The organism is Micromonospora sp. NBRC 110009, from assembly GCF_030518795.1.
GTDB lineage: Bacteria > Actinomycetota > Actinomycetes > Mycobacteriales > Micromonosporaceae > Micromonospora.
Map to the genome: position 1 here is coordinate 3,439,788 of NZ_CP130427.1, position 56,783 is coordinate 3,496,570.

General features: G+C 73.0%; 49 protein-coding genes and 1 tRNA gene (2 of these 50 cut by a window edge). 37 read left to right on the forward strand and 13 right to left on the reverse strand.

What is annotated here, in order from left to right; all coding sequences use genetic code 11:
- Positions 1 to 1,183: the 3' portion of an MFS transporter gene (locus Q2K19_RS16520; RefSeq protein ID WP_302772058.1), read on the forward strand. The gene continues 257 nt to the left of window position 1, outside the view; 1,183 of the gene's 1,440 nt are visible here — the last part of the coding sequence; the start codon falls outside the window, past its left edge; its stop codon occupies positions 1,181 to 1,183.
- An 84-nt stretch (positions 1,184 to 1,267) separates the two neighbouring features.
- Here Q2K19_RS16520 and pdxR read toward each other — a convergent pair whose 3' ends face one another.
- Positions 1,268 to 2,674, reverse strand: coding sequence for a MocR-like pyridoxine biosynthesis transcription factor PdxR (gene pdxR / locus Q2K19_RS16525; protein ID WP_302772060.1), 1,407 nt, complete (start codon positions 2,672 to 2,674; stop codon positions 1,268 to 1,270).
- A 46-nt stretch (positions 2,675 to 2,720) separates the two neighbouring features.
- Between pdxR and Q2K19_RS16530 the strand changes: the two genes are divergently transcribed.
- From Q2K19_RS16530 to ligD, 3 genes are read left to right on the forward strand one after another with little or no spacing between them, the layout of a single operon-like run.
- Positions 2,721 to 3,509, forward strand: a complete 789-nt coding sequence (locus tag Q2K19_RS16530) for an isocitrate lyase/PEP mutase family protein (protein WP_302772062.1) — start codon at positions 2,721 to 2,723, stop codon at positions 3,507 to 3,509.
- On the forward strand, positions 3,506 to 3,985 hold the full coding sequence (locus Q2K19_RS16535; protein ID WP_302772063.1) for a cupin domain-containing protein: 480 nt from the start codon (positions 3,506 to 3,508) through the stop codon (positions 3,983 to 3,985). Before Q2K19_RS16530 ends, Q2K19_RS16535 begins: the two co-directional genes overlap by 4 nt.
- A 57-nt stretch (positions 3,986 to 4,042) precedes the next feature.
- The gene (gene ligD, locus Q2K19_RS16540) at positions 4,043 to 5,002 is read left to right on the forward strand and encodes a non-homologous end-joining DNA ligase (protein ID WP_302772064.1); all 960 of its coding nucleotides are present in this window, start codon (positions 4,043 to 4,045) and stop codon (positions 5,000 to 5,002) included.
- A 124-nt stretch (positions 5,003 to 5,126) separates the two neighbouring features.
- On the opposite strand, the gene Q2K19_RS16545 is transcribed toward ligD, so the two are convergent.
- The 4 genes from Q2K19_RS16545 to Q2K19_RS16560 form a co-directional block, all read right to left on the reverse strand.
- A tRNA-Arg gene (locus Q2K19_RS16545) sits at positions 5,127 to 5,198 on the reverse strand.
- A 73-nt stretch (positions 5,199 to 5,271) separates the two neighbouring features.
- Positions 5,272 to 5,967 (reverse strand): winged helix-turn-helix domain-containing protein, encoded by a 696-nt coding sequence (locus Q2K19_RS16550; RefSeq protein ID WP_302772550.1) that lies wholly within the window; start codon positions 5,965 to 5,967, stop codon positions 5,272 to 5,274.
- A gap of 175 nt (positions 5,968 to 6,142) precedes the next feature.
- A complete protein-coding gene (locus Q2K19_RS16555) occupies positions 6,143 to 6,814 on the reverse strand; it encodes a DUF305 domain-containing protein (protein ID WP_302772065.1) in 672 nt (223 codons plus the stop codon).
- A 10-nt stretch (positions 6,815 to 6,824) separates the two neighbouring features.
- The gene (locus tag Q2K19_RS16560) at positions 6,825 to 7,640 is read right to left on the reverse strand and encodes a DUF3105 domain-containing protein (RefSeq protein WP_302772066.1); all 816 of its coding nucleotides are present in this window, start codon (positions 7,638 to 7,640) and stop codon (positions 6,825 to 6,827) included.
- Positions 7,641 to 7,737: 97 nt separating this feature from the next.
- Between Q2K19_RS16560 and argS the strand changes: the two genes are divergently transcribed.
- The 10 genes from argS to Q2K19_RS16610 all read left to right on the forward strand — a co-directional run bounded on the left by argS (position 7,738) and on the right by Q2K19_RS16610 (position 25,946).
- Entirely contained in the window at positions 7,738 to 9,402 is a 1,665-nt protein-coding gene (argS, locus tag Q2K19_RS16565; protein ID WP_302772068.1) for an arginine--tRNA ligase, read from the forward strand.
- A 4-nt stretch (positions 9,403 to 9,406) separates the two neighbouring features.
- Positions 9,407 to 10,792: a diaminopimelate decarboxylase gene (gene lysA, locus Q2K19_RS16570; protein WP_302772070.1), complete on the forward strand. Its 1,386-nt coding sequence runs from the start codon at positions 9,407 to 9,409 to the stop codon at positions 10,790 to 10,792.
- Positions 10,789 to 12,114 (forward strand): homoserine dehydrogenase, encoded by a 1,326-nt coding sequence (locus Q2K19_RS16575; RefSeq protein ID WP_302772071.1) that lies wholly within the window; start codon positions 10,789 to 10,791, stop codon positions 12,112 to 12,114. Before lysA ends, Q2K19_RS16575 begins: the two co-directional genes overlap by 4 nt.
- 117 nt (positions 12,115 to 12,231) lie before the next feature.
- Positions 12,232 to 13,281, forward strand: a complete 1,050-nt coding sequence (gene thrC, locus Q2K19_RS16580; RefSeq protein ID WP_302772073.1) for a threonine synthase — start codon at positions 12,232 to 12,234, stop codon at positions 13,279 to 13,281.
- Between the two features lie 114 nt (positions 13,282 to 13,395).
- Positions 13,396 to 16,659, forward strand: a complete 3,264-nt coding sequence (locus tag Q2K19_RS16585) for an efflux RND transporter permease subunit (RefSeq protein WP_302772075.1) — start codon at positions 13,396 to 13,398, stop codon at positions 16,657 to 16,659.
- Positions 16,660 to 16,854: 195 nt separating this feature from the next.
- Positions 16,855 to 17,670, forward strand: coding sequence for a polysaccharide deacetylase family protein (locus Q2K19_RS16590; RefSeq protein ID WP_302772077.1), 816 nt, complete (start codon positions 16,855 to 16,857; stop codon positions 17,668 to 17,670).
- Positions 17,671 to 17,679: 9 nt separating this feature from the next.
- A complete protein-coding gene (locus Q2K19_RS16595) occupies positions 17,680 to 18,924 on the forward strand; it encodes an MFS transporter (protein WP_302772081.1) in 1,245 nt (414 codons plus the stop codon).
- Positions 18,925 to 19,099: 175 nt separating this feature from the next.
- Positions 19,100 to 20,038: a homoserine kinase gene (gene thrB / locus Q2K19_RS16600; protein WP_302772551.1), complete on the forward strand. Its 939-nt coding sequence runs from the start codon at positions 19,100 to 19,102 to the stop codon at positions 20,036 to 20,038.
- Positions 20,039 to 20,333: 295 nt separating this feature from the next.
- Positions 20,334 to 22,349 carry a transcription termination factor Rho gene (gene rho, locus Q2K19_RS16605; RefSeq protein WP_302772083.1) on the forward strand — a complete coding sequence of 672 codons (2,016 nt, stop codon included), beginning with the start codon at positions 20,334 to 20,336 and terminating at the stop codon, positions 22,347 to 22,349.
- Between the two features lie 138 nt (positions 22,350 to 22,487).
- Positions 22,488 to 25,946, forward strand: coding sequence for a phosphodiester glycosidase family protein (locus Q2K19_RS16610; RefSeq protein WP_302772085.1), 3,459 nt, complete (start codon positions 22,488 to 22,490; stop codon positions 25,944 to 25,946).
- 91 nt (positions 25,947 to 26,037) lie between these two features.
- On the opposite strand, the gene Q2K19_RS16615 is transcribed toward Q2K19_RS16610, so the two are convergent.
- Complete coding sequence (locus Q2K19_RS16615) at positions 26,038 to 26,934, reverse strand: phosphatase domain-containing protein (RefSeq protein ID WP_302772087.1); 897 nt, start codon at positions 26,932 to 26,934, stop codon at positions 26,038 to 26,040.
- A 254-nt stretch (positions 26,935 to 27,188) separates the two neighbouring features.
- Here Q2K19_RS16615 and rpmE point away from each other — a divergent pair, with 254 nt between their 5' ends.
- Both rpmE and prfA read left to right on the forward strand, forming a co-directional pair.
- A complete protein-coding gene (gene rpmE / locus Q2K19_RS16620) occupies positions 27,189 to 27,413 on the forward strand; it encodes a 50S ribosomal protein L31 (RefSeq protein ID WP_073834647.1) in 225 nt (74 codons plus the stop codon).
- 109 nt (positions 27,414 to 27,522) lie between these two features.
- The gene (gene prfA, locus Q2K19_RS16625; protein WP_302772090.1) at positions 27,523 to 28,611 is read left to right on the forward strand and encodes a peptide chain release factor 1; all 1,089 of its coding nucleotides are present in this window, start codon (positions 27,523 to 27,525) and stop codon (positions 28,609 to 28,611) included.
- Between the two features lie 32 nt (positions 28,612 to 28,643).
- Here the strand turns inward: prfA and Q2K19_RS16630 are convergent, their stop codons facing one another.
- On the reverse strand, positions 28,644 to 30,197 hold the full coding sequence (locus Q2K19_RS16630) for a GGDEF domain-containing protein (protein WP_302772092.1): 1,554 nt from the start codon (positions 30,195 to 30,197) through the stop codon (positions 28,644 to 28,646).
- A gap of 44 nt (positions 30,198 to 30,241) precedes the next feature.
- Between Q2K19_RS16630 and prmC the strand changes: the two genes are divergently transcribed.
- The 4 genes from prmC to Q2K19_RS16650 all read left to right on the forward strand — a co-directional run bounded on the left by prmC (position 30,242) and on the right by Q2K19_RS16650 (position 34,699).
- The gene (gene prmC / locus Q2K19_RS16635; RefSeq protein ID WP_458329373.1) at positions 30,242 to 31,219 is read left to right on the forward strand and encodes a peptide chain release factor N(5)-glutamine methyltransferase; all 978 of its coding nucleotides are present in this window, start codon (positions 30,242 to 30,244) and stop codon (positions 31,217 to 31,219) included.
- Positions 31,219 to 31,863, forward strand: coding sequence for an L-threonylcarbamoyladenylate synthase (locus tag Q2K19_RS16640; RefSeq protein ID WP_302772553.1), 645 nt, complete (start codon positions 31,219 to 31,221; stop codon positions 31,861 to 31,863). Before prmC ends, Q2K19_RS16640 begins: the two co-directional genes overlap by 1 nt.
- Positions 31,864 to 32,475 carry an arsenate reductase/protein-tyrosine-phosphatase family protein gene (locus Q2K19_RS16645; RefSeq protein ID WP_302772096.1) on the forward strand — a complete coding sequence of 204 codons (612 nt, stop codon included), beginning with the start codon at positions 31,864 to 31,866 and terminating at the stop codon, positions 32,473 to 32,475.
- Between the two features lie 112 nt (positions 32,476 to 32,587).
- Positions 32,588 to 34,699 (forward strand): transglycosylase domain-containing protein, encoded by a 2,112-nt coding sequence (locus Q2K19_RS16650; RefSeq protein WP_302772098.1) that lies wholly within the window; start codon positions 32,588 to 32,590, stop codon positions 34,697 to 34,699.
- A gap of 20 nt (positions 34,700 to 34,719) precedes the next feature.
- On the opposite strand, the gene Q2K19_RS16655 is transcribed toward Q2K19_RS16650, so the two are convergent.
- Positions 34,720 to 36,195 (reverse strand): SDR family oxidoreductase, encoded by a 1,476-nt coding sequence (locus Q2K19_RS16655; RefSeq protein WP_302772100.1) that lies wholly within the window; start codon positions 36,193 to 36,195, stop codon positions 34,720 to 34,722.
- Positions 36,196 to 36,230: 35 nt separating this feature from the next.
- On the opposite strand from Q2K19_RS16655, the gene Q2K19_RS16660 reads away from it, so the two are divergent.
- The 14 genes from Q2K19_RS16660 to Q2K19_RS16725 all read left to right on the forward strand — a co-directional run bounded on the left by Q2K19_RS16660 (position 36,231) and on the right by Q2K19_RS16725 (position 48,567).
- On the forward strand, positions 36,231 to 37,520 hold the full coding sequence (locus tag Q2K19_RS16660) for a serine hydroxymethyltransferase (RefSeq protein WP_302772102.1): 1,290 nt from the start codon (positions 36,231 to 36,233) through the stop codon (positions 37,518 to 37,520).
- A 7-nt stretch (positions 37,521 to 37,527) separates the two neighbouring features.
- On the forward strand, positions 37,528 to 37,944 hold the full coding sequence (locus Q2K19_RS16665) for a hypothetical protein (protein WP_302772555.1): 417 nt from the start codon (positions 37,528 to 37,530) through the stop codon (positions 37,942 to 37,944).
- A 174-nt stretch (positions 37,945 to 38,118) separates the two neighbouring features.
- On the forward strand, positions 38,119 to 38,355 hold the full coding sequence (locus tag Q2K19_RS16670; protein WP_302772104.1) for an AtpZ/AtpI family protein: 237 nt from the start codon (positions 38,119 to 38,121) through the stop codon (positions 38,353 to 38,355).
- 11 nt (positions 38,356 to 38,366) lie between these two features.
- A complete protein-coding gene (gene atpB, locus Q2K19_RS16675) occupies positions 38,367 to 39,164 on the forward strand; it encodes a F0F1 ATP synthase subunit A (RefSeq protein WP_302772105.1) in 798 nt (265 codons plus the stop codon).
- Positions 39,165 to 39,229: 65 nt separating this feature from the next.
- The gene (locus Q2K19_RS16680; RefSeq protein ID WP_046563803.1) at positions 39,230 to 39,463 is read left to right on the forward strand and encodes an ATP synthase subunit c family protein; all 234 of its coding nucleotides are present in this window, start codon (positions 39,230 to 39,232) and stop codon (positions 39,461 to 39,463) included.
- Positions 39,464 to 39,492: 29 nt separating this feature from the next.
- Positions 39,493 to 40,032 carry a F0F1 ATP synthase subunit B gene (locus tag Q2K19_RS16685; RefSeq protein ID WP_302772109.1) on the forward strand — a complete coding sequence of 180 codons (540 nt, stop codon included), beginning with the start codon at positions 39,493 to 39,495 and terminating at the stop codon, positions 40,030 to 40,032.
- Positions 40,032 to 40,853, forward strand: coding sequence for a F0F1 ATP synthase subunit delta (locus Q2K19_RS16690; protein WP_302772110.1), 822 nt, complete (start codon positions 40,032 to 40,034; stop codon positions 40,851 to 40,853). Before Q2K19_RS16685 ends, Q2K19_RS16690 begins: the two co-directional genes overlap by 1 nt.
- Positions 40,854 to 40,938: 85 nt before the next feature.
- Entirely contained in the window at positions 40,939 to 42,591 is a 1,653-nt protein-coding gene (gene atpA / locus Q2K19_RS16695) for a F0F1 ATP synthase subunit alpha (protein ID WP_302772112.1), read from the forward strand.
- A gap of 2 nt (positions 42,592 to 42,593) precedes the next feature.
- The gene (locus Q2K19_RS16700) at positions 42,594 to 43,523 is read left to right on the forward strand and encodes a F0F1 ATP synthase subunit gamma (protein WP_302772114.1); all 930 of its coding nucleotides are present in this window, start codon (positions 42,594 to 42,596) and stop codon (positions 43,521 to 43,523) included.
- Positions 43,523 to 44,959 (forward strand): F0F1 ATP synthase subunit beta, encoded by a 1,437-nt coding sequence (gene atpD, locus Q2K19_RS16705; RefSeq protein ID WP_302772115.1) that lies wholly within the window; start codon positions 43,523 to 43,525, stop codon positions 44,957 to 44,959. Before Q2K19_RS16700 ends, atpD begins: the two co-directional genes overlap by 1 nt.
- Before the next feature lie 218 nt (positions 44,960 to 45,177).
- Positions 45,178 to 46,320 (forward strand): LCP family protein, encoded by a 1,143-nt coding sequence (locus Q2K19_RS16710; RefSeq protein WP_302772116.1) that lies wholly within the window; start codon positions 45,178 to 45,180, stop codon positions 46,318 to 46,320.
- 136 nt (positions 46,321 to 46,456) lie between these two features.
- Entirely contained in the window at positions 46,457 to 46,735 is a 279-nt protein-coding gene (locus Q2K19_RS16715; protein WP_089012816.1) for a F0F1 ATP synthase subunit epsilon, read from the forward strand.
- Positions 46,736 to 46,747: 12 nt separating this feature from the next.
- Positions 46,748 to 47,203 carry a DUF2550 domain-containing protein gene (locus Q2K19_RS16720; RefSeq protein ID WP_302772120.1) on the forward strand — a complete coding sequence of 152 codons (456 nt, stop codon included), beginning with the start codon at positions 46,748 to 46,750 and terminating at the stop codon, positions 47,201 to 47,203.
- Between the two features lie 776 nt (positions 47,204 to 47,979).
- Complete coding sequence (locus Q2K19_RS16725) at positions 47,980 to 48,567, forward strand: hypothetical protein (RefSeq protein ID WP_302772121.1); 588 nt, start codon at positions 47,980 to 47,982, stop codon at positions 48,565 to 48,567.
- 93 nt (positions 48,568 to 48,660) lie between these two features.
- Here Q2K19_RS16725 and Q2K19_RS16730 read toward each other — a convergent pair whose 3' ends face one another.
- Together Q2K19_RS16730 and Q2K19_RS16735 are read right to left on the reverse strand one after the other, a co-directional pair.
- A complete protein-coding gene (locus Q2K19_RS16730) occupies positions 48,661 to 49,083 on the reverse strand; it encodes a VOC family protein (RefSeq protein ID WP_302772122.1) in 423 nt (140 codons plus the stop codon).
- A complete protein-coding gene (locus tag Q2K19_RS16735) occupies positions 49,059 to 49,631 on the reverse strand; it encodes a cob(I)yrinic acid a,c-diamide adenosyltransferase (protein WP_302772124.1) in 573 nt (190 codons plus the stop codon). Before Q2K19_RS16735 ends, Q2K19_RS16730 begins: the two co-directional genes overlap by 25 nt.
- Here Q2K19_RS16735 and murA point away from each other — a divergent pair.
- Both murA and Q2K19_RS16745 read left to right on the forward strand, forming a co-directional pair.
- Positions 49,630 to 51,069, forward strand: a complete 1,440-nt coding sequence (gene murA, locus Q2K19_RS16740; RefSeq protein ID WP_302772126.1) for a UDP-N-acetylglucosamine 1-carboxyvinyltransferase — start codon at positions 49,630 to 49,632, stop codon at positions 51,067 to 51,069. The two genes, Q2K19_RS16735 and murA, sit on opposite strands and share 2 nt — an antisense overlap.
- A gap of 96 nt (positions 51,070 to 51,165) precedes the next feature.
- Entirely contained in the window at positions 51,166 to 52,014 is an 849-nt protein-coding gene (locus Q2K19_RS16745; RefSeq protein WP_302772128.1) for a 3-hydroxyacyl-CoA dehydrogenase family protein, read from the forward strand.
- 40 nt (positions 52,015 to 52,054) lie between these two features.
- Here Q2K19_RS16745 and Q2K19_RS16750 read toward each other — a convergent pair whose 3' ends face one another.
- The 3 genes from Q2K19_RS16750 to Q2K19_RS16760 form a co-directional block, all read right to left on the reverse strand.
- A complete protein-coding gene (locus tag Q2K19_RS16750; protein ID WP_302772130.1) occupies positions 52,055 to 52,861 on the reverse strand; it encodes an alpha/beta hydrolase in 807 nt (268 codons plus the stop codon).
- 81 nt (positions 52,862 to 52,942) lie between these two features.
- Entirely contained in the window at positions 52,943 to 53,788 is an 846-nt protein-coding gene (locus Q2K19_RS16755; protein WP_302772132.1) for an ABC transporter permease, read from the reverse strand.
- Positions 53,785 to 54,633, reverse strand: a complete 849-nt coding sequence (locus tag Q2K19_RS16760; protein WP_302772134.1) for an ABC transporter ATP-binding protein — start codon at positions 54,631 to 54,633, stop codon at positions 53,785 to 53,787. Before Q2K19_RS16760 ends, Q2K19_RS16755 begins: the two co-directional genes overlap by 4 nt.
- A gap of 151 nt (positions 54,634 to 54,784) precedes the next feature.
- Here Q2K19_RS16760 and Q2K19_RS16765 point away from each other — a divergent pair, with 151 nt between their 5' ends.
- Positions 54,785 to 56,783, forward strand: partial view of a protein meaA gene (locus tag Q2K19_RS16765; RefSeq protein WP_302772136.1) — the 5' portion only. The gene runs 8 nt beyond the window's last position; only the first 1,999 of its 2,007 coding nucleotides appear in the window; it begins with the start codon at positions 54,785 to 54,787; its stop codon lies beyond the right edge, outside the window.

Below are 56,783 nucleotides of genomic sequence, written 5' to 3' on the forward strand. Positions count from 1 at the left end.
CTCGCTGCTCTGCACGGTGGCCGCCGGGCCGGCCACGCTGGTCGCCGCCCGGTTCGCGCAGGGCGTCGGCGGCGCGCTCAGCACCGCGGTCAGCCTCGGCATGATCGTGCGGATCTTTCCCGAGGCGGCCGAGCGGGCCCGGGCGATTGCCGTGTTCAGCTTCACCGGGGCGGCCGGCGCGTCGATCGGCCTGCTCGTGGGGGGAGTCCTCACCGACCTGGCCGGCTGGCGGTCGATCTTCCTGATCAACCTGCCGATCGGGGCGGTGATCCTGGCCGCGACCGTGCGGCTGATCGCGCCGGACCCCGGGGTCGGGCTGCGCGCCGGCCTGGACCTGCTCGGCGCGGCGCTGGCCACCGCCGGGCTGATGGCCGCCGTCCTGGCCATCGTCGGCGCCGGAGAGCACGGCTGGACCTCGCCGCGCACCCTCGGCGCGGCCGGGCTCGCCGCGGCGCTGCTGGCCGGCTTCGCGGCCCGGCAGCGGGCCACGGACACCCCGCTGCTGCCGCCCCGGGTGCTGCGGGCGCCCGGTCTGGTCGCCGCCAACGCGGTGCAGTTCCTCATGGTGGCCGCGTACTTCGGCTTCCAGTTCCTCCTCGCGCTGCACCTGCAACTCGTCCTCGGCCTGGACCCCGCCACCACCGGCTTCGCCTTCCTGCCCACCCCGCTGGTGATCGCGGCGGTCTCGCTGGGCCTGGCCGGCCGGCTGGTGGCCCGGTTCGGCGCCCGGCCGGTGCTGGTCGGCGGGCTGGCGCTGGCGGTGGCCGGCTTCCTGCTGCTCGCCCGGCTCCCGGTGAACGCCGGCTATGCCCGCGACGTGCTGCCGGCGCTGCTGGTCTTCGGGGTGGCCGGCGGGCTGACCCTGCCGGCGGTCACCACCCTGGCCATGGCCGGCGCGGATCCCGCCGACGCCGGACTCGCCTCGGGGCTGGCCAACACCACCCAGCAGGTCGGCGGGGCGCTCGGCCTGGCCGTCCTCGCCACGCTGGCGGCGAGCCGCACCGAGATGTTCCGCGCCGCCGGCACGGACCCCGTTGCCGCCCTCGCCGCCGGCTACCGGTCCGCGTTCGCGGTGGCCGCCACCCTGGTCACCGCCGCCCTGCTGCTCGCCCTCCTCGCCGCCCGCCGGTCCCGCCGTTCCGCCCCCACCCCGGTCCCGACCAGCGCGGTACGGGCCCGCTGACCCGTCGCAGGGGCCGACGGGCGGCGGCGGAACCCGTGCCTTCCTGCGTGGCGGTGCCGGTCCCCGGCGCCGGATCGGGCCGGGTCAGCGATCGGGACCGGGCAGCACCCGGGCCAGCAGGTCCAGGGCGGCCGGGTAGGCGTGCGCGGGTGGGCGGGCGTACCCGATCACCAGGCCGGGCGACTGCCCAGCCGGTTCGTGATGGTGCTCGGTGAGCCCGCTCAGGGCCAGCCCGTGCGCGGCGGCCGCGGCCAGCACCTCCGCCTCGCCCGGGCCGCCCGGTCGCAGGGGCACGGTGGCGTGCAGGCCGGCCGAGATCCCGCCCAGGGTGGACGACGCCGCCAGCCGGGCCAGCAGCAGGTCCCGGCGCTGCCGGTAGCGCCGCCGGACCGTCCGGATCTGCCGGTCGTAGCCGTGCGTGGTGATCAGGTCGGCGAGGGCGAGCTGACCGATCGTCTCGGTGTGCAGGTCGAGGTGGCGCTTGGCGTCGACCACCGGATCCACCAGCCGGGCCGGCAGCACCACCCAGGCCAGGCGCAGCGCCGGCCCGAGCGTCTTCGCCGCCGTGCCCACGTACGCGACCTGCTCGGGGGCCGTCCCCTGGACCGCGCCGACCGGCTGGCGGTCGTACCGGAACTCGCCGTCGTAGTCGTCCTCGATCACCAGGCCACCGGTGCTCCGCGCCCAGTCGGTCAGCGCGTGCCGGCGCGACGGGTGCAGGGTCACCCCGGTGGGGTACTGGTGCGCCGGGGTCACCACCGCGGCGCCCACCCCCGCCAGGGCGCCGGCGCCGAGCAGGTCGGTGCGGGCGCCCCGCTCGTCCACCGGCAACGGCCGCACCGTCCCGCCGTGCCGGCGGACCACCTCCCGGTGGAAGGTCAGCCCGGGGTCCTCCATCGCCACCGCGGGCGTGCCGCCGTCGCGGAGCACGGTGGTGAGCAGCACCAGCGCCTGCACATACCCGGTGGTGATGACGATCCGCTCCGGATCGGCGAGCACGCCCCGGGCCCGCCCCAGATAGCCGGCGAGCGCGGCGCGCAGCTCGGGCCGGCCGCGCGGGTCGCCGTAGCCGTACGCGTCCGCACCAACCACGGCCAGCGCTCGCCGGGTGGCCCGCAGCCAGGCGGTGACCGGGAAGAGCCCGACGTCGGGGCTGCCGGGCCGCAGGTCGTACCGGTGGTGGGTGGGGCCGGGCGGTGGCGCTGCCGGCGGCGGGGCGACCCGGCGCAGTGGGCTGACCTCGGTGCCGGCGCCGATCCGGGCCACCAGCCAGCCCTCGGCGACCAACTGGTCGTAGGCGGCGCTGACCGTGCCCCGGGACAGGCCCAGCTCGGCGGCGAGGGCGCGGGTGGCGGGCAGCCGGGTGGCCGGCGGCAGCCGGCCGTCGCGGATGGCGTCCCGCAGGGCGCGTTCCAGCCCGGCCCGCCGGCCGCCGCTCGGGTCCAGCTCCAGGTGCAGGTCGACGCCGAAATCGGCCCAGTCCATCGGCATGGAATTGGAGCTTAGGGTGGACCGCCGACGCGACGAGAATCGCCGCATGACCGAGCTGAGCCGGCGGGCCGCCGCGCTGCGCGCGCTGCACCGCCCCGGAGATCCGCTGATCCTGCCCAACGCCTGGGACCCCGGATCCGCCCAGGCCGTGGTCGCGGCCGGCTTCCCGGCCGTCGCCACCAGCAGCGGCGCGGTGGCCGAGGCGCTGGGCCACGCCGACAACGAGGCCACCCCGGCGGCCGAGATGTTCGCCGCGGTCGCCCGGATCGCCGCCGCCGTGCCCGTACCGGTCACCGCCGACCTGGAACGGGGGTACGGGTTGCGCCCGGCCGAGCTGGTCGAGCGGCTGCTGGCGGCCGGCGCGGTCGGCTGCAACATCGAGGACTCCGACCCGCGCACCCGGGAGCTGCGCGACCGCGAGGAGCAGGCCGACCTGCTCGCCGGGATCCGGGCGGCGGCCCGGGAGGCCGGGGTGGACCTGGTGCTCAACGCTCGGGTCGACGTGCACCTGCGGGCGTACGGGCCGCCGGAGGGACGGCTCGCCGAGGCGGTCCACCGGGCCCGGCGCTACCGGGCGGCCGGGGCGGACTGCGTCTACCCGATCGTGCTGGCCGACCCGGCGGCGATCCGGACCCTGGTGACCGAGGTGGACGCCCCGGTCAACGTGTTCGCCCGCCCCGGCGCGCCAGCCCTGGCCGAGCTGGCCGGGCTCGGGGTGGCCCGGATCAGCTTCGGTTCGGGGCTGTACGAGGCCGCGCGCGCCCGTACCGTCGAGATGCTCGCCGCGATCCGGGCGGGCGAGGAGGTGTTCCCGACCGGAGGGGAGGCAGGGTGACCTACCCACCGCCGCGCTACTCAGGAGACGTCGGCGAGCCGACCGCCACCTACCGCCCGGCCGACCAGCCCCCGGAGCTGGTCTATCCGAGCGGTGGTACGGCGCACTACCTGGCCACCGGCGCGTCGACGAACGGGCAGTTCGGGCTCTACCGCTGGGAGATGGGGCCGCGGCCGAGCGGCCCGGATCCGCACTTCCACCGGTCCATCTCGGAGTCGTTCTTCATCCTGTCCGGCACCGTACGCATCTACGACGGGCGGCGGTGGATCGACACCGTGCCCGGCGACTTCGTGCACGTTCCCGAGGGTGGCGTCCACGCGTTCCGCAACGAGTCCGGCGAGCCGGCCTCGATGCTGCTGCACTTCGCCCCCGGCGCGCCCCGGGAGGGCTACTTCGAGGGCCTGCCGGACCTGGCCGACAGGACCGAGGAGGAGCGGACGGAGTTCTTCCTGCGGCACGACACGTTCTGGATCTGACTCCCGCGGTGGCCGTGTCGGGTTGCTGGCGCGCCCGCGGACCGGGAAGGTGAGCGGATGGGTGCCGCTGACGAGACCCGGGACGGGGTGTCGCTGACCAATCTGGACCAACCGCTCTTCGACGGGGCCGGGGCGACCAAGCGCGACCTGGTCGACTACCTGGACGCCGTGCACGAGCGGATCCTGCCGGAGCTGCGCGACCGGCCGCTGTCGGTGATCCGGGTCCGGCCCGGCCAGGACCCGTTCATGCAGAAGAACCTGCCGAAGTACACCCCGGACTGGGTGCGCCGCACCGAGGTCTGGGCGGAGGCGTCGCACCGGCGCATCTCGTACGCCCTCTGCGACGACCGGCGCACCCTGCTCTGGTTCGCCAACCAGCGGGCCGTGGAGTACCACCCGACGCTCGGCCGCGCGGGCGACCCCGAGCACCCGACGCACCTGGTGCTCGACCTGGACCCGCCACCGGGCGACTCCTTCGGCATGGCGGTGCAGGCCGCGCTGCTGGTCCGGCAGGCGCTCGCCGACGCCGGGCTGGCCGGGGCGGTGAAGACGAGCGGCGCCAAGGGTGTGCACGTGATCGTGCCGGTGGATCCGGCGACCACCGCCGAGGAGGCGGCCGCCGCGACCCGGGCCCTCGCCGTCCATGCCGAACGGCTCGACCCGGCGCTGGCCACCACCGCGTTCATCGTCGAGGACCGGGGCGGCCGGGTCTTCGTCGACTCCACCCGGTCGTACGGCGCGACGGTGGTGGCCGCCTACAGCCCGCGGATCCGGCCCGGCACCCCGGTGTCGTACCCGGTCGGCTGGGCCGACGTGGAGTCGGTGACGCCGGCCGAGTTCACCGTGCGGACGGTGCCGGGGCTGCTCGGCGACCGGGACCCGTGGGCCGAGGCGCTGCCGGCCCCGCAGCGCCTCCCGGCCGACCTGGTCGCCGAGGGGCGGACCATCCCGGTCGCCCGGGTGCAGGCCATGCACGAGGGCAAGCGCCGGGCCCGGGCCCGGCGGCAGGCCGGCTGACCGGCGGGGTTCAGCGGGGCTCGGTGACGGTGCTCCGACCGGCGAGGGTGCTGTCCGGGCCGTGGGGACCGCCCCCCGGATGCGCGAGAGCCCGGACCGTTCGGCCCGGGCTCTCGCGTGTCTGTGCCCCCGGCAGGATTCGAACCTGCGCCCCCGCCTCCGGAGGGCGGTGCTCTATCCCCTGAGCTACGGGGGCTCAGCGACCCGAGAAGAGTAGCAAACCCCTTCCCAGATCACCGAATCGGCCACCCCGCGCGATCTTCGGCGGGTCAGGCGGCGGCCACCGGGCGGCCGCAGCTGGGCAGCGGGTGCAGGACGATCCGGCGCGGCAGGCGGCGGGGCCATTCGTTACGGGGCCAGGAGCCGTCCACGATCAGGTGCACGGTCCGCTCCTCGCCGCCGCTGAGCCGCAGCACGAAGTCGCGGGGGAGCGGCGGGTCGACCGACGGCGTGGTGATCATGAAGCGCACCCGGCCGCGGGACGAGACCGCCGAGATCACGTCCGCCGCCGGCATGGTGCCGCGCAGGCGTACCCGGCCGATCCAGTAGACCTCCGCGGCGTGCTCCTGCGCGGCCCGCGTGATCGACGGGTACTCGCTGCGGACCCAGCGCTCGACCGCGCCGACGCAGAGCCCGCAGGCCCGCTCGCGGGGCTCCCGCGGGCCCAACCCCCAGGCCCGCAGGTACGCCCCGACCGTGCCGGCGTCCATCGTCAGGTCGAACCGGCGCTGGATGAGGGTGGTCAGGCTCTGTCGCGTCCAGAGCTCCTCGTCCAGGCCCAACTCGTCGGGGTGGACGCCCCGCAGGCCGTCGATCAGTTCGAGTTCCTGTTCGCGGCTGAGCGTTCCCGACTCGCCCTGCCGGAGTCCGCGACGGACGGCTGCCACCGCCCCGTCACCGCCGATGGTGTGGCGCCGGCACCAACTGGTCACCGACCGCCCTGCGTCTCTGAGTGCAACCCCCACGCCCTGCGCAACGAGCCCGAATCGCAACTGGTCACGATATGTGGGGAGAAAAGTCTCCAAGCCGCTCAATAGGTTGGAATACCCAAACCGTTATAAAGCGGCATACCGGACAGGAGGTTCCGGGGACGCGGAAGGGCCCGCGTCGCGCACGACGCGGGCCCTTCCGGAGCAGGTGTTACGCAGCGCCGCCCAGCCGCTTGAGCGCGGCCTGGAGGTTGGTCAGATCCGTCTGCTGGGTGTTCTTCATGACCTGGGCGACCGCCAGCACGTCCTGGTCGTGCCCCTCGTCGAGGACGCCCTGGATCATGTGGATGCCGCCGAGGTGGTGCTTGATCATCATCTGCAGGAAGAGCACGTCGAAGTCGTGCCCGTGGGCGGCCCGCAGCTTGGCCATCTCGTCGGGTGTGGCCATGCCGGGCATCAGGCCGTTCGTGACCAGGCCGGCGCCGTCCGGCATCCAGGCCATCGGCGGCTGGTCGCCGGTCGGGTCCAGGTGCCACGACCGCAGCCAGGTCTGCATGGTGCCGATCTCACCCTGCTGGCCGGTGGCGATGTCGCCGCCGATCTGCCGTACCTCCGGGTCCTGGCCCTGCTGGAAGGCCATCAGCCCCATCTCGACCGCCTGGGCGTGGTGGGTGCTCATGTCCCGGGCGAAGCCCGCCTCCGGCGAGTTGTCGCCCGGGCGGGTGAAGGTCGGGGTGAGCAGGCCGCCCGCGTACCCGAGGAGGAGACCGACCACGACGGCGACGGCCACGGCCAGCAGGCCGAACCGGCGCGCGGGCCGCCGGCCACCCTCGGTGGCCGGCGCCTCGTCCAGGTCGGTGTCCATCGTCACGGGAGCGGTCATCGCGGCGTCCTCACTGCTGGACCGGCTGGTCCATCTGGTTGCCCAGGTCACGCGGGGTGGTGCCGGTCGCGGTGACGCCCTGGGCACAGTTGGCGTTCGGGCCCTCGACGGAGGCGTTCACCCGCAGGGTCTTGATGAACTCGTCGATCCGGCTGTCGTCGGCGTTGTCGACCTTGAGCTGGAAGCCCCAGGCCTGCAGCGAGATCGGCTTGTCCAGCCCGTCGAACGGGCTGAGCATCAGCTTCTCCTTGCCCTGGACCTTGGCCTTGAGCTTCGCCACCTGGTCGGCCGGCAGGTCGGGGCGGTAGGTGATCCAGACCGTGCCGTGCTCCAGGCTGTGCACCGCGTGCTCGTTGGCGATCGGGGCGTCGTAGACGTCACCCATGCAGTTCTGCCAGGCCGGGTTGTGCGGGCCGGCCACCGGCGGCAGCACGTCGTACTTGATCGTGCCCTGCTGGTGCTGGCCGCCCTGGACCAGGCCCTTGTCCTTCTTGCGGAAGTCGACCACGCCGCTGATCGCGTCGGCCCGGTCCTGCCACGGCTGGGAGCCCTTGTACGCCGCCCAGGCGCCGTAGCCGATGATGCCGGCGGCCAGCACGCCGACGGCGACGAAGAGTGCGATCGGACCCCAGGACCGACCCTGGCTGACCTTGACCGGGGCGACCGGCTTGCGGCCCTTGCCTCCGGCGGTCTGGCGCGGGGTGCCCTTGCCGGCCTTGCCACCGGCGGGCTTGTCGGCAGCGGCCGGCCGGCCGGCGGCCGGCTTCTTGCCGGTGCTGACCACGGTCGGGCGGCGCTCCGGGCCGCCCGGGGTGCTGATGCTCATCGTGCCTCGTCAGGTCGGTCGGTCAGGGAGCCGCGGGGCAGGTTCACATGCTGGTCGCCGCCGCGGGGACCGAGTCTACCCCCGATAACATGGTTCGGTGACTCCCGCAGAACTCGCCGAGGTCGTCCTCTCCGCAGCCCACGCCGTCTTCGAAGATCGGGGCCTGGACCGCTCCGCGCTGCCCGCGCAGACCACGGTCGAGCGACCTCGCAACTCCGAGCACGGCGACTACGCCTCGACGCTGGCGCTGCAGCTCAGCAAGAAGGTGGGCGTACCCCCGCGGGAGTTGGCCGCCGCGCTGGCCGAGCAGCTCGGCAGGGCCCAGGGGATCAAGTCGGTGGAGATCGCCGGCCCCGGCTTCCTGAACATCCGGCTCGACGCGGCCGCCGCCGGCCAGCTCGCCAAGGTCATCGTCGAGGCCGGCCCGGAGTACGGCCGCAGCGACGCCCTCGCCGGCCAGAAGATCAACCTGGAGTTCGTGTCGGCGAACCCGACCGGCCCGGTGCACATCGGCGGGGTCCGCTGGGCGGCCGTGGGCGACGCGCTCAGCCGGCTGCTCCGGGCCACCGGCGCCGACGTCGGCACGGAGTACTACTTCAACGACGCCGGCTCCCAGATCGACCGGTTCGCCCGCTCGCTGCTCGCCGCGGCCAAGGGCGAGCCGGCCCCGGAGGACGGCTACGGCGGCGCGTACATCGCGGAGATCGCCGCCGAGGTGGTCAAGCGCCGGCCCGAGGTGCTGGACCTGCCCGAGGCCGCCGCCCAGGAGGTGTTCCGGGTCGAGGGCGTCGAGCTGATGTTCGCCGAGATCAAGTCGTCGCTGCGCGACTTCGGCGTGGAGTTCGACACCTACTTCAACGAGAAGGACCTGCACGACCGGGGCGAGCTGGACAAGGCGCTCGACCGGCTGCGGGAGCAGGGGCACCTCTACGAGTCCGAGGGCGCGACCTGGCTGCGCACCACCGACTTCGGCGACGACAAGGACCGGGTGCTGCGCAAGTCCAACGGCGAGTGGACCTACTTCGCCGCCGACTGCGCCTACTACCTGGACAAGCGCGAGCGCGGCTTCGAGCGCGTCGTGATCATGCTGGGCGCCGACCACCACGGCTACATCGGCCGGATGAAGGCGATGGCGGCCTGCTTCGGCGACGACCCGGACCACAACCTGGAGATCCTCATCGGCCAGCTGGTCAACCTGCTCCGCGACGGTGCCCCGGTGCGGATGAGCAAGCGGGCCGGCACCGTGGTCACCCTGGAGGACCTGGTCGACGCGATCGGCGTGGACGCCGCCCGCTACGCGCTGGCCCGCTACTCCAGCGACTCGCCGATCGACATCGACGTCGAGCTGTGGACCCGGGCCACCCGCGACAACCCGGTCTACTACGTGCAGTACGTCGCCGCCCGGACGGCCAGCGTCGGGCGCAACGCCGCCGAGGTCGGGCTGACCCGGGGCGACGCCGCCGACTTCCACGCCGAGCTGCTCTCCCACGAGAAGGAGAACGAGCTGCTCAAGGCGCTCGCCGAGTTCCCCGCCGTGGTCTCCTCGGCGGCCGAGCTGCGCGGGCCGCACCTGGTCGCCCGCTACCTGGAGCGGCTGGCCGGGGCGTACCACCGGTTCTACGACAACTGCCGGATCCTGCCGCGCGGCGACGAGGAGATCACCGACCTGCACCGGGCCCGGCTCTGGCTCAACGACGCGACCCGGGTGGTCATCGCCAACGGCCTGCACCTGCTCGGCGTCTCCGCCCCGGAGAGGATGTAACGCGATGCGCGCGCACGAGGCCGGTGCCCTGCACGGCGAGATCGGCACCCGGGGGCCCGCGTGGCTGCGGACCCCGGTCGACGTCAACGCCCTGGTCCCGCAGCTCTGGCCGCGCAACGTCGCGCGCGCCGAGGGCGGCGCGCTGACCGTCGCCGGCCTGGACGTCCGCGACCTGGCCGCCGAGTTCGGCACCCCGGTGTATGTGCTGGACGAGGACGACCTGCGCTCGCGCTGCCGCGAGTTCCGGGCCGCCTTCCCCGACGCCGACGTCTACTACGCCGGCAAGGCGTTCCTCTGCCGCGCCGTGGTCCGCATGATCGCCGAGGAGGGCCTGTTCCTCGACGTCTGCACCGGCGGTGAGCTGGCCACCGCGCTGTCGGCGGGGATGCCGCCGGAGCGGATCGGCTTCCACGGCAACAACAAGTCGGTGGCCGAGCTGACCCGGGCGGTCGACGCCGGGGTGGGCCGGATCATCGTCGACTCGTTCGCCGAGATCGACCGGCTCACCGCGCTCGCCCGCGAGCGCGGGGTACGCCCCCGGGTGCTGGTCCGGGTCACCGTCGGCGTGGAGGCGCACACCCACGAGTTCATCGCCACCGCGCACGAGGACCAGAAGTTCGGCTTCTCCCTGGCCGGCGGGGCGGCGGCGGCCGCCGCCTTCAAGATCCTCGACGAGGACGTGCTGGAGCTGCGCGGGCTGCACTCGCACATCGGCTCGCAGATCTTCGACGCCAGCGGCTTCGAGGTCTCCGCCCGCCGGGTGCTCGCCCTCCAGGCGCAGATCCGCGACGCCCGCGGCGTGGAGCTGCCCGAGCTGGACCTCGGCGGCGGCTTCGGCATCGCGTACACCACCCAGGACGACCCGGCCGCGCCGGGCGACCTGGCCAAGCGGCTCCGCAAGATCGTCGACAGCGAGTGCTTCGCCGAGAAGCTGCGAGTGCCGCACCTGTCCATCGAGCCCGGCCGGGCGATCGTCGGGCCGGCGATGTTCACCCTCTACGAGGTCGGCACGGTCAAGGACGTCGACGGCCTGCGGACGTACGTGAGCGTGGACGGTGGGATGAGCGACAACATCCGCACCGCCCTCTACGACGCGTCCTACTCGGCGACGGTGGCCAACCGCACCTCGGTGGCGGAGCCGATGCTCGCCCGTGTGGTGGGAAAGCACTGTGAGTCCGGGGACATCGTGGTGAAGGATGAATTCCTGCCCGCCGACGTGCAGCCCGGAGATTTTGTCGCGGTGCCCGGCACCGGGGCCTACTGCCGGAGCATGGCCAGCAACTACAACCATGTCCCGCGGCCCCCGGTCGTCGCCGTCCGCGACGGTCGGGCCCGGCTGATCGTCCGCCGGGAGACCGAAGACGACCTGCTCGCATTGGATGTCGGATGACCTCACCCGTTCGCTTGGCGCTGCTCGGCTGCGGCACGGTCGGCAGCGACGTGGTTCGGCTGCTGCACGAGCAGTCGGCCGACCTCGCCGCCCGGATCGGCGCCCCGCTGGAGATCGCCGGGATCGCCGTACGCCGGGTCGGCCGGGACCGCGGCGACCTGCCGGTCGACCCCGCGCTGTTCACCACCGACCCGCTCGGGCTGGTCAAGCGGGACGACGTGGACATCGTGGTGGAGGTGGTCGGCGGCATCGAGCCGGCCCGGGGCTGGCTGGTCGAGGCGCTGCGCGCGGGCAAGAGCGTGGTGACCGCCAACAAGGCGCTGCTCGCCGAGGACGGCGCGACGCTGCACGACGCGGCCGCCGAGGGCGGCGCCGACCTCTACTACGAGGCCAGCGTGGCGGGCGCCATCCCGCTGCTGCGCCCGCTGCGCGAGTCGCTGCACGGCGACCGGATCAACCGGGTCACCGGCATCGTCAACGGCACCACCAACTTCATCCTCTCCGCCATGGACGCCACCGGCGCCGGCTTCGCCGAGGCCCTGGAGGAGGCCACCGAGCTGGGGTACGCGGAGGCCGACCCGACGGCCGACGTGGAGGGCTTCGACGCCGCCGCCAAGGCGGCCATCCTCGCCTCGCTGGCGTTCCACACCCGGGTGACCGCCGCCGACGTCCACCGCGAGGGGATCACCGAGGTGACCGCCGCCGACGTGGCCAGCGCCAAGGCGATGGGGTGCACCATCAAGCTGCTCTGCATCGCCGCCCGGGGCGCCGACGCGGCCGGCCACGAGACGGTCAGCGTCCGGGTGCACCCGGCGATGATCCCGCTGACCCACCCCCTCGCGGGCGTCGGCGACGCGTTCAACGCGGTCTTCGTCGAGGCCGAGGCGGCCGGGCAGCTGATGTTCTACGGCCGGGGCGCCGGCGGCGCGCCGACCGCCAGCGCGGTCCTCGGCGACGTGGTGGCGGTGGCCCGCAACCGCCTCGCCGGGGTGCACGCGGCCAGCGAGTCGGCGTACGCGGACCTGCTGGTCCGGCCGATGGGCGAGGCCCTCACCCGTTACCACATCAGCCTCGACGTGACCGACCGGCCGGGTGTGCTGGAGGCGGTGGCCGGGGTCTTCGCCCGGCACGAGGTCTCCATCGCCACGGTGCGGCAGGGCCCGGCGGGCGGCGGTCCGGCCGGCCGGGGCGAGGACGCCGAGCTGGTCATCGTCACCCACGTGGCGCCCGACGCCGCGCTCGCGGCCACCGTCCGGGAGCTGCGCGGGCTGGCGATCGTCCGCTCGGTGACCAGCGTGCTCCGGGTCGAGGGCGGGGCGTAGCCTCCCGTCCCGCCTGATGGTTAAGGGGAGGTGTGCCGGCGGCCGGTCCGGGAGGCTGGTCCACGCTGGTAGGGGCGGCCCCCATGCGGCCGGGGCGCGAGAGGCGAGGAGTGCGACATGTGGCGGGGTCTGATCGAGACGTACCGCGACCGGCTGCCGGTCACCGACGCCACTCCGGTCGTCACCCTGCACGAGGGGAACACCCCGCTGCTGCCGGCGCCGGTGCTCTCGGCCCGGGTCGGGGCCGACGTCTGGCTCAAGGTCGAGGGCGCCAACCCGACGGGCTCGTTCAAGGACCGGGGCATGACGGTCGCCGTCTCCAAGGCCGTCGAGGCCGGTGACAAGGCGATCATCTGCGCCTCCACCGGCAACACCAGCGCCTCCGCCGCGGCGTACGCCGCCCGCGCCGGGATCACCTGTGCGGTGCTCGTGCCGCAGGGCAAGATCGCGCTGGGCAAGCTGGCCCAGGCGCTGGTGCACGGCGCCAGGCTGCTCCAGGTGCAGGGCAACTTCGACGACTGCCTGGCGCTCGCCGGCAAGCTCGCCCAGGACTACCCGGTCGCCCTGGTCAACTCGGTGAACGTGGACCGGCTGCACGGGCAGAAGACGGCCGCCTTCGAGATCGTCGAGGCGCTGGGCGACGCGCCGGACATCCACTGCCTGCCGGTCGGCAACGCCGGCAACATCTCCGCCTACTGGATGGGCTACTCGGAGGACCGGGCGGCCGGCCGGGCCACGAGGGCCCCGAAGATGTACGGCTTCCAGGCGGCCGGCGCGGCCCCCATCGTCACCGGCAAGGTGGTGCCGGAGCCGTCGACGATCGCCACCGCCATCCGGATCGGCAACCCGGCGAGCTGGACCAAGGCGATCGACGCCCGGGACGCCTCCGACGGGCTGATCTCGGCGGTCACCGACCGGGAGATCCTGACGGCGTACCGGCTGCTGGCCCGCGAGGTGGGCGTCTTCGTCGAGCTGGGCAGCGCGGCCAGCGTGGCCGGTCTGCTCCAGCAGTCCGCCGCCGGCCGGGTGCCGGCCGGGGCCACCGTGGTCTGCACGGTCACCGGCCACGGCCTGAAGGACCCCGAGTGGGCCATCTCCACCGCCCCCGCCCCGCTGACGATCGCCAACGACCCGGTCGCCGCCGCCCGCTCCCTCGACCTCGCCTGACCCCGGTCGGCACCGCGCCGGACCGGCCGGGTCGGGGTGGGTGCCTGGGAGCGTGACCGGGTGCGGCAGACTTTGTGGACTTCACAGACCCTTTTCCAGGAGTGAGTAACGCCGATGTCGCTGCTCGCCAGATTCAGCCTTGCCAACCGGGGGCTGATCGCCCTCATCGCACTGGTGACCACGGCGTTCGGGGCGTTCGCCGTGCCGTCGCTGAAGCAGCAGCTGCTGCCGTCGCTGGAGTTCCCCGCCGCGTTCATCGTGGCGCCCTACCCGGGCGCCGCGCCGGAGATCGTCGAGTCCCAGGTCGCCGAGCCGATCGAGAACAGCCTCCAGGGCATCCCGGGCCTGGAGAAGGTGACCTCGACCTCGCGTGAGGGCGCCGCCACCGTCCAGGTGCAGTACGCCTTCGGCACCGACCTGGACGACGTGGTCAACAAGATGCAGACCGCGCTGAGCCGGATCGACGGGCAGCTGCCCGCGGGGGTGGACCCGCAGGTCGTCGCGGGCAGCACCGACGACCTCCCGGCCGTGGTGGTCGCCGCGACCGGCGGCGGTGACGAGCAGGCCCTGGCCGACAAGCTGCGGGCCACCGTCGTACCCGAGCTGGAGGGACTGGACGGGGTGCGCACGGTCGAGGTGACCGGCACCCGCGACCAGGTCCTGCTGATCACCCCCGACCCGGTGAAGCTGGCCGCCGCCCGGCTCGCCCCGACCGCCATCGCCGAGGCGCTCAAGACCAACGGGGTCGCGCTGCCCGCCGGCGCGGTGGCCGATGGCAGCCGGTCCCTTCCGGTGCAGGTCGGCACTCCGATCCGAACCGTGGACGACCTGCGCGGCATCGTGCTCGCCACCGCCCCCGCCGCCCCGGTGCGCCTCGGCGACGTGGCCCGGGTGGCGGAGCAGCTCGCGCCGGCCAGCGGGTTCACCCGGACCGACGGCAAGCCGAGCCTGGGCATCGCGGTCACCGCCACCCCGGACGGCAACGCGGTCCGCATCTCGCACGAGATCCGGGACCGGCTGGACGCGCTGGCGGCCGCCTCCAACGCCGACCTGACCGTGGTCTTCGACCAGGCGCCGTTCGTCGAGCGGTCCATCGAGAGCCTCACCACCGAGGGCCTGCTCGGCCTGCTGATGGCGGTCGTGGTGATCTTGGTCTTCCTGCTCTCGGTCCGCTCCACCGTGGTCACCGCGGTCTCCATCCCGCTCTCCGTGCTGGTCGCGCTGATCGCGCTCTGGGCCGGCGACTACTCGCTCAACCTGCTCACCCTCGGCGCGCTGACCATCGCGGTCGGCCGGGTCGTCGACGACTCCATCGTGGTGCTGGAGAACATCAAACGGCACCTGGAGTACGGCGAGCCGAAGCGGGAGGCCATCCTCGGCGCGGTCCGCGAGGTCGCCGGGGCGGTGACCGCCTCCACGCTCACCACGGTGGCCGTCTTCGCGCCGATCGCGCTGGTGGGCGGCTTCGTCGGGCAGCTCTTCGCGCCGTTCGCGATCACCGTGACGGTGGCCCTGCTCGCCTCGCTGCTGGTCGCGCTGACCGTCATCCCGGTGCTGGCGTACTGGTTCCTGAAGCCGCGGCGCGGCGCGGACGACGCGGCCGCCCGGCGCGCCGCCGAGGAGAAGGAGCTGCGCAGCTCGTTGCAGCGGGGGTACCTGCCGGTCATCGGCTTCGCCACCCGGTCCCGCGGCACCCGCTGGGCCACCGTCGGCCTGGGCCTGCTGGTGCTGGTCGGCACCTTCGGCCTGGCGCAGAAGCTGGAGACCAACTTCCTGGATGACTCCGGCCAGCTCACCCTCTCCATCCGGCAGGAGCTGCCGGCGGGCACCGGGCTGACCGGCACCGACCAGGCCGCCGCCCGGGTGGAGGAGGTCCTCCGGCGCACGCCGGGGGTGAAGACGTACCAGGTCTCCGCGGGCGGCAGCGACAACCCGTGGGTGGGCGGCGGCAACAACATCGCCTCCTACTCGGTGGCACTCGCCGACGACGCCGACGCGACGAAGGTCCGCGCGAGCCTGCGCGAGGAGTTCGACGCGCTCGGGCCGGAGGCCGGCGAGCTGAGCTTCGGCGCGGGGGAGAGCGCCAGCTCCGCCAACCAGCTCGAGGTGATCGCGAAGGCCGCCGACCAGGACACCCTCACTCGGGCCGCCGAGGCCGCCCGGGACGCCCTGGCCGGTACGCCGGGCGTCGAGGACGCGGCCAGCAGCCTCGCCACCCGGGTGCCCCGGGTCGAGGTGACGGTCGACCGGGTCGCCGCGGCCCGGGCCGGGCTCACCGAGGCAGCCGTCGGGCAGCTGGTCGCCCAGGCGTACCGGGGTGCCCCGCTGGGCCAGGTCACCGTCGACGGCCGGCCGCGGGACGTGGTGCTCAGCAGCGGGGCCCGGCCGCCGCTGACCGTCGACGAGCTGCGGGCGCTGCCGGTCGGCCGGGTCAAGCTGGACGACATCGCCGACGTCGACCAGGTCGAGGGTCCGCAGCAGGTGACCCGGATCGACGGGGAGCGCAGCGTCTCGATCACCGGTACGGCCACCGGCTCCAACCTCGGCGCCACCACCCAGGAGCTGCAGAAGCGGCTGGACGCGCTGGACGTGCCGGGGGCGACGTTCACCATCGGCGGGGTCAGCGCCGACCAGAAGGACGCCTTCGCCGACCTGGGGCTGGCCGTGCTGGCCGCGATCGCGATCGTTTTCCTGATCATGGTCGGTACGTTCCGCAGCCTGACCCAGGCGCTGATCCTGCTGATCTCCGTCCCGTTCGCGGCCACCGGCGCGATCGCGCTGCTGCTGGCCACCGGCACGCCGCTGGGCGTCCCGGCGCTGATAGGCGTGCTCATGCTGGTCGGCATCGTGGTGACCAACGCGATCGTGCTGCTCGACCTGATCAACCAGTACCGGGCGCAGGGCATGGGGGTCGCCGAGGCGGTGGTCGAGGGTGGCCGGCGGCGGCTGCGGCCGATCCTGATGACCGCGGTCGCCACCGTGTTCGCGCTGCTGCCGATGGCGCTGGGCCTCACCGGTGAGGGAGGCTTCATCTCCCGCCCGCTGGCGATCGTGGTGATCGGCGGCCTGATCAGTTCGACGCTGCTGACCCTGATCCTGGTGCCGACCCTCTACACCATGGTGGAGCGCACCAAGGAGTCGCTGCGGGCCCGCCGGGCCCGCCGCCGGGGCACCCCGGTGCCGGCCCGGACGCCGGAGCCGGAGTTGGTTCCGGTCACCGTCGGGGCTCGTGCGGCGGCCGACGACAGCGCCGCGCCGCGGGCCGCCGAGCCGCCGGCCCGCCCGGCCCCGTCGGCCGCGCTGATCGACGGTACGGACCAGTTCGAGGTGCTCCGCCTGCCGAGGAGCCGCCGTTCCCCGCTGCCGCCGGGAGACTGATCCACCCGCGCCCGCTGCCTCGGGCGCGGTTGCCCGGAAAGAGTGGCTGTCCCGCCCGGGACGGCCACTCTTTCCGGTTCGTGCGGCCACCGCCCGGACGCGGCGACGCGGGAACGGTACGGTGAGTGAGCCTATAGCTGCGGTTGGTGTCGGTGCGTCCCCGCTGCTGGGGGCGGCCGGAGTGGGAGCGGGGGCATGGCGGACGGCGGGGGCCGGTGGGGCAGGCGCACGATCCTGCGCCGGGCCACCCTGCTGGCCGGCGGCGCGGCGCTGGGGGTCGCCGCCACCTCGCAGACCGTCTGGATCGCCGACCGTCGGCTTCCGCTCGCCGGCGGGCCCGCCAGCGCCACCCTGGGCAACCGCCACCAGCAGGTCGGCGCCGGTTCCGTCGAGGTCGCCTGGGGGGTACGCACCAGCGAGCGCATGATCGCGCTCACCTTCGACGACGGCCCGCAGCCACAGTGGACGCCGATGGTGCTGGACATCCTGGAGCGGTACGCCGTCCCGGCCACCTTCTTCCTGGTCGGGGAGCGGGCCCGGCAGCACGCCGGCCTGGTGCGCGGCCGGCTGGCCCGGCACGAGGTCGGCAACCACAGCTGGGCCCACCACGACCTGGCCCGGATGGACGCGCACACCGCGTACGACGACCTGAAGCGCAGCCACGACGCGATCGCCGAGGCGGCCGGGACGGAGCCCCGGCTGCTCCGCCCGCCCTGGGGGCACCTGGGCGGCGCGGTGCTGCACGCCGCCGCCCGGCTGGACTACTCGCTCGTGCTGTGGACGTTGCAGATGAGAGAGGACGAGTTCCCGCACGACCCGTCCGGTCACGCCCGGCGGATCGTCGCCGACGTCCAACCCGGCACGATCCTGCTCGGCCACGACGTCGGCCACGAGCAGCGCCTGGTGGCGCTCCGCGGCCTGCCGGAGATGATCACCGGGTTGCGGGACCGCGGCTACCGGTTCGTCACGGTCTCCCAACTGCTCGGGCACACCGTCGGAGTGGCCCGGTAAGGTTCCCGCGTGTCGCCGACCCTTTCCGTGCTGGTCCGCAACCGTGACTTCCGCAGCCTCTTCCTCGCCGAGCTGGTGGTGTTCGGCGCCGACTGGTTCGTCATGGTGCCGCTGCTGGTGCTCCTGCCGGAGCTGACCGGCAGCGGGGTGTGGGGGGCGCTGGTGCTCGCCGTGGACACCGGCACGACGGCGCTGCTGCTGCCGTACACCGGGACCATCGCGGACCGGTTCGACCGGCGGAAGATCATGATGGTGGCGAACCTCGCCGCGCTGGCCGGCATCCTGCTCCTGCTCGGCGTCCGGGGCGCCGGGACGGCCTGGCTGGCCCTGGTGTCGATCGCGCTGGTGGCGGTGGCGAAGGCGTTCTACTCGCCGGCCGCCCAGGCCGCCCTGCCGAACGTGCTCGACCCGGCGGACCTGGCCGCCGGCAACGCCGTCGCCGGTTCCGCCTGGGGCACCATGACCGTGGTCGGCGCCTCGCTCGGTGGCATGCTCAGCGCCGCCGCCGGGCCGTACGTCAGCTTCTGGGTGGCGGCGGGCGGCCTGGCGGTGGCCGCGGGCCTGGCCGCGCTGATCCGACGGCCGTTGCAGGCGCCCCGCGACCCGGCGCTGGCCACCCCGCGCACCTGGCCGGCGATCCGCGAGGCGCTGGGCTACATCGCGCACCGGCCGCGGGTGCTCGCCCTGGTCACCGTGAAGTCGGCGGTCGGCCTGGGCAACGGGGTGCTGACCGTCTTCCCGCTGCTCGCCGCGGTATACGGGGCCGGGCCGATCGGCACCGGCCTGCTCTTCGCCAGCCGGGGTGCGGGTGCCCTGGTCGGCCCGATCCTGATGCGCCGGGTGCTGTCCAACCGGGCCTGGCTGCTGACCGGCCTGGCGCTGTCCATGTCCCTCTACGGCGTGGCCTACCTCGGCACCTCGGTGGTCGACTGGTTCCCGCTGGTGCTGGTCCTGGTCTTCCTGGCCCACCTCGGCGGCGGCAGCAACTGGGTGATGTCCAACTACGCCCTGCAGGGCGAGGTGCCGGACCGGCTGCGGGGCCGGGTCTTCGCCACCGACATGATGCTGGCGACGCTGGCCATCTCGGTCAGCCAGCTCGTGGTGGCGCTGGTGGTGGACGCGGTGAACGAGCGGACCGTGCTGGCCGGCTGTGGCCTGGTCACGGTGGTCTACGCGGTGGGCTGGCGGCTGGCCACCCGGCGGCTCTCGCTCACCGACCCCGCGGAGCAGCCGGAGCCCACCCGCGCCGCCTGACCCGGCCCGCGGCGGCCGGCCCGGGCTGGATCCGCTCGTGCCAGGCTCAGGCCGGCTCGTGCGGCTGCGGTTGCCATCGACGGAGTCGGCGTCAGGCCAGCGTGGCCGGGCCGGTCCCACGGTCCGGGCGGACCAGCGCGTGGCTGGTCCGGAGCCCTAGCATGAGTCGGTGCCGATGACTTTCGCCTCCGGTCCCGTGCGGGTCCGGGTGCCCGCGACCAGCGCCAATCTGGGCCCGGGCTTCGACGCGCTCGGGCTGGCCCTCGGGCTCTACGACGACGTGGCGGCCGAGGTGATGCCGGAGGGCGTCCGGGTGACGGTCGCCGGCGAGGGTGCCGGCGAGCTGCCCGCCGACGAGCGGCACCTGGTGGTGACGTCCATGCGGGCCACCTTCGACGTGCTGGGCGGGCATCCGCCGGGGCTGGCGCTGGAGTGCGTCAACCGGATCCCGCAGGCCCGGGGCCTCGGCTCCTCCTCGGCGGCCATCGTCGCCGGGGTGCTGCTGGCCCGCGCGCTGGTGACCGACGGCGCCACGCGGCTGGACGACGCCGCCGCGCTCCGGCTGGCCGCCGAGATCGAGGGGCACCCCGACAACGTCGCGCCGTGCCTGCTCGGCGGCTTCACGATCGCCTGGACGGAGTCGGCCGGGGCCCGGGCGGTCTCCCTGCCCGTCGCGGAGGCCGTCCGCCCCACCGTTTTCGTGCCCGGCGAACGCGGCCTCACCGCCGCCGCGCGGGCCGCGCTGCCGGCCACCGTGCCGCACCCGGACGCCGCGCTGACCGCCGGGCGGGCGGCGCTGCTGGTGCACGCGCTGACCAGCGATCCGGCACTGCTGCTCCCGGCCACCCTCGACCGGCTGCATCAGGACTACCGGGCCCCGGGGATGCCGGCGACCGCGGCCCTGGTGGGGGCGCTGCGTGCGGCGGATGTGGCGGCTGTGGTCAGTGGGGCGGGCCCCACCGTCCTGGCGTTGACCGAGGTCCCGACGGGATTCCACGCGGGAACAAACTGGCTGCGGTGGGAGTTGCCGATAGACGTCAGCGGTGCCCGGGTTGCCCGGGGTAGACTGAGACACGCCGAGCGGGACCCTGTTGCCGCAGGTCGGAAGAGTTGATTACGCTCTAGACTCAGCACAGCCGCGAAGCATGCGATCTTCCTGCGGGTCGGCGCACCCCCGAAGCTCTCGGCGGTCAGCCCGTCACCCCTGCCAAAGGCCCACGCCGCACCGCAGTTTCCACAGGTCGCCGCAGACGGCGAGACCTGCTCACCGATGTCGGTGAGTCGGGAAACCGACCGGCTGCTGTGTCACAGACTCCCGCGCCGCGTCAGGCGAGGCGGGTGCACCGAGGCCGCCCGGCCACCTGTTCCACGACTCCGGGCAGCCCCGGCCTATCGAGGGAAGGAATCCATTGAGCGACACCACCGACGTGACGTCGGATGTTTCCAACGTCGCTGGCGATGCCACCACCGCCGCCCCCACGCGCCGCCGGCGCAGCGGTACCGGCCTGTCGGCGATGCTGCTGCCAGAGCTCCAGAGCCTGGCCGCGTCGCTCGGTATCTCCGGTACGGCTCGCATGCGTAAGGGCGAGCTGATCAGCGCGATCACCGAGCGGCAGGGCGGCGCCGCCGCCGGGACCCCTCGACCGCGGGCCGAGGTCGCGGCCGCGGCCGCACCCGTCCGGGAGGAAGTGCACGCCGAGGTGCGCGAGGAGCGCGCCGAGGCCGAGCGTCGCCCGGCGGAGCAGGCCGCCGAGCCGACCGAGGGTCGCACCCGGTCCCGCCGGGGCCGGGCCGCGAACGCCGAGGCGCGGCCGGCGGAGACGCGTACCGAGGAGGCCACCGCCGAGACCGGCGAGCGGGCCGAGCGCGGCGAGGGCCGTGGCCGTGAGCGGGCCGAGCGCGGTGAGCGGGCCGAGCGCGGTGAGCGGGCCGAGCGCGGTGAGCGGGCCGAGCGCGGTGAGCGGGCCGAGCGCGGTGAGCGGGCCGAGCGCGGCGAGCGGGCCGAGCGCGGCGAGCGGGCCGAGCGCGGCGAGCGCGGCGGCGACCGCACCGAGCGCAACGAGCGGGCCGACCGTGGCGAGCGGGCCGAGCGCAACGAGCGCGGTGACCGGGGCGAGCGCAACGAGCGCAACGACCGCGGTCAGCGGGCTGAGCGCGACCACGACGGTGACGAGGACGGCGAGGGCGGCGGCCGGCGCGGCCGGCGCAGCCGGTTCCGCGACCGTCGGCGTGGCCGCGGCGAGCGGGCCGAGGGCGGCGACGGAGGCGGCCGCGAGCCGCAGGTCGGCGAGGACGACGTGCTCGTCCCGGTCGCCGGCATCATCGACGTGCTCGACAACTACGCCTTCGTGCGGACCACCGGCTACCTGGCCGGCCCGAACGACGTCTACGTCTCGATGTCCCAGATCAAGAAGTACGGCCTGCGCCGCGGTGACGCCATCACCGGCGCCGTGCGGGCGGCCCGGGACGGCGAGCAGCGGCGCGACAAGTACAACCCGCTGGTCCGGCTCGACACCATCAACGGGATGGAGCCGGAGGAGGCGAAGCGTCGGCCGGAGTTCTACAAGCTCACTCCGCTCTACCCGCAGGAGCGGTTGCGGCTGGAGACCGAGCCGCACATCCTGACCACCCGGGTGATCGACCTGGTGATGCCGATCGGCAAGGGGCAGCGGGCGCTGATCGTGTCGCCGCCGAAGGCCGGTAAGACGATGGTGCTGCAGGCGATCGCGAATGCGATCACCCGCAACAACCCGGAGTGCCACCTGATGGTGGTGCTGGTCGACGAGCGGCCGGAAGAGGTCACCGACTTGTCTCGGTCGGTGAAGGGCGAGGTCATCGCGGCCACGTTCGACCGTCCGCCGCAGGACCACACCACGGTGGCGGAGCTGGCGATCGAGCGGGCGAAGCGCCTGGTCGAGCTGGGGCACGACGTGGTCGTGCTGCTCGACTCGGTGACCCGGCTCGGTCGGTCGTACAACCTGGCGGCGCCGGCCAGCGGCCGGATCATGTCGGGTGGTATCGACTCCACCGCGCTCTACCCGCCGAAGCGCTTCCTGGGCGCGGCCCGCAACATCGAGAACGGCGGCTCGCTGACCATCCTCGCCACCGCGCTGGTGGAGACCGGTTCGATGGCCGACACGGTCATCTTCGAGGAGTTCAAGGGCACCGGTAACGCCGAGCTCAAGCTGGACCGGAAGATCGCCGACAAGCGCGTCTTCCCGGCGATCGACATCAACCCCTCCGGCACCCGCAAGGAGGAGGTCCTGCTCGCGCCGGAGGAGCTGGCGATCGTCCACAAGCTCCGGAAGGTGCTGCACTCGCTGGACTCGCAGGCGGCGCTCGACCTCCTGCTCGACCGGCTCAAGCAGTCCCGGACGAACATCGAGTTCCTGATGCAGATCGCGAAGTCCACCCCGGGCGAGTGACCTGACAGGAGAGACGCGAAGAAGGGCACGGCCTGCGGGCCGTGCCCTTCTTCGCGTACCGGGACGAGCAGTGAAGTTTTTCTTCGGTTAGGCCCCAGGGTATTGAAACTTCTATGCAGGCTCTGTTGACTGTGGTCCATGCGCATCCGCAGTCGATCCGCCCGTCTCGCCGGTGTCCTGCTGCTGACGCCGATGCTCACCCTGGTCGGACCCGTCCCGGCCGGCGTCGCGGCACCCGCCGCCCCGCCGAGCACCCCCGCCGAGGACGCCCCGGCAGCGTCGTCCCGCCCCGACTCCGCGGTGGCCCTGGCCCGAGAGGGCGCCGCCGGTCTGGCGCCGGCCGGTGGCCTGGACACCGCGAAGACCACCCGTCCGGTCGCCCCCGGACTCGACCTGACCTCCTTCGACCGGTACGACGCCGACGGCTGGCTGCGCGCGGACGCGCTCACCGCCGACCTCTCCGGCGGCGTCACCGTGGACTACGTCAACTCCGGCGCGGTCACCAGGGACGAGCCGCTGCGCACCGCGGTGGACCGCGCCCGCGCGGTGGCCGCCGTCAACGGTGACTTCTTCGACATCAACAACTCCGGCGCCGCGCAGGGCATCGGCATCCGCTCCGGCGAGCTGATCCAGTCGCCGGTCGCCGGGCACAGCAACGCCGTCGCGGTCAGCGCGGAAGGGCTGGGCCGGGTCATCCAGATCGGCTTCGAGGGCAGCGCGACGCTGCCGGTCGGGCCGGTCCCGCTGACCCAGTTCAACAACATGGTCCAGCCGAACGGCATCGGAGTCTTCACCCCGCTCTGGGGCTCGTACACCCGGCAGCGGGCGGTGAGCGGCGCGGCGCGGCTGGTCGAGGTGACGGTGACCGGCGGCAAGGTGGCGACCGTGGCCACCGCCGCGGGCGAGGGCCCGATCCCGGCCGGCAGCACGGTCCTGCTCGGCCGGGAGGCCGGGGCGGACGCCCTGGCGGCGCTGCGGCCGGGCGACCCGGTCGGCCTGACCTGGCGGCCGAAGGCCTCCGACGGCACCAGCCCGCGGGCGGCGGTCGGCGGCGGCAGCGTGCTGGTCCGGGACGGGGTGGTGCAGGACATCGCCGACCAGAGCCTGGCCCCGCGCACCTCGGTCGGCTTCTCCGCCGACGGCCGCAAGCTGATCATGATGACGGTGGACGGCCGGCAGGTGGACAGCCGGGGCGTCACCCAGACCGAGATGGGCCGGATGATGCGCGAGCTGGGCGCGTGGAACGCGCTCAACCTCGACGGCGGCGGCTCCTCGACCCTGCTGGCCCGGGAGCCCGGCGCGGCGGCGGTCCAGGTGGAGAACAGCCCCTCGGACGGCAGCGAGCGCCCGGTGCCGAACGGCCTGGCCATCTACGCCCCCGAGGGCAGCGGCCGGCTCACCGGCTACTGGCTGGAGACCGCCAGCGACCCGACCGCGGCGCCCGGCGTCGCCCCGGTCCGCGGCGGCCGGCCGGACCGGGTCTTCCCCGGCCTCACCCGGCGGCTCACCGCCGCCGGCTACGACGAGACGTACGGGCCGGCGGCCGGCGCGCCGCAGTGGCGGGCCGACCCGGCCGCCCAGGGCACGGTGGACGACGAGGGCGTGTTCCGGGCCGGCCGGCCCGGCCACAGCACCGTCACCGCCTGGCGGGAGGAGGCGCGGGGCGCCCTCGACCTGACCGTGCTCGGCCCGCTGGAGCGGATCGACGCGACCGTCGACCGGCTCGGCCTGAACAAGGCGGGCGACACCGCCCTGTTCGGCGTGGTGGGCTACGACGCCGAGGGCAACACCGCGCCGATCGAGCCCGCCGACCTGAAGCTGGAGTACGACAATGACCTGCTCGCCATCACCCCGAGGGCGGACGGCAACCTGGACCTCAAGGCCCTCGGCGACACCGGCTCCGCCCTGGTCGCCGTGACCGTCCGCGGGACCCGCACGGTGCTGCCGGTGACCATCGGCCTGACCGACGTGCCGGTGGCGGGCTTCGACGACGCCGCGTCCTGGAAGTTCAGCCAGGCCCGGGCCAGCGGGGCCGTCGCCCCGGCTCCCGGGCACACCGGCACCGGCCTGAAGCTCTCCTACGACTTCAGCCAGTCCACCGGCACCCGGGCCGCGTACGCGGACCCGCCGGCCTGGATCGACGTGCCCGGCCAGCCGCAGGCCTTCGGCATGTGGATCAAGGGCAACGGCACGGGGGAGTGGCCCAGCCTGCACCTGCACGACGCCCAGGACACCCAGTTCGTGCTCCGCGGCCCGTACGTCACCTGGACCGGCTGGCGCTACGTGGAGTTCGCCGTCCCGCCCGGGGTGCAGTACCCGGTCCGGGTGCGCCGGTTCTACGTGGCCGAGACCGACCCGGCCAAGCAGTACAAGAGCGAGGTCGTCATCGACGACCTGGTGGCCCGGGTGCCGCCGACGGTGCAGGTTCCGGCCGAGGAGAACCGCACCGACCGGGTGGTGCTGCGCGACGGCACGGTGGACGGCGCACCCTGGCGGTTCGCGGTGATGTCCGACGCCCAGTTCGTCGCCGCCGACCCGGACAGCGACCTGGTCGCCCAGGCCCGCCGTACGCTCCGCGAGATCCGGGCGGCGAAGCCGGACTTCCTGGTCATCGACGGGGACTTCGTGGACACCGCGTACCCGGCCGACTTCGCGCTGGCCAAGCGGATCCTGGACGAGGAGTTGGGCGGCGAACTGCCCTACTACTACGTCCCGGGCAACCACGAGATGATGGGCGCCCCGATCGACAACTTCCGCAGCGTCTTCGGTGACACCTCGCGGGTCTTCGACCACCAGGGCACCCGGTTCGTCACGCTGAGCACGGCGACCGGGTCGCTGCGCGGCGGCGGCTTCGACCAGGTGGAGCTGCTGCGGGACACGCTCGACGCGGCCGCCGCCGACCCGGCCGTCGGTTCGGTGACGGTGCTCTTCCACCACCCGCCCCGCGACCCCAGCCCGGCCAAGGCCAGCCAGCTCCTCGACCGCAAGGAGGCCGCCCTGGTCGAGCAGTGGCTGGCCGACTTCCAGCACCGCACCGGCAAGGGCGCGCTGATGGTCAACGGGCACGTCGGCACCTTCCACGCCGACCGGGTGGACGGCGTGCCGTACGTGATCAACGGCAACTCGGGCAAGAACCCGTCCACCCCGCCGGAGCTCGGTGGCTTCACCGGCTGGACCGAGTTCGGCGTCGACCCGGTCACCCCGCAGGAGGCCGAGCGGGCCCGGCGCGACCCCCTCGCCGAGGGGCCGGACTGGGTCGAGGCGGAGTTCCACGCCCACGTCGACCGGCTCAGCCTGGCCGCGCCGGCCAGCGTCGCGGTCGGCGCCCCGGCGCCGGTCACCGCCACCCTCACCCAGCCCGGCGGCCGGACGATCCCGGTGGCCGCGCCGGTCAGCGCCGACTGGTCCGCTTCACCGAACCTGCTCGTCGGCGGGGCCGACGAGGTGAAGCCGTGGCACGTGGCCCGGTTCGACCCGGCCACCGGGCGCCTGACCGCGCTGCGGGCCGGCGGCCAGGTGGTGCTCGCGGTGACCGTCAACGGCGTCCGCGCCGAGGCGACGGTGACCCTGACGGCGGCGGAGGCGCCCGCCGCCTGAGCGGGAAGCAGGGGCCCCCTGTTAACACCTGGCGTTAACAGGGGGCCCGTGCTCTACCGGAGGCGTTAACAAGGGGCCCCTCCTTGCACCCTCAGAAGTCGCCCTCGGCGACCTGGAACACGGTCAGGCCGAGTGAGCGCCACATCCGGACCACCTGCTGCCGATCGTCGAAGACGCCGGCCACCCGGTACCGGCCCTTGATCTCGCGCTCGTAGATCTCCTGCTTGACCACGGCGTCCTTGCGGTTGTCGCCGACCGCCCGCAGGTGCAGCGCCAGGTAGGGGACCTTGACGTGCCGGTCCAGCCAGGCCTCGGTGGCCGGCCGCGCGGTCGCGTCCCGGCCCGAGCAGAAGACCACCCCGTGCCCGGCCGCGTGCATCGCCCGCACCGCCGCGATCACCGCCTCGTTCGGCGCGTCCTCCCCGACCCGGGTCATGTCGTACGGGCTGCGGGAGACGTTCAACGCCACCGTGCCGTCGATGTCGACCAGCACGATCGCCGGTGGCTCGGGGTGCGGCGGGTGGACCCGGGCCGGCGTGCCCGTGCGGGCCGTCGGCACCGGCAGCGGTAACGGCCGGTCGGCCAGGTAGCGCTCGTGCAGCCGGCGGATCGCCGCCTCGCCGACCCGGTCCGCCTCCGGCCGCGCGGCGTCCCGGCGCAGGCACTCCTCCAGCGGCACGTCGGTGAAGTCGTGCACCTCGAACGCGGCGCCGAACCGCTCGGCCAGCTCGGCCCAGTCCCGCAGCGTGCGGGAGCGCAGGTTGGTGTCGTCCACGCAGACGCTCACCCGGGCCGCCAGCAGCGCCTCCACCTGAGCCCGCTGGGCCCGGGTGACCTGCCCCTCGGCCCACTGGGTGAAGAGCCGCTCGCCGTGCATCATCCGGCGCAGGTCGTCGCGGTTGACCCGGACCACCCCCGGCTGGAGCCGCCGGGCGAAGGTGGTCTTGCCGGAGGCGGGCAGCCCACGCGTCGCGATCAGGCAGAACATCCGCTTCACCCCTGTCCGTCCGATCCCGGTGCCACGGTACGACGGGGAATGCCCCCGGTCCGGGCGGGAATGCGTACGACGAGGCGAGCGTTGCGCCTGCCGGACCTCGTGTGCGGCCCGCTCGCCGGGTCGGCGGACGCCCATGGCACACTGGTCAATCGGCCACCGGTTCCGGTTCACGCCCAGAGCCCGTCGCGAACGACGGGGAGCACGACGGGCGACCCGGCGACCACCGACGAAAGGACCGAGGCGACATGAAGCCCAACATCCACCCGGAGTACGTGACCACCGAGGTCCGCTGCTCCTGCGGCAACACCTTCACGACCCGTAGCACCGCCAAGGGCGGTCAGATCAGCGTCGAGACCTGCAGCGCCTGCCACCCGTTCTACACCGGCAAGCAGCGCGTCCTGGACACCGCCGGTCGGGTCGCGAAGTTCCAGCAGAAGTACGCCAAGGTTCAGGCCAAGAAGGCCAAGTAGCTCCACCGACGACGCCCGTGTCCGGCTCCGCGCCGGGCGCGGGCGTTCGTCCGTTCTCGCCCGTTTATTCCCATCCCCGCCGGGTCGCCGTCGAAGGAGCATCCGCAGCATGAGCAGTGAGCGCCTGGCCGCCCTCCTCGACGAGTACGCCGAGCTGGAGCGGCGGCTGGCCGACCCGGCCATCCACGCCGACCAGGGCACCGCCCGGCGGGTCGGCCGGCGCTACGCCGAGCTGGTCCCGCTGCAGAAGGCCGCCGGCGAGCTGGAGCAGGCCCGCGCCGACCTGACCGCGGCCCGCGAGCTGGCCGCCGAGGACCCGGCCTTCGCCGCCGAGGCGGAGGCGATCGCCGCCACGCTGCCGGCGCTGGAGGAGAAGCTCGCGGAGCTGCTGATCCCGCGCGACCCGCACGACGCCAAGGACGTCATCGTCGAGATCAAGGCCGGCGAGGGCGGCGAGGAGTCGGCGCTCTTCGCCGGCGACCTGCTCCGGATGTACACCCGGTACGCCGAGCGGCACGGCTGGACCACCGAGGTGATCGACTCCCAGGACTCCGACCTCGGCGGCGTCAAGGACATCTCCCTGGCGATCAAGACCAAGGGCGTCCCGGAGGGCGGCAACGGGGTCTGGTCCCGGCTCAAGTGGGAGGGCGGCGTGCACCGGGTGCAGCGCGTCCCGGTCACCGAGTCGCAGGGCCGGATCCACACCAGCGCGGCCGGCGTGCTGGTGCTGCCGGAGGCCGAGGACGTGGACGTCAACATCGACCCGAACGACCTGCGGATCGACGTGTTCCGCTCGTCCGGGCCCGGCGGGCAGTCGGTCAACACCACCGACTCGGCGGTCCGGATCACCCACGTGCCGACCGGGATCGTGGTCTCCTGCCAGAACGAGAAGTCGCAGCTGCAGAACCGGGAGCAGGCCATGCGGATCCTGCGGGCCCGGCTGCTCGCGGCGGCGCAGGAGCAGGCCGACGCGGCCGCCTCGGACGCGCGCAAGGCGCAGGTCCGCACGGTGGACCGGTCCGAGCGCATCCGGACGTACAACTTCCCGCAGAACCGGATCACCGACCACCGGATCGGCTACACGGCGTACAACCTGGACCTGGCGCTGGCCGGGGAGCTGGACGGCGTGCTGGACGCCCTCACCGAGGCCGACCGCGCCGCCCGCCTGGCCGGCGAGACGGAACTCACCCGCCGCTGAGCTGACCCCGCCGGGCCGGACGCCCCGGCGGGTCAGGAGGCGCGGGCGCGGTCCTTGGCGCGGAGCATCTCCCGGTCGGCCAGCTCGAACGCGGCGCCCAGGGCCTCCCGGACGCTCGCCCCGGACCCGCCGGTCACCTCGGCGAAGCCGATGCTCACCCCGACCGGGGTGCCCGGCACCAGGGACGCCCAGTCCTCGGTGCGGACGGCGGCCTGGATCCGGCGGGCCACCTCCGCCGCCTCGGCCATCCCCGTCTCGGGCAGCACCACCACGAACTCGTCCCCGCCGTAGCGGGCCACGAAGTCACCGCGCCGCATCACCCGGTTGATCACCCCGGCGATGCGTTGCAGCACCAGGTCGCCCGAGTGGTGGCCGTGCCGGGTGTTCACCGCCTTGAAGCCGTCCAGGTCGCAGACGCCGATCACCACCCGGTCGCCCCGGGCCACCACCGCGCCGATGTAGCGCTCCAGCCGGCGCCGGTTGGGCAGCCCGGTCAGCGGGTCGGTCAGCGCCTCGCCCTCGTACCGGGCGGCCTCCCGGCGCATCTCCTCGTGGTCGATCCGGGCGGCGATGCCGTCGATGTAGACGTCCCGCAGCCGGTCGTTTCGCTGGGCGGCGAGCCGGAACGCGTGCCGGTCGGCGCGGTGCGCGGCGGCGTGGTCCCCGGCCCGGGCCAGCGCGATGCTGCGCAGCCGGGGCGCCTCGGCCGCGCCGAGGGTCTCGTTGGAGACCCGGGTGGTGTCCAGCCGGGTGACCGCCTCGATCGGCCGGCCGTCGGCGATGGCCAGGCAGACCTGGCCGAGCTGGCGCAGGTCGCGGGCGCGGGCGCTGTCGCCGCCGTGGGCGAGCAGCCGGGCGGGGTCGGCGTCGGTGCCGGTCTCCACCCGGTCGCCGAGGGCGGCCCGCCGGGCGGCCGCGTACCCGTACGCGGCGAGGCTGCTCGGCCGGAGGTCGCCGGCCCGGCCGCTGCGCAGGAAGCGGCCGAAGTCGCCCGCCACGTCGCGCAGCACCCGCAGGCAGCCGTCGCTGTCGCCGTTGTGGTCCAGGGCGACCGCGTTGCGCAGCCGGATCCCCGGGGCGGCGAAGGTCTCCTCGGGGATGCCGGCGGTGACGCCCACCTGGCGGGCGCGCTCGATCGCCCCGAGGGCGTGCCCGTGGAAGCTGAGGTACGAGTAGGCCATCGCCAGGTCGTGCCAGCCCCAGGCGGTGTCCCGATCCGGATCGTCGTCCGCGGTCAGCGCCCGGGCCGCCTTCACCAGGTGGGTGACGCAGCGGTCCAACGCCCCCTGGTGGTGCGCGGCGAGCGCGGCGAGGGCGTTGAGGTGCCCGTGCAGGTACGGCTCGGCGAGGTCCCGGACGGCGGCGGACGCCTCCTCGATGGCCCGGGTGAACTCGGCCGTGCGGCCGAGATTGATCAGGGCGGAGAGGCGCTGGACCAGCGCGTCGGCCCGGGCGTACGGGTCCTGGGTGGTCCGGATCACCCGGTCGAGCAGGACGCACGCCTCCGCGGAGCGGCTCGCCTCCTGCAAGGTCCGCGCGCGCCGAAGGGCGTCAACCTGGTCATCGACCCGGTCGAGCCAACCCACCCGCGACCTCCTTGTCGGTGTGCCCCTGGACGCACCCGCTCGTGATGTCACCTGCGACGCTTCATGATTATGTCGTGACCTCCCTCCCGCAACACCCGTCCGAAGGGACAGAACGCGAGCGCCCCTCACTGGTGGTCGCCCGGGCTGCCCGAACGCTCGCCGCGGCGGGTGTCGAGGCACCCCGGGCGGAGGCGGAGCTGCTGGCCGCGTACGTGCTGGCGGTGCCGCGCGGGCGGCTGGCGCTGGCCGACGGCTTCACCCCCGAGCAGCGGGACCGCCTCGACGGGCTGGTGGCGCGGCGGGCCGCCCGGGAGCCGCTGCAGCACCTCACCGGCGTCGCCGGCTTCCGGCACCTGGAGCTGGCGGTCGGCCCCGGGGTGTTCGTGCCCCGGCCGGAGACCGAACTGCTCGCCGGCTGGGCGCTGGCGCAGGGGCGGCGGTTCGACCGCCCGCTGGTGGTGGACCTGTGCAGCGGTTCGGGGGCGATCGCCCTGGCGGTCGCCCAGGAGCTGCCGGCGGCCCGGGTGGTGGCGGTGGAGCGGTCCCCGGCGGCGCTGGCCTGGCTGCGCCGCAACGCCGCCGAGCGGGCCGCCGCCGGGGACCCCCCGATCGAGGTGGTGGCCGCCGACGTCACCGACCCGGACCTCCTCCCCGGCCTGGTGGGCCGGGTCGACGTGCTGGTCTGCAACCCGCCGTACGTGCCGCGCGCGGTGGTCGTACCGCCGGAGGTGGCCGGGCACGACCCGGCCGAGGCGGTCTTCGGCGGGGCGGACGGGCTGGACGTGATCCGGCCGGTGGTGACCCGGGCGGCCGAGCTGCTCCGCCCGGGCGGCGCGTTGGGCGTGGAGCACGACGACACCCACGGCGCCGCGGTGCCGGCGCTGCTCGTCGCCGACGGCCGGTACGAGCGCGTCGAGGAGCACCGTGACCTGGTCGGCCGGCCTCGGTTCGCCACCGCGTCCCGCCGGGCGGACGGCCAGCACGCCGACCCCGCTGCGGCGTGGCAGACTGGCTCCTCGTGATGCTCTACGACTGTCGGTCGCTCGCCGATCGGGACCGCGGCATCGCCGCTGCCATCGAGGCCGTCAAGAACGGGGAACTCGTCGTCCTGCCGACCGACACGGTCTACGGCATCGGTGCCGACGCCTTCACCCCGTACGCGGTGAAGGCGCTCGCGGACGCCAAGGGGGGCAGCCGGCAGGCCCCGCCGGTGCTGATCGGCTCCCGGCACACCCTCGACGGCCTGGTCTTCTCGCTGCCCCGCGCGGCGCGGGACCTGGTCGAGGCGTTCTGGCCGGGCGCGCTGACCATCGTGGTGGAACACTCCCCGAGCCTGGCGTGGGACCTCGGCGACTCCAGCGGCACGGTGGCGGTGCGGATGCCGCTGCATCCGGTGGCGCTGGAGGTGCTCCGGGAGACCGGCCCGATGGCGGTCGCCTCGGCCAACAAGGTGGGCCAGCCGGCCGCGCTCACCGCCGAGGAGGCCCGCGAGCAGCTCGGTTACGGCGTCCGGGCCTACCTCGAGGCCGGCCCGGCTCTCGACCCGGTGCCGAGCACCATCGTCGACCTCACCGGTGAGGTGCCGCGGGTGCTGCGCCAGGGGGCGGTGACGCTGGAGAAGCTGCGGGACGTGGTGCCGGACATCCTCGACGAGCGGGGGGTCTGAGTGCCGCCGTTCACCGTCCTGCACGTCTGCATGGGCAACATCTGCCGGTCGCCGATGGCCGAGCGGCTGCTGGTGCTCGCCGTCCGCGAGCGGCTGGGCCGGCTCGGGGTCGACCCGGCCCGCTCCGACGAGCTGGTGCACAGCCACAGCGCCGGCACGGGCGGCTGGCACGCCGGCGAGGGGATGAATCCGCCGGCGGCCCGGCAGGTGACCGCGCGCGGCGGTGAGGTGGCCGGGTTCGCCGCCCGCAAGCTCCGCTCCGACCTCATCGACGCCGCCGACCTGATCCTCACCGCCACCGCCGACCAGCAGGAGTACGTGCTGGCGCTGCGTCCGGACGCGGCGGCGCGCACGTTCGTGCTGGGCGAGTTCGGCCGGCTGCTGGGTGCGGTGCAGACGGCCGGCCTGCCCCCGGCGGAGGCCACCCCGGACGGGGTGTTCGCCCGGGGCGTGGCGCTGGTGGCGGCGGCGGACGCGGCCCGGCAGGGCGGCTCGCCGCTGCCCACGGACGACCTGGACGACCCGTGGGGCCGGGGCGACCAGTGCTTCAGCCGGGTGGCCGACGAGATCGAGGAGACCGTCCATCCGCTGGCCGCCGCGCTGCTGGCCTGAGGTTCATCCTTTCTCGCGAACTTCCTGCGCGTTTTGCCGAAGATAGCGGCGAAACCACCGATTCCGGTCATTCTGGACGGGTCCGTACGGCCGGCTCCTGCGGGGAGAGCTGATGAACCGGGCCCATCTCAACAAGCTGTTCACCGTCCTGCTCGCCGGCGTGCTCGCCGGGCTGGCCCTGGCCGCGGCCGCACTGCCGGCCGCGCTGGTGTTCGGGCTCGGCTTCAAGAACCTGATGCCCTACGCCGAGCTGCCGGAGTCGCTGAGGACGCCGCAGCCGGCCCAGCGCTCCACCCTCTACGCCAACGACGGACGCACCCTGATCACCTCGTTCTACCTCGAGGACCGGGTGGACGTGCCGGTCGACGAGGTGGCGCCGGTGATGCGGCAGGCCATCGTGGCCGCCGAGGACGTCCGGTTCTACCAGCACCACGGCGTCGACGTGCGCGGTGTGGCGCGGGCCTTCGCGGTCAACGGGCGGGACGGCACCCGGCAGGGCGCCTCCACGCTGACCATGCAGTACGTCCGCAACGCGCTGGCCGGTGACCCCCGGCTGACCGAGGCGCAGCGGGCCAGGGCCACCGAGATCAGCCTGGGCCGCAAGATCCGCGAGATGCGGTACGCGCTGGCCCTGGAACGGGAGCTGAGCAAGGACGAGATCCTCAGCCGCTACCTGAACATCGCGTACTTCGGGGCCGGGGCATACGGCATCGCGGCGGCCAGCAAGCGCTACTTCTCCACCACGCCGGCGAAGCTCACCCTGGCCCAGGCCGCGCTGCTGGCCGGGCTGGTCCGCTCGCCGGACACCGACGACCCGATCAACGGCAACGCCGACAGCGCCCTGGGCCGCCGGGCGTACGTGCTGGACCGAATGGTGGAGACCGGGCAGGTGGACGCGGCGACGGCCGCGCGGGCCAAGGTCGAGCAGCTCAACCTCAAGCCGAACGCCACGCCGAACGACTGCGCCGCGGTGCCCGCCGGACACAACGACTGGGGCTTCTTCTGCGACTGGTTCACCCAGTGGTGGAACGCCCAGCCCGCCTTCGGCAAGTCCGCCGACGAGCGGCAGCGAACCCTGCGCCGGGGCGGCTGGAAGATCGTCTCGTCGCTCGACCCGGACGTGCAGAGCAAGGCCACCGAACAGGTGCTGCGGATCTACCCGGTGACCAACATGCGGGCCGCGCCGACCGCGGTGGTGCAGCCCGGCACCGGGCGGGTGCTGGCCATGGCGGTGAACCGGAACTACAGCGTGGCGGCGAACCCGAACGGGCAGGAAAACTACCCGAACACCGTCAACCAGCTCGTTGCCGGCGGCGGCGGGATCGTCGGCTACCAGGCCGGCTCGACCTTCAAGCTCTTCACGCTGCTGGCCGCGCTGGAGTCCGGGCTGCCCCTGGACACCGTGTTCGACGCGCCGAGCCGGTACGTCACCAGCTACCCGGTCGACGGCGGCCCGGCGAGCTGCGGCGGTCGCTGGTGCCCGACCAACGCCAACCCGCTCTGGATGGACGGGGAACAGACCATGTGGAGCGCCTTCGGCCGGTCGGTGAACACCTACTTCGCCTGGCTCACCCAGCGGGTCGGGGCGGACCGGGTGGTCGAGCTGGCCGAGCGGCTGGGCATCGTGTTCCGCGCGCCCGACGACGCCAAGCTGGCCCGTGACGGCGCCAAGAACTGGGGTGCCTTCACCCTCGGCGTCTCCGCCACCACCCCGCTCGACCTGGCCAACGCGTACGCGACGGTGGCGGCCGAGGGGGTGTGGTGCCGGCCCACCCCGATCAGCTCGATCAGCGACAGCTCCGGGCGGCGGGTGGCCGCCGGCAACGCGGACTGCCGCCAGGTGCTCGACACCGACGTGGCCCGGGCGGCCGCGGACGCGGCCCGCTGCCCGGTCGGCGACCAGTCGATGTACCGCCGCTGCGACGGCGGCACGGCCGAGCAGCTCCAGCCCGGGCTGCGCCGGCCGCTCGCCGGCAAGACCGGCAGCTCGGAGCAGAACGCCACGGAGACCGTGGTGGCCTTCACCCCGCAGCTCGCCGTCGCCACCATCGCCGCGAACCCGGACGACCCACGGGACGCCGTCGGCGGCGGGGTGCAGACCCGACAGATCACCGCGGTGGGCAACGTGCTGGCGTACGCGCTGCGCGGCAAGCCGGTGCTGGACTTCGTGCCGCCCAGCCAGACCGTGGCCTACCAGCGCACCGCACCCCGCGCCGGCAACTGACCGTTGCGGGTCGGGCCCGGTCAGGTGGGGTGGGGGACGGTGTGCTCGGCGCCACGGGCGATGTTGCGGGCCATGCCGCCGAAGACGACGGCGTGGAACGGGGCGACCGACTTCCAGTAGAGGTGCCCGGCCAGGCCGTGGGGGAGGAAGACGGCGCGCTGGAGGTACCGGCTGCGCCCGTCCTCGGCCGGCTCGGCGCGCATCTCCAGCCAGGCGCGGCCGGGCAGCCGCATCTCGGCGCGCAGCCGGAGCAGTTCGCCGGGGACGATCTCCTCGACCCGCCAGAAGTCCAGCGCCTCGCCGACCCGGAGGCGGTGCGGGTCGCGCCGCCCCCGGCGCAGCCCCACCCCGCCCACCAGCCGGTCCAGCCAGCCCCGCAGCGACCAGGCCAGCGGGAACGAGTACCAGCCGTGCTCGCCGCCGACCCCCTCGATGACCCGCCACAGCGCCGCCGTCGGCGCGCGCACCGTCCGCTCCCGCAGGTCGGTGTACGCGGTGCCGCCGGACCACTTCGGGTCGCTGGGCAGCGGCTCGGCCGGGGCCTCCGGCCCGCTCGCCGTCGACCAGCGGGTCTCCACCTCGGCGTCGCGAACCTTGGCCAGCGCCAGGGCCACCGCCTCGTCGAAGCCGGTCAGCCCGCCAGGTGGGTCCGGGACGTACCGGGCGATGTCGTGCTCGCGCGCGACCGCCTCGTGGACCAGGCTCTCCACCAGTGGCCGGGCGATCGAGTTCGGCACCGGGGTGATCATCCCGACCCAGTACGAGGAGAGCGCCGGGGTGAGCGCCCGCACCGGCAGGATGATCCGCCGGGGCAGCCCGGCCACCCGCGCGTAGCGCTGCATCATGTCCTGGAAGGTGAGCACGTCCGGCCCGGCGATGTCGAAGGAGCGGTTCACCTCGGGCGGCAGGTCCACGCAGCCGATCAGGTAGCGCAGCACGTCCCGGACCGCGATCGGCTGGATCCGGTTGCGCACCCAGCGCGGGGTGACCATCCCCGGCAGCCGCTCGGTCAGGTGGCGGAGCATCTCGAACGACGCCGAGCCGGACCCGATGATCACCGCGGCCCGGAGCACCGCGGTCGGCACGCCGCTGCCGAGCAGGATCCGGCCGACCTCCGCGCGGGACCGCAGGTGCGCCGAGGGAAGCTCGCCCGCCGCCTTCGGCTCCGGGCCGCCGAGGTAGATGATCCGGCGTACGCCGGCCGCCTGGGCCGCCGCGGCGAAGTTGTTCGCCGCCTCCCGGTCGGCGGTCTCGAAGCCGGCCTGGCCGAGCGAGTGGACCAGGTAGTACGCCACCTCCACGCCCTCGAACGCGCCCGGCAGCGTCTCCGGTTTCCGCAGGTCGCCCTCGACGATCTCGGCCCGCGCGGCCCACGGCACGTCCCGCAGCCGCCCGGCCTTCCGGGCCAGGCAGCGGACGGTGTGTCCGTCGGCCAGCAGTCGGGGCGCCAGCCGCCCGCCGAGGTAACCCGTGGCTCCGGTGACGAGGCATCGCACGGCTTCCAGTCTGCGGCTCCGTAGACTCCTTCGCTGTGGAGAACGCGAGAGAGCCCTTCTGGGGGCCGGACTTCCAGCAGCTCAGCGTCGTCGATCCGGAGATCGCCGGGGTGGTGCTGGGGGAGCTGGAACGGCTCCGCGGCGGCCTGCAACTGATCGCCAGCGAGAACCTCACCTCGCCGGCGGTGCTCGCCGCGCTCGGCTCCACCCTGACCAACAAGTACGCCGAGGGCTACCCGGGCCGGCGCTACTACGGCGGCTGCGCCGAGGTGGACCGGGCCGAGGAGATCGGCATCGCCCGGGCCCGGGAGCTCTTCGGCGCCGAGCACGCCAACCTCCAGCCACACTCGGGCGCGAGCGCCAACCTGGCCGCGTACGCCGCCCTGGTGCAGCCCGGCGACACCGTGCTGGCGATGGACCTGCCGCACGGCGGCCACCTCACCCACGGGAGCCGGGTGAACTTCTCCGGCAAGTGGTTCCACACCGTCGGCTACACCGTCCGGCGGGACACCGAGCTGATCGACTACGACGAGGTGCGTGACCTGGCCCGGGCACACCGGCCCAAGATGATCATCTGTGGCGCCACCGCCTACCCGCGGCTGATCGACTTCGCCCGGTTCCGGGAGATCGCCGACGAGGTCGACGCGTACCTGATGGTGGACGCGGCGCACTTCATCGGGCTGGTCGCCGGCCGGGCCATCCCGTCCCCGGTGCCGCACGCGGACGTCGTCTGCTTCACCACCCACAAGGTGCTGCGCGGTCCGCGCGGCGGCATGATCCTCTGCCGGGAGTCGCTGGCGTCCCGGATCGACAAGGCGGTCTTCCCGTTCACCCAGGGCGGCCCGCTGATGCACGCCGTCGCGGCCAAGGCGGTCGCGCTGCGCGAGGCCGCCCAGCCCGAGTTCCGGGCGTACGCCTCCCAGGTGGTCAGCAACGCCCAGGCGCTCGCCGACGGGCTGGCCGCCGAGGGGATGCGCCCGGTCTCCGGCGGCACGGACACCCACCTGAGCCTGATTGACCTGCGGGAGCTGGGGGTGACCGGCGCCGAGGCGGAGGCGCGCTGCGACGCCGCGCGCATCACCCTGAACAAGAACGCCATCCCGTACGACCCGCAGAAGCCGATGGTCGCCTCCGGCATCCGGGTGGGCACCCCGAGCGTCACCACCCAGGGCATGCGGGAGGGGGAGATGCGCGGGATCGCCTCGCTGATCGCCCGGGCGGTGCGGACCGACCCGGAGGCGCCCGGGGGCGCCGACGAGCTGGCCCGGATCGCCGCCGACGTGACCGAGCTGGTCACCGCCTTCCCGGCGTACCCCCGTGGCTGAGCCGGGGATGCGCGCGGCGGAGGCGGCCGCGGACCGCGGCTGGCGACTGCGCCACCTGCCGGTGCTGCTGATCGCCTCGGCGGTGCTGGCGGCGCTCGCCGCGGTGGTCGGCGGGGTGACCCGGGGCGCGGACGGCGCGCTCGGCGCGGCGGCCGGGGTGGCCGTCACCGCGTTCAGCTACACGCTCACCACGGTCGTGCTGGCCTGGGCCGACGCCCGGGACCCGCAGCTCGTGCTCCCCTTCGGGCTCGGTCTCTACATCGCCAAGATGACCCTGCTCGGCGGGGTGATGGTGCTGGTGGGCGCGACCGGCTGGTCGGGTCTTATCCCGTTCTGCCTCGGCATCGCGGCCGGTGTGCTGATCTGGACCGGGGTGCACATCTGGTGGCTGGCCACGGTGCACGCCCGGCGCGTCCACAACTGACGCCGTCTCATCCTTCGGACGCGCGCCGGTGTGTCCGCGATCGGTCATTCTCTCAGTGGCGGAGGGGGAGTAGCGTGCCTCCAGACGACTTCGCCCACCCGTGTCCCACACAACCAGGTTGTGCGGGGGGTGAGGCACAGCCTCTTCGGCTCGACTGATATCGTTCGCCCCGTCATGGCCGGTGACCAGAAACCCCCCAGCGCTGGCGGCCCGAGCGACGTTCCGCCCGGTGCCGGTCAGGGTTGGACCGCGCTCTCGTACCTCATCGGGGGCATGCTCGTCTGGGGTTTCATCGGCTGGCTGGTCGACCGTTGGCTCGACACCGGCGGCATCGCCACCGGGATCGGGATCGTGCTCGGCATGGCCGGGGGGATCATCCTGGTCGTCCGCCGACTGGGCACGCCTACTTAGGAAGGGACGCGGTGTTCGGACAGGCGAACGTCCTGGCTCAGGGCCAGGCGGAATTCCCACCCACGGTGGGGGACTTCTACCTGCCCAGCATCCTGCCCTGGGGTGCGGAGAACTCGTACTGGTTCACCAAGATCACGGCGATGGTGTGGATCGCCGTCGGTGTCCTGATCATCTTCTTCCTGGCCAGTTACCGGAACCCGCAGCTGGTGCCGACCAAGAAGCAGTGGTTCGCCGAGTCGATCTACGGCTTCGTGCGCAACAACATCGCGGTCGACATGATCGGGCACGCGGGGGTGCGCTTCGCGCCCTACTTCACCACGCTCTTCTGTTTCGTTCTGTTGACGAACGCGTTCGCGATCATCCCGTTCTTCCAGATCTCGCCGAACTCGCACATCGCCTTCCCGGCCTTCCTCGCCGTGATCAGCTACGTGCTCTTCAACTGGATCGGCATCCGGCACCACGGCTTCGTGAAGTACTTCAAGAACTCTCTGATCCCGCCGGCGCCCTGGTACATCCTGCCGCTGCTGATCCCGATCGAGTTCTTCTCCACCTTCCTGGTCCGGCCGTTCTCGCTCGCCGTCCGTCTCTTCGCGAACATGTTCGCCGGCCACATGCTCCTGCTGGTCTTCACGCTCGGCGGGTTCGCCATGCTCAGCGCCAACGCCTGGCTGGCGCCGGTCTCGGTGGTGTCCTGGGCGATGACGATCGCGCTGACCTTCCTCGAGTTCCTGGTGATCTGTCTGCAGGCGTACGTCTTCACGGTGCTGACTGCCAGCTACGTGCAGGGCGCGCTCGCCGAAGAGCACTGATCCACTTCGCACCAACCGTTGTCGTCCCGCGTGACCGTCACGCGTGATAACCAGGAGGAACCGCAATGAGCATCCTTGCCGAGGTAACGGGCAGCACCGCTGCCATCGGTTACGGCCTGGCCGCCATCGGCCCGGGCATCGGCGTGGGCCTGGTCTTCTCGGCCTACATCCAGTCGACGGCCCGCCAGCCGGAGTCGTCCCGGATGACCCTCCCGTACGTCTGGATCGGCTTCGCCGTCATCGAGGCCCTGGCGCTGCTCGGTATCGCCTTCGGCTTCATCTGGGCCGGCACCGCCTGATCCAGCCCCTCTGACCGGGAGGTTTTCCCATGTACTTCCTCGCCGCTGAGGGTGGTGAGACGACCCACAACCCGATCATCCCCGTCTGGCAGGAGATCGTGGTCGGTGGGATCGCCTTCATCGTGCTCTGCTTCGTGCTGATGAAGTTCGTCTTCCCCCGCATGGAGCAGACGTTCCAGGCCCGGGTCGACGCGATCGAGGGCGGCATCAAGCGCGCCGAGGCCGCCCAGGCCGAGGCGAACCAGCTGCTCGAGCAGTACCGGGCCCAGCTCGCGGAGGCGCGTACCGACGCCGCCAAGATCCGCGACGACGCCCGGGCCGACGCCGAGGGCATCCGCCAGGACATCCTCGCCAAGGCGCGCGAGGAGTCTGACCGGATCATCGCCGCCGGCAAGGATCAGCTCGCCGCGGAGCGGGCCACCATCGTGCGCGAGCTGCGCACCGAGGTCGGCACCATCGCGGTGGACCTGGCCAGCAGGATCGTCGGCGAGTCGCTCGCTGACGAGGCGCGTCGCAAGGGCACCGTGGACCGGTTCCTGAGCGGTCTCGAGAGCACGGGGGCCCGCTGATGCAGGCCGCCAGCCGGGAGTCGTACAAGGTCGCGGCCGACCGCCTCGACGCGTACGCCCGCGGCGCGGAGCCGTCGGCGGTGGCCTCCACCGCCGACGACATCCTCTCCGTCGCCGCCCTGCTGCGGCGCGAGCCGCGGCTGCGCCGGGCGCTGTCGGATCCGGCGCGCGCCAGCGAGGACCGCAGCGGGCTGCTCACCGGCATCCTGAGCGGCAAGGTCGGCGGGGACGCGCTCGACCTGCTCGGCGTGCTGGTCTCCGGCCGCTGGTCGGCCCCGTCGGAACTGCTCGACGGCGCCGAGCGGCTGGGCGTCGAGGCGCTCCTGGCGAGCGCCGACAAGGCCGGCGAGCTCGGTGAGGTCGAGGACGAGCTGTTCCGCTTCGGGCAGGTCGTCTCCGGCTCCGCGGCGCTGTCCAACGCGCTCTCCGACCCGATGGCCCCGGCCGAGCGGCGGGCCACCCTGGCCGACCAGCTGCTCGCCGGCAAGGCCCGGCCGGTCACCGTCCGCCTCGTCGAGGCCGCGCTCGCCGGCTTCGGGGGACGCTCCTTCATCGGGGCGCTCACCCGGTTGGTCGAGCTGGCCGCCGACCGGCGGGACCGTCAGGTCGCATACGTGACCGTGGCGGCGCCGCTGAGTGACGAGGAGGAGCGACGCCTCGGTGATCGCCTCTCGCAGATGTACGGTCGAGAGGTCTCCGTCAAGCAGACGGTGAACCCCGACGTGCTCGGCGGGGTGAGCGTGCGGGTCGGCTCCGACCTGTACGACGGCACCGTCCTGCGCCGCCTCAACGAGACCCGCAACGCGCTCGCGAAGCGCTGATCAGCGTCTTAGCAGCCCTGATTCGACGCCATCGGACCGGTCGGTACTAGGTATCCCGGGCCCCTGATACTTAAGGAAGCAGAGGATGGCCGAGCTGACCATCTCGACGGAGGAGATCCGCGGCGCCCTGGAGCGCTACGTCTCCTCCTACACGGCCGACGTCTCCCGTGAGGAGGTCGGCACCGTCGCCGACGCCGGCGACGGCATCGCCCACGTCGAGGGTCTGCCCTCGACCATGACCAACGAGCTCCTGGAGTTCGAGGACGGCACGCTGGGCGTGGCGCTGAACCTCGACGTCCGGGAGATCGGTGTCGTCGTCCTCGGTGACTACGGCGGGATCGAGGAGGGGCAGCGGGTCAAGCGGACCGAGCGGGTGCTCTCCGTCCCGGTCGGCGACGCCTTCCTGGGCCGCGTGGTCAACGCGCTCGGCCAGCCGATCGACGGCCTCGGCGACATCGCCAACGAGGGCTACCGCGAGCTGGAGCTGCAGGCTCCGAACGTGATGGCCCGGCAGTCGGTCTTCGAGCCGATGCAGACCGGTATCAAGGCCGTCGACGCCATGACCCCGATCGGCCGCGGCCAGCGCCAGCTGATCATCGGTGACCGGAAGACCGGCAAGACCACGGTCGCCCTGGACACGATCCTCAACCAGCGGGAGAACTGGCGCTCCGGCGACCCGAAGAAGCAGGTCCGCTGCATCTACGTCGCCGTCGGCCAGAAGGCCTCCACCATCGCCTCGATCAAGGGGACGCTGGAGGAGGCCGGCGCGATGGAGTACACCACCATCGTCGCCTCCCCGGCCTCGGACCCGGCCGGCTTCAAGTACCTCGCCCCGTACACCGGCTCGTCCATCGGCCAGCACTGGATGTACGGCGGCAAGCACGTCCTGATCGTCTTCGACGACCTGAGCAAGCAGGCCGAGGCGTACCGGGCCGTGTCGCTGCTGCTGCGCCGCCCGCCGGGCCGCGAGGCCTACCCGGGTGACGTCTTCTACCTGCACTCCCGGCTGCTGGAGCGCTGCGCCAAGCTCTCCGACGAGCTGGGCGGCGGTTCGATGACCGGTCTGCCGATCATCGAGACCAAGGCGAACGACATCTCGGCGTTCATCCCGACCAACGTCATCTCCATCACCGACGGCCAGATCTTCCTGGAGACCGACCTGTTCAACCAGGGCGTCCGGCCGGCCATCAACGTCGGCACCTCGGTCTCCCGGGTCGGTGGCGCCGCGCAGGTGAAGCCGATGAAGAAGGTCGCCGGTTCGCTGCGGCTGAACCTGGCCCAGTTCCGCGAGCTGGAGGCGTTCGCCGCCTTCGCCTCCGACCTGGACAAGGCCTCCCGGGCCCAGCTCGATCGTGGTTCCCGCCTGGTCGAGCTGCTCAAGCAGCCGAACTACTCGCCGTACCCGGTGCAGGAGCAGGTCGTCTCCGTCTGGGCCGGCACCGAGGGCAAGCTGGACGACGTCCCGGTCGGCGAGATCAAGCGCTTCGAGTCGGAGTTCCTGCAGTATCTCCGGCACAAGCACGAGGGCGTCCTGGCCGCGATCGCCGACAACAAGTGGGACGACGACATCATCGGCTCGCTCGACTCGGCCATCACGGAGTTCAAGCAGGTCTTCCTGGGCAAGGAGGACGAGGTCCGGATCAACGAGGCGCCGGCCAAGCCGCTGGAGGGCGAGGAGAACCGCGAGACGGTGACCCGCTTCCGTGAGGGCTCGACCGACCGCCCGGCTGAGAGCTGACGATGGCCGCGCAGGTTCGCGTTCTTCGTCAACGGATCCGCTCGGCGAAGTCGATGAAGAAGATCACCAAGGCGATGGAGCTCGTCGCGACGAGCCGCATCGCCAAGGCCCAGGCCCGGGTGGCGGCGTCGCTGCCGTACGCCCAGGCCATCACCGGGGTGCTCACGGCGCTGGCCTCGAACGCGCGGATCGACCACCCGCTGCTCACCCCGCGGGAGCGGGTGCGGCGGGCGGGCGTCCTGCTGGTCACCAGCGACCGCGGCCTGGCCGGCGGCTACAGCTCCAACGCGATCAAGGCCGCGGAGTCGCTGATCGCCCGGCTGAAGGCGGACGGCAAGGAGCCGGTGCTCTACGTCATCGGCCGCAAGGGCGTGACGTTCTACCGGTTCCGCAACCGGGACATCGCGGGGAGCTGGACCGGCTTCTCCGAGCAGCCGGCCTTCTCCGACGCCCGCGAGGTGGGTGAGACGCTGATCAAGGCGTTCACCGCCGGCGCGGACGACGTGGACGGGCAGGCCGGGGCGGACGGGATCGTCGGCATCGACGAGCTGCACATCGTCTACACCGAGTTCAAGTCCCTGATGACCCAGAACCCGGTCGCGAAGATCATCGGGCCGATGCAGGTCGAGGACCGGCCGCGGTCCGAGGGTCTGCTCCCGGCGTACGAGTTCGAGCCGGAGGCGGAGGCGCTGCTCGACGCGCTGCTGCCGAAGTACATCAACACGCGGATCTACGCGGCGTTGTTGGAGTCGGCGGCCAGCGAGTCGGCGGCCCGGCGGCGGGCGATGAAGAGCGCCACCGACAACGCCGAAGAGATGATCGACAAGTACACGCGTGAGATGAACTCGGCCCGCCAGGCCGGGATCACCCAGGAGATCAGTGAGATCGTCGGCGGCGCGAACGCGCTGGCCGCGGCGGGAAGTGAAGTGTGATGACTGCCCCAGTAGAGACCAAGACGGCCACGGGTCGCGTGGTCCGGGTCATCGGCCCGGTCGTCGACGCCGAGTTCCCGCGCGACGCCATGCCGGACCTGTTCAACGCCCTGCACGTGAACGTGACGCTCTCCGGCGGCGAGAAGACGCTGACCCTCGAGGTCGCCCAGCACCTGGGTGACAACGTGGTCCGCGCCATCTCCATGCAGCCGACCGACGGCCTGGTCCGCGGCACCGAGGTGCGCGACACCGGCTCGCCGATCACCGTGCCGGTGGGCGACGCGGTCAAGGGCCACGTGTTCAACGCGATCGGCGAGGTCCTCAACCTCACCGAGGGCGAGACGCTCGAGCCGGACGACCACTGGCAGATCCACCGCAAGGCCCCGGCCTTCGCGGACCTGGAGCCGAAGACCGAGATGTTGGAGACCGGCATCAAGGTCATCGACCTGCTCGCCCCGTACGTCAAGGGTGGCAAGATCGGCCTGTTCGGCGGCGCGGGCGTGGGCAAGACGGTGCTCATCCAGGAGATGATCACCCGGGTGGCCCGGAACTTCGGTGGTACCTCGGTCTTCGCCGGCGTGGGTGAGCGCACCCGTGAGGGCAACGACCTCATCGCCGAGATGACCGAGTCCGGCGTCATCGACAAGACCGCGCTGGTCTACGGCCAGATGGACGAGCCGCCGGGCACCCGGCTGCGGGTCGCCCTCTCCGCGCTGACCATGGCGGAGTACTTCCGCGACGTGAAGAAGCAGGAGGTGCTGCTCTTCATCGACAACATCTTCCGCTTCACCCAGGCCGGTTCCGAGGTCTCCACGCTGCTCGGCCGCATGCCGAGCGCCGTGGGTTACCAGCCGACCCTGGCCGACGAGATGGGCGAGCTCCAGGAGCGGATCACCTCCGTCCGGGGCCAGGCCATCACCTCCATGCAGGCGATCTACGTGCCCGCCGACGACTACACCGACCCGGCGCCGGCCACCACGTTCGCCCACCTGGACGCGACCACCAACCTGGAGCGGTCGATCTCCGACAAGGGCATCTACCCGGCCGTGGACCCGCTGGCGTCCTCGTCCCGGATCCTCGCCGCGGACTTCGTCGGCCAGGAGCACTTCCAGGTGGCCACCGAGGTGAAGCGGATCCTGCAGCGCTACAAGGACCTGCAGGACATCATCGCCATCCTCGGCATCGAGGAGCTCTCCGAGGAAGACAAGATCACCGTGGGCCGGGCCCGCCGGATCGAGCGCTTCCTGTCGCAGAACACCTACGCCGCCGAGCAGTTCACCGGCGTGCCGGGCTCGACGGTCCCGATCAAGGAGACCATCGAGGCGTTCAAGAAGATCAGCGAGGGCGAGTACGACCACTTCCCCGAGCAGGCGTTCTTCATGTGCGGCGGTCTCGAGGACCTGGAGAAGAAGGCCAAGGAACTGATGGAGAGCTGAGTCTCTCGTCACACTCCACGAAGGCCGCCCCGACGAAGGTCGGGGCGGCCTTCGCCTGTTCGGGGCTGCTCATTAGCAGATGTCCGGTTCTCGGGCAAGCGGTTCGGCAGACCGCGCGGTACCGTTTCGTGACACGGCGTTCAGGTCAGGAACGTTGATCCCTTGCAACCGAACGGAACCGCGCGCCCGTCTACCAGTCGTGGGCGTGACGATTGGAGATGCTCGTGGCTAAGGCCGGCAGGGACGGCGGCAAGCGGTCCATCTGGCGGGGTGTCCCCCGGTGGGCCCGGGTGTGCACCGTCTTCGGCGTGGTCCTCATGGTGCTCAGCGGCGCCACCCTGATGGGCTACCACGTGCTGGTCAACCGGTACGAGGGCGCGGTGGGCAAGGGGGACCTCTTCGGCGACCAGGCGGCCGGAGCCACCGAGAAGAAGAGCGACATCAAGGGCCCGCTGAACATCCTGCTGGTCGGCATCGACCCCCGCAAGCCGGAGACGCCGCCGCTGGCCGACTCGATCATGATCCTGCACGTGCCCGCGGGTATGGACCGCGGCTACCTCTTCTCGCTGCCCCGGGACCTGCGGGTGGACATCCCCGCGTTCCCCAAGGCCCACTACCCGGGCGGCACCGACAAGCTCAACGCCGCCATGTCGTACGGCAGCCGGGTGCCCGGGCAGAACCCGGACGCCGCCCGCGGCTTCGAGTTGCTCGCCAACACCGTCCAGCAGGTCACCGGGATCGAGCGCTTCGACGCCGGCGCGATCATCAACTTCACCGGCTTCAAGAAGATCGTCGACGCGATGGGCGGCGTCGACATGTACATCGAGCGGGACGTGAAGTCGGAGCACCGCAAGCCCGACGGCACGATGCGCGAGCTGAAGCCGGGCGGTGGCGGTTACCTCGGCCCGCAGGCCCAGTACAAGAAGGGCAACGCCCACCTCAACGGCTGGCAGGCGCTGGACTACGTCCGGCAGCGCTACCCGCGGAACGGGGTGCCGGACGCCGACTACGGCCGCCAGCGCCACCAGCAGCAGTTCGTCAAGGCGATGGTGAACCAGGCGTTCAGCGCCGACGTGGTGACCAACCCGGTGAAGCTCGACCGGGTGCTCCGTGCGGCGGGGCAGTCGCTGATCTTCAACGGCCGGGGCAACAGCGTGGTCGACTTCGCCCTCGCCCTGAAGGGCATCCGGTCCGACTCGATCGAGACCATCAAGCTGCCGGGCGGGCCGGTCACCGTGGGCGGCGCGTACAAGGGGGAGAAGCTGCTGCCGCCCGCGGAGGACTTCTTCACGGCGATCCGCACCGAGCAGGTCGACGCGTTCATGCTGGAGCACCCCGACTTCAAGCAGAAGAACAGCTAATCTGACCGCCAGCGGGCTCCGGCGCGCACCGGAGCCCGCTGGCGAGACCGTGGCGCAGCTCTCGCCACCCGCGTTGGGTGGCGATCAGGGCCGCGACTAGACTTTCGGCAATCCGCCGCCGCAGCAAGGAGACAGCGTGGCACAGCAGCTTCACGTCGAGCTCGTAGCCGTCGAGGAGAAGGTCTGGTCCGGCGAGGCCGAGATGGTCGTCGCCCGGACGACCGAGGGTGAGCTGGGTGTGCTGCCAGGGCACGCGCCCCTGCTCGGCCAGCTCGCCGAGCCCAGCCAGGTCCGCATCAAGCAGGCCGGCGGCCAGCAGGTCGCGTACGACGTCGCCGGCGGCTTCCTGTCGGTGACCGGTGAGGGCGTCACCGTCCTCGCCGAGAGCGCCACCCCCGCCACCCCGGCGCGCTGAGCCGACCCGCCGATGGAGATCGTGGAAGGGATCGGAATCGGCGTCGCGGTCGTGCTCGCCGCGCTTCTGATCCTCTTCATCCGGCGGGCTCTGTTCACCCGTAGCGGAGGCATCATCCGGCTCAGCGTCCGGGTCTCCACAATTCTCGATGGGCGAGGCTGGTCACCCGGCTTCGCCCGTTTCGTCGGCGACGAACTTCGCTGGTACCGCATGTTCAGCTTCGCCCTGCGGCCCAAGCGGGTGCTCTTTCGCAAGGCCCTCGCCGTGGAGCGCCGGCGGCTGCCGGAGGGGCAGGAACAGCTCTCCATGCCGGCCGACTGGGTGATCCTCCGCTGTACCAGTAACCACGCGCCGGTGGAGATCGCCATGGCACGGTCCACGGTCACCGGCTTCCTCTCCTGGCTCGAGGCCGCCCCACCCGGGGCGGTCTCGCCGCGTCTGGCCTCCCAGGACTGGCCTGCCGCCTGACCTTGGTTGCGGTTGGCCGCGCCGGTCTGCTCGTCCGTGGTTGCGGTTGTCCGTGCCTCTTTGCTCGTCTGTGATTGCGGTTTCGGGTGTGGCCCGCCGTGCCCGGCTCCGGGCGGTCAGGCTTGATCCCTGCGCCGGTCACGCCGGGCCACACCCGCGTCGCGCGCCGGCGCCGTCCGGGCCGTGCGGCCTGCGCGGTCTGCGTCTGATGTACGTATAGTCCGGTTCCGGGTTCCCGTCCAATGGGCCGCCCTGCGGGGTTCGGCCGGCGCAGCTTCCAGGCATTGCCGGTGCTTCCGCCGCCCCCGGCGCTGCTGCCGCCCTCCTCGGTATGGAGTGGCGGGGGCGAGATTGTCCGGTTGTGGGCTGGCTGGGTGTGCTGGGTGGAACGTCATGGCTGTCTCCGGGCTCCGGTGACCTCCATAGCGTTCCACTGACCGCGTCGAGGTCTGAGCGGCCTGGCTTGTGACGGGGCGGTGTGTCCGGTTTCCGGGTGTGACCGTCGGCATCCCGGGGCCGGAATGGTGGGTGGGCGGGGGTCGTTGAACACGGGTGAATGACCGAGGAAGGCCGCCCCGCCTGGCGGGGTGTGCGGGCCCGGAATGATGGTGGGCCGCCGGTCGTTACACATGGTCCCGGCGCCGCGAAGAGGCCCTGCCCCGCACGCCGGATCCCCCCAAGACTTTTCCCCTTTTGCTTTTTGGGCGCCTGACGGTGCTTGCGTCTGCTGCTGACCCCCATCGGCGTGGACGCCAACCCCCGAATGGAGCTTTGTCATGAACACGATGCTGCGTAAGAGCGTGCTGGGTATTGCTGGTCTGGCTTTCACCGGTGGTGTGTTCGCCGGTCCGATCGCCGCCCACGCCGACACCCCGACTGTTGCCGGCAAGCCGGTCGCGGCCGTGCAGGCCGACAAGCCGGACATGGGCAAGCTGGTTCCGCATGGTGTGCAGGGCGCCCAGTCGCGCATCGACCTCTCCGGTGAGCAGGTCGGTAACGCGAAGGCGATCATTGCGGCGACGAAGAAGGCGGGTCTGCCGGAGCGGGCCGCGGTGATCTCGATCGCCACGAGCCTGCAGGAGTCGAAGCTGGAGAACCTGGGCCACCTCGGCGACGCCAACGACCACGACTCGCTGGGCCTGTTCCAGCAGCGCCCGTCCAGTGGTTGGGGTACGCCGGAGCAGATCACCAACCCCGAGTACTCGACGCTTGCGTTCGAGAAGGGTCTGAAGCAGGTCGACGGGTGGCAGGACATGCCGCTGACCGAGGCCGCCCAGACCGTGCAGGTCTCGGCCTACCCGGACGCCTACGCCCAGTGGGAGCAGCAGGCCGCCGACCTCGTCGCCCAGCACTGGAACAGCTGACAACCGAACAGCACACGCCACGCTGGCCGGCACCCGAACACGGGTGCCGGCCAGCGGCGTCTTCATCTCGACCGGCCGGAGCCGCCCGCGCCCTCAGTCCGCGACCGACCCGACCAGCTCCACCTCGTACCCCTGTCCGTCGGCCAGGTAGGCGGCGTAGGTCGACGGGCCGCCCGCGCGGGGGTGCCGGTCCGGGAAGAGCAACTCCCAGCCGTACTCCGGTGCGGCGTCGACCAGCCGGTCCACGGCGGCCGGCGGGCCGGCGTGGAAGGCCAGGTGGTTGAGGCCCGGGGCGAGCCGGTCGTGCACCCGCGCGGAGAGCGCCGGAGACTCCTCCAGCACCAGGTACGTCGGGCCGAGCCGCCAGGACCGGCCGGCCGGCCAGTCCTGGTACGGCGTCCACCCCAGTTCCCCGAGAAGCCAGCCCCAGCTGTGCCTGGCTGCCGCCAGGTCGGGTACCCAGAGCTCCACGTGGTGCAGCGCGCCGGCGGTCAGCGCTTCCCGCCCGGCACCCATAGCACATCTCCGTCCGGGTTTGCCGTTCTTGCCAGGATAAAGAGCAGATCGGAGAGCCGGTTGAGATACTTTGCCGGGAGGGGGCTGGTCCGGTCCGGGTCGTGTGCGACCAGGGCCCACGCCGCGCGCTCGGCGCGTCGGGCGATCGTCCGTGCCACGTGCAGCAGCGCCGCGCCAGCGGTGCCGCCGGGGAGGATGAAGGAGTCGAGCTTGCTCAGGCGCGCGTTGTACTCATCGCACCAGCCCTCGAGGCGCTCGACGTACTCCTCGGTGACTCGCAGCGGCGGGTACGCCGGGTCCGGTTCCACCGGGGTCGCCAGGTCCGCGCCGACGTCGAACATGTCGTTCTGGATCGACTCCAGCACCGCCCGCAGCTCGTCCCCGAGCTGCCCCAGGGCCAGCGCGACACCGATCGCTGCGTTGCACTCGTCGACGTCCGCGTACGCGGCGATCCGCGGATCGGTCTTCGGCACCTGCTCGTTGTTGCTCAGCCTGGTCATGCCGGCGTCGCCGGCCTTGGTGTAGATGCGCGTGAGGTGGACGGCCATGACGCACAGCCTACGGATACCGGACCTGACCATCCCGGCGCGGCCGGGCCAGCCCGGCTGGTCGACCGGGGTCGGACCGGGCGATGCCGGCGACCCGGCGGTCAGCGACGTCGACGTCATCCGGGTGTCCGGTGAGGCCCGGCTGGCCGGCACGGTGCACGTGGTGGGGGCCAAGAACTCGGCGTTGAAGCTGATGGCGGCCGCCCTGCTGGCCCCCGGGCGCAACGTGATCACCAACGTCCCCCGGATCACCGACATCGCCATCATGGGGGAGGTGCTGCGCCGGCTGGGCTGCGGCGTCCGCTTCGCCACCGATGACCCGGTCGATCCGATGGTGGCCCGGGGCGGGGTGGAACGCTCCCGGGCGGTCGTCATCGACGTGCCGGAGCGGCCCGGCGCGGAGGCCGACTACGACCTCGTCCGCCGGCTGCGCGCGTCGATCTGCGTGCTCGGCCCGCTGCTGGCCCGGCGGGGCTACGTGCGGGTGGCCCACCCCGGCGGGGACGCGATCGGCTCCCGTGGGCTGGACATGCACATCGCCGGGCTGACCCGGATGGGCGCGGACATCTCCGGCGAGCACGGCTTCGTCATCGCCGAGGCTCCGGACGGGCTGTACGGCGCGGACATCGTGCTGGACTTCCCGAGCGTCGGCGCGACCGAGAACCTGGTCATGGCGGCGGTGCTGGCCCGGGGCATCACGACGATCGACAACGCGGCCCGCGAGCCGGAGATCGTCGACATCTGCACCATGCTCAACCGGATGGGCGCCCGGATCGCGGGGGCCGGCACTTCCACCCTGCACATCGTCGGGGTGCCCGAGCTGTCGCCGGTCCGGCACGCCACGGTGGGGGACCGGATCGTCGCCGGGACCTGGGCGTTCGCCGCCGCGATGACCGGCGGGGACGTCACCGTGACCGGCATCGACCCGGCGTTCCTGGAGGTCGCGCTGGACAAGCTCGTCTCGGCCGGCGGACTGGTCGAGACCCGGGGCGACGCCTTCCGGGTACGGATGGACGGCCGTCCGACGGCGGTGGACGTGGTGACGCTGCCGTTCCCGGGCTTCGCCACCGACCTGCTGCCGATGGCGATCGGCCTGGCCGCGGTGAGCGACGGCGCCTCGCTGATCACCGAGAACATCTTCGACGGCCGGTTCATGTTCGCCAACGAGATGATGCGGCTCGGCGCCGACATCAGGACCGACGGCCACCACGCCCTGGTCTGCGGCCGGGAGCGGCTCTCCGGCGCCCCGGTACGCGCCACCGACATCCGGGCGGGGGCCGGCCTGATCATCGCCGGGCTCTGCGCGGACGGGGTGACCGAGGTGTCCCACGTGCACCACGTCGACCGCGGCTACCCGGACTTCGTCGCCGACCTGCGGGCGCTCGGCGTGGAGGTGGAGCGCGGCACGGCGCCCGAGGAGCCCGATCTCGCCATCTGAGCACCGCCGTCTCCTGCGGCCGTCAGGTCCTTAGCACTCGTTCAGGCTCGCCGACTAGGGTGCTGGCAGACACTCATTCAGGCGAGGGAGAAGCAGATGGCGGGTCGACTCGCGGTCGTCGGTGCCGGGCTGATGGGCTCGGGCATCGCCCAGGTGGCGGCGCAGGCGGGCTGGCAGGTGACGCTGCGGGACCTGGACGACGCGGCCACCAAGCGGGGCGTCGACGGCATCCGTAAGTCGCTGGAGAAGTTCGCCGAGAAGGGGAAGATCGAGGCGTCCGAGGTCGAGGCGACCCTGGCCCGGATCACCCCGACCACCGACCTGGAGGCGGCGGCCGACGCGGACATCGTGGTCGAGGCGGTCTTCGAGAAGATCGAGATCAAGCACGAGGTGTTCCGCGCGCTGGACAAGATCTGCAAGTCCGACGCGGTGCTGGCCACCAACACCTCCGCCATCCCGGTGACCCAGATCGCCACCGCCACCGAGCGCCCGGAGTCGGTCGTCGGCACCCACTTCTTCTCGCCGGTGCCGATGATGAAGCTCTGCGAGCTGGTCCGCGGCTACAAGACCAGCGACGAGACCATGGACCGGGCGAAGGCGTTCGCCGAGGAGATCGGCAAGACGGTGGTGGTGGTCAACCGGGACATCGCCGGTTTCGTCACCACCCGGCTGATCTGCGCGCTGGCGATGGAGGCGGTCAAGCTGGTCGAGTCCGGCGTCATCTCCGCCGAGGACCTGGACACCGCCTGCAAGCTCGGCTTCGGCCACGCCATGGGCCCGCTGGCCACGGTCGACCTGACCGGGGTGGACGTGCTGCTCAACGCCGCGAAGAACATCTACACCGACACCGCCGACGAGAAGTTCTTCCCGCCGGAGCTGCTGCAGCGCATGGCCACCGCCGGCGACCTGGGCCGCAAGACCGGCCAGGGCTTCTACGCCTACTGAGTCGCGCTCGTGACGCCCCCGGCTGCCAGGGTCGGGGGCGTCATCCTGCCCGGGGCGGGGTCAGGGCCCCGCCCAGCAGGGCGAACGCATCCGGGATGACGGTGTTCCAGTAGCCGAAGTTGTGCCGGCCGTCGGTCCACTCGGCGCGTACCGGCCGCTCGGGCAGCGCCCGGGTCAGGGCGCGGACGTCCTTCAGGAAGTTGTCCTGCCGGCCGCACCAGAGCCCGACCGGGGTGCCGCGCAGCTTCCCGGCGCCGGCGAAGACCGCGTCGCCGGGGCGTACGGCGGGAGAGAAGGCGGCCACCGCGCGCAGCCAGCCCGGGTACGCCTCGGCGAGCAGCAGCGCGCCGCTGCCCCCGGTGGACCAGCCCCAGACGGCGAGCCGGCTGCTGTCGAAGCCGCGCCGGGCGCACCAGGTGGGCACCTCCTCGCGCACCATCCGCTGCGGGTCGTCGGTCCCGGAGGGGTGCCAGGAGTTCCGGGGACCGGTGGCCCCGGCGAGCACGAAGGGCGGCGCGCCGCGGCGTACCGCGTCGGTGAGGAAGCGGGCCAGCCCGAGTCGGCCGAAGTCCCGGGGCGTGGCCGAGGCGCCGTGCAGCACGAGGCAGACCGGGAGGCCCCGGCCGTCGCCGTACCCCTCGGGGACGGCGGTCCAGAAGTCCACCTCCCGGCCCCGGGCGTTGGACGCGATGCGGATCAGCCGCGCGTCACCGGCCGGGACATCCGGCCCCGAGGGGTCCGGTTCGGCGCGGGAGAGTTGCCGCGCGGTAAGCCCACCGATCACGCCGGCGCCGGCCACCCCGGCACCTGCGGTGAGCAGCGCGCGCCGGGTCAGGAGGTGAGCCATGCCGGCGAGTGTGCCACCTGCGGGTTAGGAAGGGTCCCTTGCTATGCACCAGGCGTTAACCGGGGGCCCTTCCTTGCACCGTCAGCCGTCGCGCCTGGTGGTCCAGCGGAAGGTGGTCAGGCAGAGTGCCAGGCCGATCACGCACCAGAGGCCGAGCACCAGGGCGACCCGGCCCAGTTCGAACGAGCCGCCCGGCTCCTGCCCGCCGAAGCTGTCCGGCAGGAAGACCGAGCGCAGCCCCTGGCACATCCACTTGAGCGGGAAGAGCGCCGCCACCTGCTGCATCCAGCCCGGCAGGCTGGTGAAGACGAAGAACACGCCGGAGATGAACTGGAGCACCAGCGCCACCGGGGTGACCACCGCCGAGCCGCTGCGGGCGGTGCGGGCCAGCGACGAGATGGCGATGCCGCACAGGGTGCAGGCGGTGACGCCGAGGACCGCGACCCAGCCGAAGGTCGCCCACTTCGCGGCGGTGTCCGGCAGTTTCAGGTCGAACAGCGCCACCGAGACGGCGAGCAGTAGTGCGGTCTCCGCGACGCCGATGGCCACCACCATGATCACCTTGCCGGCGAACCAGACCCACTTCGGCATCGGGGTGCCCCGGTAGCGCTTGAGCACGCCCCGGTCCCGCTCGATCGGGATCCAGATGCCGAGGTTCTGGAAGCTCACCGTCATCAGGCCGGTCGCGATCATGCCGGTGATGAAGTACTGGGTGTAGCTGACCCCGGGCGCGATCTCGTCGTTGAAGATCGCCGCGAAGATAAGGATCATGATGATCGGGAAGCCCATCGTGAACACGACGGACTCCCGGCTGCGCAGGAACTGGGTGATCTCCAGCCGCCCCTGGCGCAGCGCCAGGGCGCCCGCCCCGAGCCGGCGGGCCGGTGCGGCGGCCACCGGGGCCGCCGGCTTCGTCGTGGTGGTCATCGGTGTCCGATCATCCGCAGGTAGACGTCTTCCAGGGTCGGCCGGGTGACGGTGAGGCCGGGGACCTCGCCGCCGAAGCGCGCGGCCAGCTCCGCGACCAGCGCCGTGGGCGTCGCGGTCTCCGCCGTCTCCGGCGTCCCGTCCGGGGTACGCCAGGAGACCGTGACCAGCCCCTCCTGCCGGTTGCCGAGCCGCTGCGGCGGGGCCACCTCGATCACCTGGCCGGCGGCGATCACGCCCACCCGGTCGGCGAGCGCCTCGGCCTCGTCCAGGTAGTGCGTGGTCAGCACGATGGTGGTGCCGGCGGCGGCCAGGTCGCGGATCAGGTCCCAGAACCCCCGCCGGGCCTCCGGGTCGAACCCGGTGGTCGGCTCGTCCAGGAAGAGCAGCTCGGGACGGCCGATGATGCCCAGCGCCACGTCGAGCCGGCGCTTCTGCCCGCCGGAGAGGGTGTGCGTACGGGCCCGGGCCTTGGCGCCCAGCCCGACCCGCTCGATGACCTTGTCCGGGTCGTCGGCCTCAGGGTAGAAGCCGGAGAAGTGCCGGACCACCTCGCCGACGGTCAGCTCGTCGAACTCGCCGGTGCCTTGGAGCACGATGCCGACCCGGGAGCGCCAGCGCGGGTCCGGGTGGGCCGGATCGGCGCCGAGCACGCGTACCTCGCCGGCGTCGCGCTGCCGGTAGCCCTCCAGGATCTCCACCGTGGTGGTCTTGCCGGCGCCGTTCGGGCCGAGCAGGGCGAACACCTCGCCCCGCTGGACGTCGAGGTCCACGCCGGCCACCGCGACGTTGTCCCCGTACGCCTTGCGCAGTCCCCGTACGGAGATCGCGAGCTCGTCATCCATGACGTCCAGTGTGCGACTCCGGCGGGCCGGCCGGCGGCCCGGGGTGTGGTGGTGTCGGCCATGTCGCGCCGCTCGTGCCCGTCGGTCCGCTCCATGGACCTGTGTGGTTTTCCACAGCCCGTTTTACTGAACGGTAACTTAAACTCCGGCCATGGACGAGAAGGCTCCCTCAGGGCGGCTGCCGGAGCGCGACCGGCCCTGGGTGATGCGCACCTATGCCGGGCACTCCTCCGCCGCGGCCACCAACGCGCTCTTCCGCCGCAACCTGGCGAAGGGGCAGACCGGTCTCTCCGTCGCCTTCGACCTGCCCACCCAGACCGGGTACGACCCGGACCACGAGCTGGCCGCCGGCGAGGTGGGCCGGGTGGGCGTCCCGGTGGCGCACCTCGGCGACATGCGGGCCCTCTTCGCGGGCATCCCGCTCGCCGAGATGAACACCTCGATGACCATCAACGCGCCCGCGATGTGGCTGCTCGGCCTCTACGGCACGGTCGCCACCGAGCAGGGCGCCGAGCTGGCCCGCTGCGCCGGCACCACGCAGAACGACATCATCAAGGAGTACCTGTCCCGGGGGACGCACATCTTCCCGCCGGCGGCGTCGCTGCGGCTGACCGCGGACGTCATCGCGTACACGCTGCGCGAGATGCCGAAGTGGAACCCGGTGAACATCTGCTCGTACCACCTCCAGGAGGCCGGCGCGACGCCGGTGCAGGAGGTCGGCTTCGCCCTGGCCACCGCGGTCGCCGTGCTCGACGCGGTCCGCGACGCCGGCCAGGTGCCCGCCGAGCGGATGGGCGACGTGGTCCAGCGGATCTCCTTCTTCGTCAACGCCGGGGTGCGCTTCGTCGAGGAGATCGCCAAGATGCGCGCCTTCGGCGCGCTGTGGGACGAGATCACCCGCGACCGGTACGGCGTGACGAACCCGAAGCAGCGGCGCTTCCGGTACGGCGTCCAGGTCAACTCGCTCGGCCTCACCGAGGCCCAGCCGGAGAACAACATCCAGCGCATCGTGCTGGAGATGCTCGGCGTCACCCTCTCCCGGGACGCCCGGGCCCGGGCGGTGCAGCTCCCCGCCTGGAACGAGGCGCTCGGCCTGCCCCGCCCCTGGGACCAGCAGTGGTCGCTGCGGATGCAGCAGGTGCTGGCGTACGAGTCGGACCTGCTGGAGTACCCGGACCTGTTCGAGGGCTCGCACGTGATGACCGCGTTGGTCGACGACATCGTCGCCGGCGCGCGCGTCGAGCTGGAGAAGGTGCTGGAGATGGGCGGCGTGGTGGCCGCCGTGGAGACCGGCTACCTGAAGAGCGCCCTCGTCGCCTCGCTCGCCGACCGCCGGCGGCGGATGGAGGCGGGCAGCGACGTGGTGGTCGGGGTCAACCGGTTCACCGAGACCGAGCCGTCGCCGCTGACCGCGGCCGGCGCCGAGGCGATCGAGCAGGTGGATCCGGCCGTCGAGGCGGCCGCCGCGGCCGCCGTACGCGAGTGGCGGGCCGGCCGGGAAGCGGCGGCCGTGGACGCCGCGCTGGCCCGGCTCCGCGCGGACGCCGCGACCGCGGCGAATCTGGTGCCGGCGACGCTGGAGTGCGTGCGGGCCGGGGTGACCACCGGCGAGTGGGCCGGCGCGCTGCGCCAGGTCTTCGGCGAGTACCGGGCTCCGACCGGCCTGTCCGGCGCGGCCGGGGCCGGCGGCGACCCGGGGCTCGCGGCGGTCCGCGAGCGGGTCACCGCGACGGCGCGCGAGCTGGGCAGCGGCCGGCTGCGGCTGCTGGTCGGCAAGCCCGGCCTGGACGGGCACTCCAACGGTGCCGAGCAGATCGCGGTACGCGCCCGCGACGCCGGCTTCGAGGTGGTCTACCAGGGCATCCGGCTCACCGCCGGGCAGATCGTGGCCGCCGCCGTCGAGGAGGACGTGGACCTCGTCGGCCTCTCCGTGCTCTCCGGTTCCCACCTGGCCGCCGTGCCGGCCGTGCTGGACGGGCTGCGCGCCGCCGGGCGGAGCGACCTGCCCGTGGTGGTCGGCGGCATCATCCCGGCCGGCGACGCGGACGAGTTGCGGGCCGCCGGGGTGGCCCGGGTCTTCACCCCGAAGGACTTCGCGCTCACCGGGATCATCGACGACCTGGTGACGGTGATCCGCGAGGCCAACGGCC

Bases quoted from the DNA above. Each gene is read 5' to 3' on its own strand.
- Q2K19_RS16640 (WP_302772553.1), top strand. From the start codon at position 31,219: ATGCTCTACGACTGTCGGTCGCTCGCCGATCGGGACCGCGGCATCGCC.
- Q2K19_RS16750 (WP_302772130.1), bottom strand. From the start codon at position 52,861: ATGGCTCACCTCCTGACCCGGCGCGCGCTGCTCACCGCAGGTGCCGGG.
- Q2K19_RS16590 (WP_302772077.1), top strand. From the start codon at position 16,855: ATGGCGGACGGCGGGGGCCGGTGGGGCAGGCGCACGATCCTGCGCCGG.
- Q2K19_RS16755 (WP_302772132.1), bottom strand. From the start codon at position 53,788: ATGACCACCACGACGAAGCCGGCGGCCCCGGTGGCCGCCGCACCGGCC.
- lysA (WP_302772070.1), top strand. From the start codon at position 9,407: ATGCGCGCGCACGAGGCCGGTGCCCTGCACGGCGAGATCGGCACCCGG.
- Q2K19_RS16560 (WP_302772066.1), bottom strand. From the start codon at position 7,640: ATGAGCATCAGCACCCCGGGCGGCCCGGAGCGCCGCCCGACCGTGGTC.
- Q2K19_RS16555 (WP_302772065.1), bottom strand. From the start codon at position 6,814: ATGACCGCTCCCGTGACGATGGACACCGACCTGGACGAGGCGCCGGCC.
- thrC (WP_302772073.1), top strand. From the start codon at position 12,232: ATGTGGCGGGGTCTGATCGAGACGTACCGCGACCGGCTGCCGGTCACC.
- ligD (WP_302772064.1), top strand. From the start codon at position 4,043: ATGGGTGCCGCTGACGAGACCCGGGACGGGGTGTCGCTGACCAATCTG.
- Q2K19_RS16700 (WP_302772114.1), top strand. From the start codon at position 42,594: ATGGCCGCGCAGGTTCGCGTTCTTCGTCAACGGATCCGCTCGGCGAAG.
- prfA (WP_302772090.1), top strand. From the start codon at position 27,523: ATGAGCAGTGAGCGCCTGGCCGCCCTCCTCGACGAGTACGCCGAGCTG.
- atpD (WP_302772115.1), top strand. From the start codon at position 43,523: ATGACTGCCCCAGTAGAGACCAAGACGGCCACGGGTCGCGTGGTCCGG.
- Q2K19_RS16730 (WP_302772122.1), bottom strand. From the start codon at position 49,083: ATGGGTGCCGGGCGGGAAGCGCTGACCGCCGGCGCGCTGCACCACGTG.
- rpmE (WP_073834647.1), top strand. From the start codon at position 27,189: ATGAAGCCCAACATCCACCCGGAGTACGTGACCACCGAGGTCCGCTGC.
- Q2K19_RS16685 (WP_302772109.1), top strand. From the start codon at position 39,493: ATGTACTTCCTCGCCGCTGAGGGTGGTGAGACGACCCACAACCCGATC.
- Q2K19_RS16530 (WP_302772062.1), top strand. From the start codon at position 2,721: ATGACCGAGCTGAGCCGGCGGGCCGCCGCGCTGCGCGCGCTGCACCGC.
- murA (WP_302772126.1), top strand. From the start codon at position 49,630: ATGACGCACAGCCTACGGATACCGGACCTGACCATCCCGGCGCGGCCG.
- Q2K19_RS16710 (WP_302772116.1), top strand. From the start codon at position 45,178: ATGCTCGTGGCTAAGGCCGGCAGGGACGGCGGCAAGCGGTCCATCTGG.
- Q2K19_RS16585 (WP_302772075.1), top strand. From the start codon at position 13,396: ATGTCGCTGCTCGCCAGATTCAGCCTTGCCAACCGGGGGCTGATCGCC.
- Q2K19_RS16745 (WP_302772128.1), top strand. From the start codon at position 51,166: ATGGCGGGTCGACTCGCGGTCGTCGGTGCCGGGCTGATGGGCTCGGGC.
- atpA (WP_302772112.1), top strand. From the start codon at position 40,939: ATGGCCGAGCTGACCATCTCGACGGAGGAGATCCGCGGCGCCCTGGAG.
- Q2K19_RS16735 (WP_302772124.1), bottom strand. From the start codon at position 49,631: ATGGCCGTCCACCTCACGCGCATCTACACCAAGGCCGGCGACGCCGGC.
- Q2K19_RS16575 (WP_302772071.1), top strand. From the start codon at position 10,789: ATGACCTCACCCGTTCGCTTGGCGCTGCTCGGCTGCGGCACGGTCGGC.
- Q2K19_RS16725 (WP_302772121.1), top strand. From the start codon at position 47,980: ATGAACACGATGCTGCGTAAGAGCGTGCTGGGTATTGCTGGTCTGGCT.
- Q2K19_RS16665 (WP_302772555.1), top strand. From the start codon at position 37,528: ATGCGCGCGGCGGAGGCGGCCGCGGACCGCGGCTGGCGACTGCGCCAC.
- Q2K19_RS16690 (WP_302772110.1), top strand. From the start codon at position 40,032: ATGCAGGCCGCCAGCCGGGAGTCGTACAAGGTCGCGGCCGACCGCCTC.
- thrB (WP_302772551.1), top strand. From the start codon at position 19,100: ATGACTTTCGCCTCCGGTCCCGTGCGGGTCCGGGTGCCCGCGACCAGC.
- Q2K19_RS16670 (WP_302772104.1), top strand. From the start codon at position 38,119: ATGGCCGGTGACCAGAAACCCCCCAGCGCTGGCGGCCCGAGCGACGTT.
- Q2K19_RS16610 (WP_302772085.1), top strand. From the start codon at position 22,488: ATGCGCATCCGCAGTCGATCCGCCCGTCTCGCCGGTGTCCTGCTGCTG.
- Q2K19_RS16720 (WP_302772120.1), top strand. From the start codon at position 46,748: ATGGAGATCGTGGAAGGGATCGGAATCGGCGTCGCGGTCGTGCTCGCC.
- prmC (WP_458329373.1), top strand. From the start codon at position 30,242: ATGTCACCTGCGACGCTTCATGATTATGTCGTGACCTCCCTCCCGCAA.
- Q2K19_RS16680 (WP_046563803.1), top strand. From the start codon at position 39,230: ATGAGCATCCTTGCCGAGGTAACGGGCAGCACCGCTGCCATCGGTTAC.
- Q2K19_RS16615 (WP_302772087.1), bottom strand. From the start codon at position 26,934: ATGTTCTGCCTGATCGCGACGCGTGGGCTGCCCGCCTCCGGCAAGACC.
- Q2K19_RS16760 (WP_302772134.1), bottom strand. From the start codon at position 54,633: ATGGATGACGAGCTCGCGATCTCCGTACGGGGACTGCGCAAGGCGTAC.
- Q2K19_RS16650 (WP_302772098.1), top strand. From the start codon at position 32,588: ATGAACCGGGCCCATCTCAACAAGCTGTTCACCGTCCTGCTCGCCGGC.
- pdxR (WP_302772060.1), bottom strand. From the start codon at position 2,674: ATGCCGATGGACTGGGCCGATTTCGGCGTCGACCTGCACCTGGAGCTG.